Origin of the sequence: Streptomyces sp. NPDC012825, from assembly GCF_042900925.1 — a bacterium.
Taxonomy (GTDB): Bacteria; Actinomycetota; Actinomycetes; order Streptomycetales; family Streptomycetaceae; genus Streptomyces.
The window spans coordinates 1-56811 of record NZ_JBIBBZ010000024.1 but is presented as its reverse complement, the minus strand read 5'-3'; the positions used below and the strand labels follow the sequence as shown (position 1 = coordinate 56811).

Genomic DNA, 56811 nt, shown 5'->3' with positions numbered 1-56811 from the left:
GCTCGCGACCGGGCTCCAGGCGGCGATGCTGCCGCGCCGGATCCCGGAGATCACCGGCGGGGAGATCGCCGTCCGCTACCACGCGGCGTGGAGCGGGCGGCAGGTCGGCGGCGACTGGTACGACGTGATCCCGCTGCCGCGCAGCCGGGTCGGGATCGTCGTGGGGGACGTCCAGGGCCACGACACGCACGCGGCCGCCATCATGGGCCAGCTGCGGATCGCGCTGCGGGCGTACGCGGGCGAGGGGCACGCCCCTTCGACGGTGCTCGCCCGGGCCTCCCGTTTCCTCGCCGAACTGGACACGAACCGCTTCGCGACCTGTACGTACGCGCAGGTGGACCTGGCGAGCGGCACCCTGCGCGCGGTGCGGGCCGGGCACCTCGATCCGCTGATCCGGCACAACGACGGCCGGGTGGGGCAGCCCAAGCTGCGGGGCGGGCTCCCGCTGGGCCTGGCGACCGTGTTCGGGGACGAGGAGTTCCCGGAGACCCGGCTCGACCTGGTGCCCGGGGAGACGCTCGTGCTCTGCACGGACGGGCTCGTGGAGCAGCCGGACTCGGACATCTCGTCCGGTCTCGACGCGCTCGCCGGGGCGATCGCCAGTGGTCCGCCGCAGGCCGAGGCGCTCGCCGACCACCTCTCCGACCGGCTGTGGGAGCGGTGGGGTTCGGGCGACGACGTGGCCCTCCTGGTGCTGCGGCGCAGCCCGGACCCGGGCACGCCCAGGGCGCCGCGCATCCACCAGTACATCCACCAGGCCGATCCGCAGGGCCTGTCGGACGCGCGGGCGGCGGTGGGGCAGGCGCTGCGCGACTGGGGCATGGGGGAACTGGCGGACGACGCCGAGCTGTTGACGGGCGAGCTGCTCGTCAACGTACTGCTGCACACGGAGGGGGGCGCGGTGCTGACCCTGGAGGTGCTGCCCGAGCCGGTGCGGCGGGTGCGCCTGTCGGTGCAGGACCGGTCGAGCGCCTGGCCCCGGCGCCGCACCCCGGGCGAGGCGGCCACGTCGGGGCGCGGGCTGCTCCTGCTCGACGCGCTGGCCTCCCGGTGGGGGGTCGAGCCGCGCGGCGAGGGCAAGGCGGTGTGGTGCGAGATCGGTCCGGTGCGGACGCCGGCCGACGCCGCTCCCGGCGGCGGGTGATCCCTCCGCCGGGAGGGGGCCCGGGAGGGGGCTCGGACGGAGTCAGGCACGCTGCCAGACCGTGGTCGCGTTGCAGAACTCGCGGATGCCGTGGCCGGCGAGTTCGCGGCCGTACCCGGAGCGCTTGATCCCGCCGAAGGGGAGCGCGGGGTGGGAGGCGGTCATGCCGTTGACGAAGACGCCGCCGGCCTCCAGGTCGCGGACGAAGAAGGCGACGTCCTCCTGGGAGCGGGTCCAGACGTTGGAACTGAGGCCGAACGGCGAGTCGTTGGCGACGGCCACGGCCTCCTCGATGTCGCCGACCGGGTAGACGGTGGCGACGGGGCCGAAGGTCTCCTCGCGGTGGATCCGCATCTCGGGGGTGATGCCGGTGAGGACGGTGGGCCGGTAGTACCAGCCGTTCCGCAGCTCCTCGGCCTCGGGCCGGTGTCCGCCGCAGAGGGCGGTGGCGCCCCGCTCCACGGCGTCGTCGACGAGTTCCTCCAGGTCGGCGCGGCCCTGCTCGGTGGCGAGGGGGCCGACGTCGGTGGACTCGTCGAGGGGGTCGCCGACGGTGAGGGCGTTCATGGCGGCGGTGAAGCGCTCGGAGAAGTCGTCGTACACGTTCCGGTGGACGATGAACCGCTTGGCGGCGATGCAGGACTGGCCGTTGTTCTGGACGCGGGCGGTGACGGCGGTCTTCACGGCCGCGACGACGTCGGCGGAGGGCATCACGATGTACGGGTCGCTGCCGCCGAGTTCCAGGACGGTCTTCTTGATCTCGTCGCCCGCGACGGAGGCGACGGCCCGGCCGGCCGGTTCGCTGCCGGTGAGGGTGGCGGCCACCACGCGGGGGTCGCGCAGGACACCCTCGACCTCACGGGAGCCGATGAGGAGGGTCTGGAAGCAGCCCTCGGGGAATCCGGCGCGGCGGAAGAGGTCGCCCAGGTAGAGCGCGGTCTGCGGCACGTTGGAGGCGTGCTTGAGAAGGCCCGTGTTCCCCGCCATGAGGGCGGGTGCGGCGAAGCGGATCACCTGCCAGAGCGGGAAGTTCCACGGCATGACGGCGAGGACGGGGCCGAGGGGCCGGTAGTGGACGCGGGCGGTGTCCGCGCCGGAGTCCTGGACGTCGCTCTCCGCCGGGTGCTCGTCGGCGAGGAGTTCCTCGGCGTGGCGGGCGTACCAGCGCATGGCCTTGGCGCACTTGGCGGCCTCCGCGCGGGCGGCGGCGATCGGCTTGCCCATCTCGGTCGTCATGGTGCGCGCGATGTCTTCGGTGTCCTCGTCGAGGAGGCTCGCGGCGGCGCGCAGGAGGCGGGCGCGCTCGGCGAAGGAGGTGGTGCGGTACTGGCGGTACGTCTCGTGCGCGGCGGCGACGCGGCGCTCGACCTCCTCGGGCCCGTGGGCCTCGTAGGTGCGCAGCGTCTCGCCGGTGGCGGGGTTCACGGTGGCGATGCCCATGGCCTGTCTCCTCCTGCGTCGGCCCCCGTCCGACACCAACCTTCCGTGAAGAGCGGCGCGGCGCAACAGGGGCGGGACGGCGGGGTGACCCGGGCGGGGCGGGCGGTCGGGGGGGCAGGGCGCCGACGAGGCGGGCGCGGCGGCGCCGACGGGGACGGAGTCGTGGCGGTGTCCGACGGTGCGAGTGCGGACCAGGACGTCTGCGGTGGGCACGCGGCGTACTTCCGAGGCGGGAGAGGGGACGGAAAGCGCTTTCCAGCTGCACCCTGACCGCACTCACCGGGAACCGCGCGCCGCAAGGCACGGTCCGATCCGTTGTCGTATCGGATGCACGTCTGTATCTTTTGGCGCGCCGTTCCCGCCCGTGCCCCGTTCCTGCCCCCTGTCCCCCGTTCCGTGGAGGAGCCGCCATGAGCACCGTGCCGCCCGCGCTCGCCGCCGCCGTCGGGCCGCTGCCCGACGGGGTCGTCCTGCCGCTGCCGCCCACCTTCGAGAGCGTCGAGGAGGAGCGGCGGTACCGCAAGGAGCAACTGGCCGCCGGATTCCGGATCTTCGGACGGTTCGGCTTCTCCGAGGGGGTCGCCGGGCACATCACCGTCCGCGACCCCGGCGACCCGAACGCCTTCTGGGTCAACCCGTTCGGCATGAGCTTCACCCAGATCAAGGCCTCCGACCTGATCCTGGTCGACCACGAGGGGGTCGTCCTCGAAGGGCGCCGGCCCGTGAACCGGGCCGCCTTCGTCATCCACTCGCGGGTCCACGCCGCCCGGCCCGACGCGGTCGCCGCCGCGCACTCGCACTCCCTGTACGGCAAGGCCTTCTCCAGCCTGGGCGTCCCGCTCGACCCGATCACCCAGGACGCCTGCGCGTTCTTCGAGGACCACGGGATCTACGACGACTACCGGGGCGTGGTGAACGAGACCGAGGAGGGCGAGCGGGTCGCCAGGGCCCTCGGCGCCCACAAGGCGGTGATCCTCAAGAACCACGGGCTGCTCACGGTCGGGCACTCCGTCGCCGAGGCCGTCTGGTGGTTCGTCACCATGGAGCGCTCCTGCCAGGCGCAGCTCCTCGCGACGGCCGCCGGCACCCCGCAGCTCATCGACCGGGAGACCGCCCTGCTCACGCGCGGGCAGATCGGCGGGCACCTGGCCGGCTGGTTCCAGGCGCGCCCGCTGTGGGATCAGATCACCGCGTCCGACCCCGACCTCTTCGACTGACCCCCGGGTTCCGGGAGTTCGCACGTCGAGGCTTCCAGGAACGCGGGGAGGAACTGGCGTTCCAGACTGCCCGGCGGCAGCGCGTCCGGCTCCACGTAGCTCTGCGCCAGGCCGCCCTCGCGCAGGGCGATGAGCAGGCGGGCGAACCGGTCGGCGTCCACGGTCAGTTCGCGTCCGGCCCGGCGCAGGACGAGCGTGAGGCCGCGGGCGATCTCCGCCCGCAGCCGCTCGTCGTGGCGGGCGAGCACCCAGGCGGCCTGCGGGTCCCGGATGGCGTGCAGGGTGAACTCGGTGGTCACCAGGTACCAGTCCCGCTCGTCCGGCTCCACCCGGGAGGCCAGCTCCGCGAGCCGGGTCAGGGTGTACTCCTCGGCCGTCAGCGCGTCGATCGACTCGGCGAGCCGCCGCACCGTCCGGTCGCTGTGCTCGTCGAAGAGGGCGAGGAAGAGCTCCTCCTTGCTCGCGAAGTTCGAGTAGTACGCGCCCCGCGTGTAGCCGGCGCGCTCGCAGATCCGCTCGATCGTCGTCGCGTGGAAGCCGTGCTCGGCGAAGGTCTCCAGGGCGGCCTTCAGAAGCGCCGCGCGGGTGCGGGGCCGCCGCTTGGTGACGCCTTTCGGCACGGGTGGTCCCTCCAGTTCGTCCGGGCCGCTTCCCGCGGCGGACGCCCACCCTACCGGCGCCTCCCGGCCGGGCGGGGATCGGTTCCGGCGGATAAAATTCCAGACATGGGAGAGCGGCCGGCCGCGTCTGCGGCGCCCGATCTGGTCCTCGAGATCGACGGGGACGCGACGCTCATGGATCCGCGCCGCGTCTACCGCATCGGACGGGACCCCGCCAGCGACATCGTCCTCTCGGACGCCCGGGCGTCCTGGCACCACGCGGTGCTGAGCGCCGCCGCCGGCCGGTGGACCCTGACCGACGAGGACAGTACGAACGGCACCTTCACGGACGGCCGGAAGGTGGCCCGTTCGCGGGAGGTCGGCGCCGGGACCGTCGTACGGTTCGGGCACCCGGGGGACGGCCCGCGCGCCGTCCTCTCGACCGGCGCCCGCGCCCGCCCGGCCCAGCCGCCGCCCCCGCCCGTACCGGGTGTGCCGGAACCGGAGCCCGAGCACGTACGGGAGCGGGAGCCGGGCCCGGAGGCCGTGCGGGAACGAGGGGCCTCCCCGGGGCCGGAACCGGAGCGCGGGCCGGAGGACCGTCTCGTACCGGAGGACCACGCCGTACCGGAAGAGCGCGCCGCGCCGGAAGAGCGCGTGCGGGAGGAACCCGTACGGGAAACGGAGCCCGCACCCGGGCCCGTACGGGAGCCGAGGCCCGGCCCCGGGCCGGGGCCCGCATCCGTTCCCGTACGGGAGCGGGCGCCCTCCCCCGGGCCCGCGCCGGGCCGGGAGGCCGGTCCTCCCCGGCCGCCCTCCGTCTCGCACCCCGCCGCCACCGGCACCTTCCGGCAGCCGACGTCCGTCCGGCCGCTGCCCGTCCACAGCGTCCGCATCGGCCGTGCCCCCGACAACGACGTGGTCGTCCCCGACCTCGTCGTCTCCCGGCACCACGCCGAACTGCGCGCCCACCCCGACGGCACCTACTGGATCCACGACCTGGACAGTCACAACGGCACCTTCCTCAACGGCCGGCCCGTCGCCGACGCCCGGGTGACGCCGGAGGACATCGTCGGCATCGGCCGGTGCGCGTTCTGCCTGATCGGCGGGCAGCTCGTCGAGTTCACCGACACCGGCGAGGTCTCCCTCGACGTGCGGTCGCTCGCCGTCACCGTCGACCACGGGCACAAGACCCTCCTCGACGAGGTGTCGTTCCCGGTGGGCGAGAAGTGCCTGCTCGCGGTCGTCGGGCCGTCCGGCGCCGGGAAGTCCACGCTCCTGAACGCCCTCACCGGACAGCGCCCCGCCGACCGGGGCACGGTGCTCTACGACGGCCGCGACCTGTACCGGGACTACGCCGAACTGCGCCAGCGCATCGGGCTCGTCCCGCAGGACGACATCCTGCACCTCCAGCTGACCGTCCGCCGGGCCCTCGGATACGCCGCCGAGCTGCGGTTCCCCGAGGACACCGAGCGTGCGGAACGGCAGGCCCGGGTGGACGAGGTGATCCGGGAGCTCGGTCTCGTGGAGCGCGCGGACCAGCCGATCCACAGCCTCTCCGGCGGCCAGCGCAAGCGGGTGAGCGTCGCCCTGGAGCTGCTCACCAAGCCGTCCCTCCTCTTCCTCGACGAGCCCACCTCCGGCCTCGACCCCGGCATGGACCGGTCCGTGATGCACATGCTGCGCGGGCTCGCCGACGACGGGCGCACGGTCGTCGTGGTGACGCACAGCGTGCTCAGCCTGGACGTCTGCGACCGGCTGCTCGTCCTCGCGCCCGGCGGCCGGGTCGCCTACTACGGCCCGCCCTCCGAGGCCCTCGAATTCTTCGGCTTCACGGAGTGGCCGGAGGCGTTCGAGGCGTTCGAGCGGGAACGCGACCGCGACTGGGCCGGCGGCTACCGCTCGTCCCGCTTCCAGCGCCGGTACATCACCGACGCCACGGCGCGCCCGGACCTCCCTCCGGGCGGCAGCGCCCCGGCGGACGAGGTGCCGGCCCCGCCGCCGAAGGCGCAGAGCCGGGGCTCCCAGCTGCGGACCCTGGTGCGCCGCTACGCGGCGGCGCTCTCCGCCGACCGCACCTTCATCGTCATCATGGTGGCGCTGCCGTTCGTGATGGGGGCGATGGCCCGCGCCCTGTCGGAGGGCAGTCTCAACCCCGAGTCGTCGCTGAACGTCCTGCTCATCCTCTGTGTGGGCGGGGTCCTCACGGGCGCGGCGAACGCCGTGCGCGAACTCGTCAAGGAACGCACGATCTACCGGCGCGAGAGAGCCGTCGGCCTGTCCCGTTCGGCGTACCTCGCCTCCAAGGTGGTGGTCCTCGGTCTGATCACGGTCGTGCAGGCGGTCGTCCTGACCCTGGTGGCCCTGATCGGCGTGCCGCTGAACGTGCCCGGCGGCAAGGGGGTCCTGATGCCCCCGCTGGTGGAGATCACCCTCGCCGTCGCGCTGCTCTCCTTCACGGCGATGATGCTCGGCCTGTTCGTCTCCGCCCTGGTCCGCAAGGAGGAGGTGACGATGCCGCTGCTCGTCCTCCTCGCCATCGTGCAGGTGGTCTTCTGCGGGGCGCTCCTCACCGTGCGGGGCACGCCCGTCCTGGAACAGCTGGCCTGGCTGGTCCCCTCGCGGTGGGCGTTCGCGGCGATGGGCGCGACGATCGACATCGGGGAGGTGGCGCCGAGCGACAAGACCACCGATCCGCTGATGCGGCACACGGCGGAGGCCTGGTTGTTCGACATGGGCATGATGGTGGTGCTCTGTCTGGTCCTCGGCCTGGTCGTGGCCCGGCTGCTGCGCCGCCACGAGCCGGTCGTCATGCGGAGGTAGGCCCGTGAGCGTCCCCGTGTCCGCGTACGTGCCGGACTTCCGGCCCACTCACGTCGTGCCGCGCGACGGCCTGCCCGCCTGGGAGGCGCCCGACCCGGGGCTGCCCACGGCTCCCCTGGACGCCTTCCTGCCGGTGCGGTTGGAGGAGCGGAGCGGGGACTGGGGGCGGATCCGGTGCTCCAACGGCTGGACGGCGTGGGTCGACGCGCGGCTGCTCGTCAGCGTCCCCGACGACCCGCCGGCGGCGGGCCGGCCCCTCACCAGGACCGCCGACCCCCGCCCGCTGATCGCCCGCGCCGAGGACGCCCTCGGCCGCTACCGGCGGGCCGCCGAGGAGCTGGGCGCGGGCCGCCTCGACGGCGAGGCCTTCCGGCTGCGGACCCGGGGCCTGCGGGTGGGCATGGTCGTCGACGGCGAGTCGGTGTGGCTGTACGACGCGGAGCACGAGCGCTGGGTGTACTGCGACGGCGCGGGGCTCGGCACGTACGCGGCGGGGGCCGCACCCTCGGTCGCCGCTGCACCGCCCGCTGCACAGCCGGCTTTTCCGGCGTCCCCGGCGTCCCCGGCGTCCCCGATGGGAGACGACCCGGAGGACGACGGCCACGAACCCACCCGGGTGATGTCCCCGGCCGGCCCGGCGGCGCCCGAGACGACCGGACCGGACGAGCCGCCTCCGCCGACACGGACCGTGGAACAGCCGTCGGCGGGGACGGGGGAGCGCCCGCCGACCCGAGTGGTGGAACGGCCCCCGACCCAGGTGGTGGAACAGCCCCCCGAGGCGGTGGAGCCGCCTCCGCCGACCCGGGTCGTGGAGCGGCCGCCGACGGGTGAGGGCTGATGGGCGGCGGGGCGCACGTCGACCCGGACCTTCCGGCGGGCCGGCCCTCCGGGCTCGTCGGCAAGGAGATCGCCGGCTACCGCCTGGAGGGCGAGATCGGTCGCGGCGGCATGGCGGTGGTGTACCGGGCGCGGGACCTGCGGCTCGACCGCACGGTGGCGCTGAAGCTGCTGGCCCCCGAGCTGGCCCGCAACGACACCTTCCGCAAGCGCTTCGCGCACGAGTCGCGGGTCGCCGCCTCGATCGACCACCCGCACATCGTGCCGGTCTTCGAGGCGGGCGAGGAGGAGGGCGTGCTCTACATCGCCATGCGGTACGTCGCGGGACAGGACCTGGTGGCCCTGCTGCACCGCGAGGGGCCGCTGCCGCCGGCGAAGGCGGGCAGGATCGCCGTGCAGGTGGCCTCGGCCCTGGACGCGGCGCACGCGCACGACCTGGTGCACCGGGACGTGAAGCCCGGCAACATCCTGGTGGCCGAGGGCACCGACCGCGACCGTCCGGAGCACGTGTACCTGACCGACTTCGGCCTGACGAAGAAGTCGCTGTCCCTGACGGGCTTCACGACGGTGGGCGAGTTCGTGGGGACCCTCGACTACGTGGCGCCCGAGCAGATCTCGGGGAAGCCGGTCGACGGCCGGTGCGACGTGTACGGCCTGGCGTGCGTGGTGTTCGAGACCCTGGTGGGCGCGCCGCCGTTCCGCCGGGACACCGACTGGGCGGTGCTGTGGGCGCAGCAGTACGATCCGCCGCCGCCCGTCTCCGAGGCACGGCCGGAGCTCCCGGGGGCGGCGGACGAGGTCTTCGCGAAGGCGCTGGCGAAGACGCCGGAGGAGCGGTACGGGACGTGCCTGGAGTTCGTCACCCGGCTGCGCGCCGCCCTGGCGTCGGGCGCCTCCGAGGGAGCGGGGCCGGTGGTGTCCGGGACACCGCGGGCACTCGGCCCGCCGCCCGCCCCGCCCGCGTGGGCGCGGCCGGTGTTCCGGGAGCTGTAGACCGCCGGGGGTTACGGGGCGGTGGGCGGCCCCGGCGGGCCGGCGCCGTCCTCGCGGTGGGCCGGCGGCTCGACCTCGCCCTTCCGGCGGACCCGGGAGGCGAGGAGGCCGCCGAGGAGGCCGAGGACCAGGCCCCAGAGGAGCGCGAAGCCGGCGATCGCCCAGACGTGCGGGCGCAGCAGCACCTGCCCGCCGAGCGAGTCGAGTTCGCCGATGCCGAGGACCGAGAGGCCGAAGCGGGCCTCGACGAGGGTGACCGGGGCGGCGACCAGCATGGTGAGCGCGAAGGCGACGCCCAGGCGCAGGGAGTGCTGCCAGGGCCGGGTCCGGGCCGGGGAGCGCACGGCGGCGGCGAAGGCGGCGGCGAGGACCAGGACGGCGGCGACGGGGAGCAGCCACCAGGCCCGGCCGTCCTGCGCGGCGAGCGAGGACAGGTCGATGGTCGAGAGCTCCGGGGCGCCGCCGCTTCCGTCGCGCAGGACGGCGTCGAGGACCTGCGGCACGGGCAACCCGAAGGGGCCTTCCGCCCTGCCCTCCCAGGAGCCGCCGATGCCCACGCCGAGGGCGACCCAGGCGATGTTGGGCAGGCCGAGGAGGAGGACCGCGAAGGTGTCGGCGGGGTGGCCCCTGGTCGCCGCGACGACGAGGCCGACGACCAGGCCCACGAGCACGTACGCGAGGAGCAGGAGGAGCATCGCGCGGGCGACGGGCCGGACGGGCTCCTGGTAGCGGACCAGCCGGGAGGGCAGGGGGGTCCTGCGGGAGACGAGGAGGGCGACGAGGAGCACGCCGAGGATCCACAGGAGGCCGTGGAGGAGCGTGGGGCCGAGGGCGGTGCGGAAGCCGACGGTCGGGTTCACGGAGTCGAGGAGGTCCCCGAAGAGGTCCATCAGCGGGTCCTCGGTCTCCTGGCCGCCGAGGACGATCCGGAAGTCGTGGCGGGCGAGGGCGGAGATCCCCGCGAGGGCGATCAGCCAGAGGACGACGACGGCCCCGGCGCGGAGCAGGAGTTCGCGGGCGCCGGTCACCGCGTGGTGGCGCAGGGGGCGCAGGAAGAAGTAACCGGTGACCAGTGCGCCCACCAGGGTGACGGTGAGGGGCATGGCCGTCAGTTGGGCCCGGGTTCCGGCGAGGGCTCCGGCGTCGCCGGAGAGCTCGACCTCGCCGCCCGAGGCCATGACGACGACGGCGGCGAGGACGGCGGTGAAGCCGCCGGGCAGGTCGGCGGCGCCCGCGGCCCAGAGGCCCGGCGCGGCGACGACACCCATCGAGAGGTAACCGGCGACCACGGCCGTCAGTGCCTGGAGGACGATCCGGGCGAAGAGCCCGGCCGGGGTCGCGGCGGGCCGCGTGGAGGTGGGGGGCCTGCTGCTCACGGTGACCACGCTAGTGCCGGGTACGGCCACGCGCTTGCGGACGGAGCGCCCGCGGCTCCCGGCGGGACCGGGACCGCCGGGCCGGGACCACGGGGCCGGGACCGGTAGAGCGGGACCGGTAGGGCGGGTGCCTCCGCTTGCGGGCGGGCACCGGTCGGCGCACACAATGGGCCCGGAACGGAAGAAAGGGAAAAACGTGACTTCCCACCCGCCGTCCGGCCCTCCGTCCGGTCCGCCGTCGGTTCCCCCCACGGGTCCCCCCTCGGGCCCCCTCTCGGGCCCCGGCACGCACCCGAACGCCGCCGGCCCTCCACCGCCCCCCGGGCCGCCCTCCGGGGGCTCCGGTGGTCCGGGCGGCTCGGGCGGTCCGGGCGACGGCCCGGACGGAGGGGGCTCGTCCCGCTATCCCAGGGACGGCGGCGGCCCGTGGTGGCGTTCCGTCCCGAAGGTCGCCTCGCTCACCGCCGTGCTCGTGGCGGCCGTCGCCCTGATCGTCGTGCTCACCAGCCGCTCCGGCGACGACGACGGCGGCACGGCGAACGCCGGCGGCGGGGAGGTCTTCCTGCAGAGCGCCTCCTCGACCGGCCCGGACCCGTTCACCCGGTCGACGGCGCGGGCCACCGACTCCGCCCCGCCGCCCTCGCTGCCGCCCCGCACCGGTTCGGCGGAGGCCGCCACGCCCCGCGTGTCGGGCGCCTCGCCCGGCCTCTACGGCGGGACGAAGTCGGTGGCGAGCTGCGACGTGGAGCAGCAGGTGCGCTACCTCTCCGGCGAGCCCGCGAAGAACGCGGCCTTCGCCTCGGTCCTGCGCGTCTCGGCGAACGAGGTGCCCGGCTATCTCCGCTCCCTCACCCCGCTCCAGCTCCGGGCCGACACCCGGGTGACGAACCACGGCTTCAAGGAGGGCTCCGCCACCGCGTACCAGGCGGTCCTCCAGTCCGGCACGGCGGTCCTGGTCGACGACCGGGGGGTGCCCCGGGTGCGCTGCGCCTGCGGCAACCCGCTGACCGAACCGGTACCGCAGAAGAACCCCCGGACGACCGGCACCCCCTGGCAGGGGTACGACGCCGATCAGGTGGTCGTCGTCGCGCCCGCCCCGAAGGTCGTGAACACCTTCGTGGTGTACGACCCCGAGGACGGCGACTGGTTCGCGCGGAAGCACGGCGACACCGGCGGCCGGGACGAGCCGACCTCGCCGCCGACCCCGACGTCCCCGGCACCGTGCCCGCCGGGCTCGTCGCCCTGTCCCTCCGACGGCACCACCTCCCCCGGCCCGTCGACGCCCGCGCCGGATGCTCCGTCCGACTCGCCCGCGCCCCCGGACTCGCCCCCGCCGCCGGATTCGTCGCCCCCGCCCGACTCGCCCCGGCCCGACTCACCGCAGCCGGGCTCCTCGGCACCGCCCGAGCCGCCGGCCCCGCCCGACTCCTCGGCCCCGAACTCGGGCCCGGTGCCGGACGGCTCGGGCGACACCCCCGGTGACACCCCGGCGGACCCGAACACGAGCGGCTCGACCGGCGACCCGGCATCACCCCCGGCGCCGGCACCGGCGCCGACCGCCCCGGCCTGAGCCGGAGACCGGCACCGCCCCACAGGCCTGCCCGCCCCACGGGACGTCCCCGTGGGGCGCCGCCTTATTCGGATGCCCGTCCGGGACGACGCGTGTACGGTCCACCGAGTGGAACCACTGACCGACAAACAGATCCGCTCGTCCTTCGTGAACTGCACCAAGGGCGAGGCGGCCCGGCTCAAGCTGCCGCTCGACTTCGCCGAGCTCCCCTGGGACGACCTGGACTTCCTCGGCTGGGTCGACCCGGGCGCGCCGCTGCGCGCACACCTGGTCGTCCCGCACGAGGACGGGCCGCTCGGGGTGTCCCTGCGGGTCCCGGCCGCCGGCCGGACCAGCGCCATGAAGTCGAGCATGTGCCAGATCTGCCTGACCGGACACGCCTCCTCGGGCGTGACGCTCCTCGTGGCGCCGCTCGCCGGGACCCGCGGCCGCGAGGGGAACACCGTCGGGACCTACCTCTGCGCCGACCTCGCCTGCTCCCTCTACGTCCGGGGCAAGCGGCAGCCGAAGCTGCGCGGCCGGCGCCAGGAGGAGTCCCTCACCCTCGACGAGCAGATCGCCCGTACGAGGACCAACCTCGACGCCTTCGTCCGGCGGGTCACGGCGGGCTGACGGCCCGCCGCGTCCGGCGGGCGGGACGGCTCAGCGGAACGCCTGCTCGCCGGTGAGCGCCTTGCCGATGACCAGGGAGTGGACCTCGCTCGTGCCCTCGTAGGTGAGCACCGACTCCAGGTTGTTGGCGTGGCGCAGGACCGGGTACTCCAGGGTGATGCCGTTGGCGCCCAGGATCGTGCGGCACTCGCGGGCGATCGCGATCGCCTCCCGGACGTTGTTCAGCTTGCCCACGCTGACCTGTTCGGGGGTGAGCGCGCCCGCGTCCTTCAGACGGCCCAGGTGGAGGGCGAGGAGCATGCCCTTGCCGAGCTCGACGGACATGTCCGCGAGCTTCTGCTGCGTCAGCTGGTAGGAGGCGAGGGAGCGGGCGAAGACGGTGCGGTCCCGGGCGTAGGAGATCGCCGTCTCCAGGCAGTCGCGGGCGGCCCCGAGCGCGCCGAAGACGATGCCGAAGCGGGCCTCGTTGAGGCAGCCGAGCGGGCCGGAGAGGCCGCGGGCCTCCGGCAGCATCGCGTCGGCCGGCAGCCGCACGTCCTCCAGGACCAGTTCGCTGGTGACGCTCGCCCGCAGCGACAGCTTCATCCTGATCTCGGGCGCGCCGAAGCCGGGGGTGCCGGCCGGGACGAGGAAGCCGCGGACGCCGTCCTCGGTGCGGGCCCAGACGACGGCCACGTCGGCGACGGAGCCGTTGGTGATCCACATCTTGGTGCCGTTGAGCACCCAGTCGGAGCCGTCCCGCTTGGCGTTGGTCCGCATGGCGCCCGGGTCCGAGCCCGCGTCCGGCTCGGTGAGGCCGAAGCAGCCGATGTACTCGCCCGCCGCCATCTTCGGCAGCCATCGCTGCTTCTGCTCCTCGGAGCCGTACTTCCAGATCGCGTACATGGCGAGGGAGCCCTGCACGGAGACGAGGGAGCGCAGTCCGGAGTCCACGGCCTCCAGCTCCAGACAGGCCAGGCCGTACGCGACGGAGTTGGTGCCCGCGCAGCCGTACCCCTCCAGGTGCATGCCGAGCACGCCGGTGCCGCCGAGGGTGCGGGCGAGTTCGCGGGCGGGGATCTCGCCCTTCTCGAACCAGCCGGCGACGTGCGGCCGCAGCTCGCGGTCGGCGACGGCGCGCACGGTGCGCCGGATCTCCCGCTCCTCGTCGGTCAGAAGCCCGTCGACGGCGAGCAGGTCGAAGGGGTGGACGGGGGTGGACGACGACTTCACGGACGGCCTCCTGGCGGTGGGCGACTGGCGCTCGTGACGGAATGGTGACGGGCGCCTGCGACGACTCGGCGTGCCGAAGCGTAGCCGTACATCGGATATTGGATCCAGTATTGAAAATCCACCGTCCCGGCCCTACGGTCCGGTGGACTGGATCCAATATCCGAATCCGATCCACTGGATCCGATCCATTGGATCCGCTGTATCGGATCCGACGCGTCGGATCCCATGTCCGGTCGCCGATCCCGAGGAGAGCGCGATGCGCGCAGACCAGCCGGCCCCGCCCGACACCGCGCCCGACACCGCACCCGGCGCCCTGTCCGGGATCGTCGTCGCGGACTTCGGCCGGGTCCTCGCCGGGCCGTACATGACGATGCTCCTCGCCGACCTGGGCGCGGACGTGATCAAGATCGAGCGGCCGGGGTCCGGCGACGACACGCGCGTGTGGGGGCCGCCGTTCGCGGGCGGGGAGGCCACGTACTTCCTGGGGGTGAACCGGAACAAACGCTCCGTGTCGCTCGATCTGACGGATCCCGGGGATCTGGCGGCGGCGCGCGCGATCGTGGACCGGGCGGACGTCCTGGTGGAGAACTTCCGCCCCGGCACGATGGAGAGGCTGGGCCTCGGTCACGAGGACGTACGGGCGACGAACCCGGGGCTCGTCTACTGCTCGGTGACCGGTTTCGGCACCGCGGAGGGCGCCCGGCTCCCGGGGTACGACCTGCTCGTCCAGGCCATGGGCGGTCTGATGAGCGTGACGGGCGAGCCGGACGGCCCGGGGACGAAGACGGGGGTCGCCCTGGTCGACGTCGTCACCGGCCTGCACGCGGGGATGGGCGTGCTCGCCGCGCTCCGGCACCGGGAGCGCACCGGCGAGGGCCAGCGCGTGGAGGTCTCGCTGCTCGGCTCCCTGCTCTCCGCGCTCACCAACCAGGCAGCCGCGCACCTGGGGGCGGGGGTCGTGCCGCGCGCGATGGGCAACCGGCACCCGAGCATCACCCCGTACGAGGTGTTCGAGGCGGAGGACCGGCCGCTGGTCCTGGCGGTGGGCAACGACCGGCAGTTCCGGGCGCTGTGCGAGCGGCTCGGCCTGCCGGAGCTGGCCGGGGACGTCCGCTTCGCGACCAACGCGGCCCGGGTGGCCCACCGGGAGGAGCTGGCGGCGGCCCTGGCCGGTCCGCTCGGCGGCCGTACCGCCGACGACTGGTTCGAGGAGCTGACGGCGGCCGGCGTGCCCTGCGGGCCCATCAACGACCTGGCGGCCGCCTTCGACCTCGCCGACCGGCTGGGGCTCGCCCCGCGCGTCCCCGAGTCCGCGGCCGGTCCCGGCCAGGTCGCCCACCCGATCCGGTTCGGCGCCACCCCGGCCTCCTACCGGGCCGCTCCCCCGCGCCTCGGCGAGCACACGGACGCCGTGCTCGGCACGGAGGGACGGACCTCGGGCACGCCCTGAGCCGGGGGAAGGTCCGGAAGATCCGTAGGAAGATGGTCACCGCCGGAGGAGCCGTTCCCCGACGGGGTGATCCGTCGGAGCGGCGGCCCGTCGGATCAGCGGTCCGTCGGAGCGGCGGTCCACCGGCGGCGGCACGAGGAACGGAAGGTCACAGGGGATGAGCAGCGCGGTGCAGAAGCGGCGGCCGCAGACCGCCCAGCAGTTCGTCCTGGAGGAACTGCGGCGCGCCATCACCACCGGGGAGCTCCGGCCGGGCGACCAGATCCGCCAGGACGCCCTCGCGGCGCGGTTCGAGGTGAGCCGGGTGCCGCTGCGCGAGGCCCTCAAGGCCCTGGAGGCCGAGGGCCTGGTGGTCCATCGCATACACAGGGGCTACTTCGTCGCGGAGCTCTCGCTCGACGACCTGGAGGAGATCTACCGGATCCGGGAGCTCCTGGAGACGGAGGCGGTCCGCCTGGCCGTGGGGCGGATGCCGGAGGGCACGGTCGGCGTGCTCGAAGGGATCCAGCGCGAGGTGGAGCGGGCCGCCGACGACGGGGACGTGTCCGCGATGGCGGCGGCGAACCGGCGCTTCCACTTCATCCTGATCGAGGCGTCCGGGATGCCGCGCCTCGTGCGCCTCGTCGCGACCCTGTGGGACGCCACCGACGCGTACCGCTCGCTGTACTACGCGGACGCGCCGCACCGGAAGCTGGCCGTGCGGGAGCACCGGGCCGTGATCTCCGCGCTCCGGCACGGCGACGAGGAGGCCGCCGTCCGCTGGCTCGACGAGCACCGGGCGCACGCGGTGGCGGCCCTGCGCGAGGTCCTGGGGCGGGACGCGGACTGAGCCCGGGGAAAACCGGGTGTGGCCGGTGGCGGCGCGCCCTACGCTCGTCCGCATGGGACACGGGGGCCTGGTCAACATCGTCGACGTCGAGGCGACCTGCTGGGAGGGCGAGCGTCCGCCCGGCCAGGTGAGCGAGATCATCGAGATCGGGCTGACCGTGGTCGACCTGGACGCGCGGGAGCGGGTCTCCCGGCACCGGATCCTGGTGCGCCCGGTCCGCTCGCGGGTCGGCGCGTTCTGCACCGGGCTGACCGGCCTCACCCAGGCGGAGGTCGACACCGGCCTGGACTTCGCCGCCGCCTGCCGGCTGCTCGCCACCGCGTACGAGGCGGGGAGGCGGCCCTGGGCGAGCTGGGGCGAGTACGACCGCAAGCAGTTCACCCACCAGTGCCGGGCCACCGGCACGCGGTACCCCTTCGGGCGGCGCCACACCAACGCGAAGGCGGTCTTCACCGAGGCGTACGGGCTCGCCCGGCGTCCCGGCATGGCTCAGGCCCTGGAGGTCGCGGGACTGCCCCTGGAGGGGCGGCACCACCGGGGCGAGGACGACGCGTGGAACATCGCCGCCCTGGTGCTGCGGGTCGCCGGCCGGGGTGCTTGGCCGGAGGAACGGGATTCCGGCAGCTGAGACCCGGCGGTCCGCATGGCGGACGGTACTTGTCGGCGGAGCGTCCGCGCGGCGAGGATGCGCCCGTGAATCCCGCCCTCGTCTCCCGCCGCCACGTGGACCTTCTGCGTGTCGCGGGGATGCTGTGTCGGGTCGGCTTCCGTCGTCGCGCGGCCCGTCGCTGAGCCCCTTCCCGGCTCGCCTCCCTCCTTCGCGCGCCGACCGGCCTCCGCCGCCGACCGGCCTCCGCCGCCGACCGGCCTCCTCCGTCGGCCGGTTGCGCCGCGTTCGACGCTCCGGCTCCCGAACTCCCGGTTCTCCGCCCGCCTTTCCCGCGCCCGGCGGGTGTCCCGTACGCCCGTCCCCGCCCCGCACTTCCTCCGAGGTACGCCCGCATGCCCTCTTCCGCCGCCCCCGTCCTGCACTGGTTCCTGCCCACCGGTGGTGACGGCCGCGACCCCGGCGGGGTCACCGCCGTCCAGGGCCGCACCGCCGCCGCGACCCGCCGGGGCGCCGGCCTCGGCTATCTGGCGCAGGTGGCCCGCGCGGCCGAACAGGCCGGTTTCGCCAAGCTGTTGACGCCCGTGGGGCTCGGCTGCGTGGACCCGTGGGTGCTGACCCCGGCGGTCGCGGCGGTGACGGAGCGGATCGGCTTCCTGGTGGCGTTCCGGGCCGGTCTCGCCCGGCCGACGCTGATCGCCCAGCAGGCCGACACCTTCCGGAGCCTCTTCGGCGACCGGATCGCGCTGAACGTGGTCACCGGCGGCGACCCGGTCGAGCAGCGGGCGTACGGCGACCACCTGCCGAAGGACGAGCGGTACGTCAGGACCGGCGAACTCATGGAGGTGGTGCGGGCGTTGCTCGACGGCGGCGCCGTCGACCTGGCGGGCCGCCACGTCCGGGTGGAGAACGCCCGGTTGCACGCCCCTGCCGTGGAGTCGCCCGTGCCCCTCTACTTCGGCGGCGCGTCGCCGGAGGCCGAGGAGGTCGCCGCCCGCCACGCCGAGGTGCAGCTGCTGTGGGGCGAGCCCCCGGCCGCCGTCGCCGAGCGCGTCGCCCGGGTGCGGGAGAAGGCCGCGCGGGTTGGGCGCGCCCTGCGCTTCGGGATCCGCCTCCACGTCATCACCCGCGACACCGCCGCCGAGGCCTGGCGGGAGGCCGACCGCATCCTGGCCGGGTTCGACCCGGAGGCGGTCCGCGCCTCGCAGGAGCGGTTCGCCCGCATGGACTCGGCCGGACAGGCCCGGATGACCGCGCTGCACGGCGGCTCCGCCGAGAACCTGACCGTCTCCCCCAACCTGTGGGCGGGCATCGGGCTCGTCCGCGAGGGTGCGGGCACGGCCCTGGTCGGCTCGCACGACGAGGTGGCGCGGCGGCTCTTCGAGTACGGGCGGGCCGGCATCGACGAGTTCGTCCTGTCCGGCTATCCGCACCTGGAAGAGGCCTACCGGGTGGGCGAGGAGGTCGCGCCGCGGCTGCGGGCGCTGGTGGAGTCGGCCCGCGCCGGGGCGCCGGGGACACGGGGCCCGGCGGCGGCCTGAGGGGTCACGGAGGCGGCGGCCCGAGGCTGGACGCAAGGTACGGCCCGGCCAGGACGCGGCGCCGAGGGCTGCGGTTACCCTGGCGCCGGACGCGAGGAGGAACCATGGCGCGGATGTCTTCGGCCGAACGGCGCGGGCAGTTGGTCGAGGCGGCGATCAGGGCGATGACCAGGGACGGGGTCGCCCGGACCACCACCCGGTCGATCTGCGCCGAGGCGGGGGTGTCGCTGAGCGTCTTCCACTACTGCTTCGCGTCCAAGCAGGCGCTCCTCGAAGCCGCGATCGGGACGATCACCGGCACCTACGTGGCACGGGTGATGTCGGCGGTGGAGCCGGGGGCCACCCTGCGCGAGACCGTCCGGGGCGCGCTCCGCACCTACTGGGACCACGTCACCGCCCATCCCGGCGAGCACATGCTGACGTACGACCTGACCCAGTACGCGCTGCGCGAGCCGGGCTTCGAGCACCTGGCGCGGGCCCAGTACGAGCAGTACGTGGCGTCGGCGGCCGATCTGGTCGAGCGGGTGGCCGCGGTACGGGGGATCACGCCGAAGGCGCCGGTGGAGGTGGTCGCGCGGTATCTGGCGGCGGCGATCGACGGCCTCACCCTCCAGTTCCTCGTCCTCGGTGACCAGCACACGGCGGACGGCCAACTGGACCTGATGGCCGATCAACTCGTGAGCCTGATGGAGGGTTGAGGGACACGCGACCGTTCCGACCCGCGAGTAGGTCATCCGTCCCGGACTCTTGACTCGGTCCTCCGGCGCCGCGATCCTCGGCACGCCCGGTACTCCTCCACCGACCGGAGGCTCGCTGCCCATGACCCGAACCCTCTCGCGCGGGAGGGGCGGCGGATCCGCCCTCCTGGCGCTCGTCCTCGCCCTGACCGCCGTCCTCTTCGGCTCCGCCCCGGTCCCCGCCGCCGCGGGCGGTTCGTGGTGGGAGCCCGTGTCCCGTCCCGCCGCCGACTCGCAGATCAACGTCACGGGCGCGCCGTTCACCGGCACGGACGCCCGGGGAAAGGTGCGCGGGTTCGTCGACGCGCACAACCACCTGATGTCGGACGAGGGCTTCGGGGGGCGGCTCATCTGCGGCCGGGCGTTCTCCGAGGCCGGCGCCGCCGACGCGCTCAAGGACTGCCCCGAGCACTACCCCGACGGCTCCGGCGCCCTGTTCGAGAACATCACGGGCGGCGCCGACGGCCACCACGACCCGGTCGGCTGGCCCACCTTCGAGGACTGGCCGGCCCACAACTCCCTGACCCACCAGCAGAACTACTACGCCTGGGTCGAGCGCGCCTGGCGCGGCGGACAGCGCGTCCTCGTCAACGACCTGGTGACCAACGGCCTGATCTGCTCGATCCTGCCCCGCGACCGGAGCTGTGACGAGATGGACTCGATCCGGCTCCAGGCCCGCAGGACGTACGAACTCCAGGACTACGTCGACCGGATGTACGGCGGGCCCGGCAAGGGCTGGTTCCGGATCGTCACCGACGCCGCGCAGGCCCGCTCGGTGGTCGAGCAGGGCAGGCTCGCGGTCGTCCTGGGCGTGGAGACCTCGGAGCCGTTCGGCTGCAAGCAGATCCTCGACGTCGCCCAGTGCGACAGGGCGGACATCGACCGCGGCCTGGACGAGCTGTACGGCCTCGGGGTGCGCAGCATGTTCCTGTGCCACAAGTTCGACAACGCGCTGTGCGGGGTCCGCTTCGACGAGGGGGCCATCGGCACGGCGGTCAACATCGGCCAGTTCCTGTCGACCGGCACCTTCTGGACCACGGAGAAGTGCGCGGGCCCGCAGCACGACAACCCGATCGGCCTGGCGGCGGCCCCGGTGATGGCGTCGAAGCTGCCGCCGGGGGTGAGCGTCCCCTCGTACGCCTCGGACGCCAAGTGCAACACCCGCGGCCTGACCCGGCTCGGCGAGTACGCCCTGCGGGGCATGATCGACCGCGGGATGATGCTGGAGCTCGACCACATGAGCGTCAAGGCCGCGGGACGGGCGCTGGACATCCTGGAGTCCCAGGAGTACCCGGGCGTCCTGTCCAGCCACAGCTGGATGGACCTCGACTGGACCGAGCGGCTCTACCGTCTGGGCGGTTTCGTCGCCCAGTACATGCACGGCGCGGAGGGCTTCGTCGGCGAGGCGGGGCGGAAGGCCGCGCTCCGGGCGAAGTACGGGGTCGGTCTCGGCTACGGCACCGACATGAACGGCGTCGGCGGCTGGCCGGGCCCGGTCGGCGCCGGCGCGCCGAACGCCGTGACGTACCCCTTCCGCAGCTTCGACGGCGGTGCGGTGCTCGACCGCCAGGTCACCGGGCAGCGCGTCTGGGACCTCAACACCGACGGCGCCGCGCACAACGGCATGGTCCCCGACTGGATCGAGCAGATCCGGCTGACCGGAGGCGGCCGGAGCGTCGTGGACGAGCTGGCGGGCGGCGCCGAGTCGTACCTGACGACGTGGCGGGCGACCGAGACGCACGAGCCGGGGGTGAACCTGGCGGCGGGCGCGCCCGCGGCGGCCAGTTCCTCGGAGTGGAACCCGTTCACGAGCTACGCGCCGGGCCGGGCCGTCGACGGCGACACGGGCACCCGCTGGGCCAGCGACTGGTCGGACGGCCAGTGGCTGCGGGTGGACCTCGGGTCGGTCCGCCCGGTCGGGCGGGTCGTCCTCGACTGGGAGCGCGCCTACGCGAGCGGGTACCGGATCGAGCTGTCGGAGAACGGCGCGGACTGGCGGACGGTCTGGTCCACGACCACCGGGGACGGCGGGTACGACACGGCGGAGTTCCCGTCGCAGGCGGCCCGTTACGTACGGGTCCACGGCGAACGGCGGGCGACGAAGTGGGGGTACTCGCTCCACGAGGTGGCGGTCCACCGGTCCTGAGGAACCGCGCCGCGGAGGGCCGGACGGGCCGGAAGACGGTCCGTCCGGCCCTCCGCCCCTCCGCCCCCTCGTTCCGAGAGGCGCCCCGGTGCGGGATCATGGGATCCGGAACGCAGAAGGGACGGAACGGACGATGAGGCACCGCAGTGTCGCGGACCTGATGACGCCCACCGCGGTCGCGGTGCAGCGCGGGACGCCGTTCAAGGAGATCGCGCGGCTCCTCGACGAGTACGGCATCACCGCGGTCCCGGTGGTCGACGAGGAGAACCGGCCGGTGGGCGTCGTCTCCGAGGCGGACCTGCTGCGGCGGCACACGGCGAAGGACGGGCCGAGCACCGCGGAGGCCATGATGACGAGCCCGGTCGTCACGGCCCGGCCGTCGTGGACGGCGGTCGAGGCGGCCCGGCGGATGGAGCGGCACCGGGTGAAGCGGCTGCCGGTCGTGGACGCGGAGGGGCGGCTGATCGGGGTGCTGAGCCGGAGCGACCTGCTCCAGCTGTTCCTGCGCCGGGACCGTTCCATCCAGGAGGAGATCCGCGAGGACGTGGTCGTCCGGATCCTGCGCCTCTCCCCCTCCGCCGTGCACATCGACGTGGACGAGGGCCGGGTGACGCTGAGCGGCACGCTGGAGCGGCCGGGGACCGGCCCGATCCTGGTCCGCCTGTGCGAGACGGTGGACGGGGTGGTGGAGGTCGTGGACAGGCTGGTGTACGAGGAGGGCGGCGGGGCCTGAGGAGTCCCGGGCCGGGTCGGTGGGCGCCGCCCGCCGGGACACCGACCCGGGCCCTCATCCGGCCACCTCGCGCGGCGCCCGGGCCGGGTCGGCTCCGCCCCGGCCGGTATAACCGGGGCATGATCTATCACATCGTCCCCCTCGCCGAATGGTCCGCCCGGCCGGAGCAGCCGTACGCGCCCGCGTCGCTGGCCGAGGAGGGGTTCGTCCACTGCGCGCCCGACGAGGCGACCGCGCTCGCCGTCGTCGACGCCTACTACCGCGCCTCCCCCGGGCCCCTCCTGGCGCTCGTCCTCGACGAGGGCCGTCTTTCGGCCCGGACGGAGTGGGAGGCGGCCGTCCCCTCGCCGCCGCCGGGGGTCCCCGACGGGACCCTCTTCCCGCACGTGTTCGGACCGCTCGACCGCGAGGCCGTCGAACGGGTCCTGGAGATCACCCGGGACGAGGAGGGCCGGGCCACGGGAACGACGCCGCGGGAGTGACGGGGCGGTTCCGTCCCGTGGCGGGCGGTGCTCCGCGGTGACGCTTCCGGTGTGATGACGTGTAAAGCGCGAGCGCCCTGCGTGTTCCCCCGGCCGCGCGGTCGGTGTGCGCGAGCATACGGACGCCGACACAGGCTCCCCGCCCCGTGGGTCCGGTCGGGCGGTTCCGGCCGGCGGGCGCCACGGCGCGTGACGGGCGCGGGTCGCAGTGCTCGGCGCAAGAACACCGACACAGGAAGAAGGACGGACGTGTCCGGCAGCGAAAGCGAGAACCCGGCGATCCCCGCCCCCACCCCGGCGCCCACCCGGCCCCGGACGAACCGGGACTGGTGGCCCAACCAACTGGACCTCCAGGTCCTCCACCAGCACTCGCCCCTGTCCCATCCGATGGGCGGGGACTTCGACTACGCGGCGGAGTTCGCGACCCTGGACCCCGACGCGCTGAAGCGGGACGTCTTCGAGGTGATGACGGCCTCGCAGGACTGGTGGCCCGCCGACTACGGCCACTACGGGCCGCTCTTCATCCGGATGAGCTGGCACGCCGCCGGGACGTACCGCATCGCCGACGGCCGGGGCGGCGGAGGCTCCGGCGCCCAGCGCTTCGCGCCCCTCAACAGCTGGCCGGACAACGCGAGCCTCGACAAGGCGCGTCGGCTGCTCTGGCCGGTCAAGCAGAAGTACGGCCGGAAGATCTCCTGGGCCGACCTCCTCGTCTTCGCCGGCAACTGCGCCATGGAGTCCATGGGGTTCGAGACGTTCGGATTCGGTTTCGGGCGGGAGGACATCTGGGAGCCGGAGGAGATCTTCTGGGGTCCCGAGGACACCTGGCTCGGGGACGAGCGCTACAGCGGCGACCGGGAGCTCAGCGGCCCGGTCGGCGCCGTGCAGATGGGTCTGATCTACGTCAATCCCGAGGGGCCCAACGGGAACCCGGACCCGCTGGCCGCCGCCCGGGACATCCGGGAGACGTTCGGCCGCATGGCGATGAACGACGAGGAGACGGCGGCGCTGATCGTCGGCGGCCACACGTTCGGCAAGTGCCACGGGGCGGTCGACCCCTCGTACATCGGTCCGGAGCCCGAGGCCGCCCCCTTCGAGCAGCAGGCCCTCGGCTGGCGGAACACGTACGGCACCGGCGTGGGCGGCGACGCGCTCACCAGCGGCCTGGAGGGCGCCTGGACCTCCCGGCCGACGAAGTGGGACAACGGCTACCTGGACAACCTGTACGGGTACGAGTGGGAGCTGACGACGAGCCCCGCCGGCGCGAAGCAGTGGACGCCCACGGACCCGTCGGCGAGGGACACCGTGCCCGACGCCCACGACCCGTCGAAGAAGCACGCCCCGATGATGCTGACGACGGACCTCGCGCTGAAGGCGGACCCGGTCTACGGGCCGATCACGAAGCGCTTCCACGAGGACCCGGACCGGCTCGCGGAGGCGTTCGCCAAGGCCTGGTACAAGCTGCTGCACCGTGACATGGGTCCCCTCTCGCGCTACCTGGGGCCCTGGATCCCCGAGCCGCAGCTGTGGCAGGACCCCGTGCCCGCGGTCGACCACGAGCTGGTCTCGGACGAGGACGTCGCCTCGCTCAAGCGCCGGATCCTCGACTCGGGCCTGTCGCTCCCCCAGCTGGTCACCACCGCGTGGGCGTCGGCGGCGAGCTTCCGCGGCACCGACAAGCGCGGCGGGGCCAACGGGGCGCGGATCCGGCTCGCGCCGCAGAAGGACTGGGAGGTCAACGCCCTGCCCGAGGTGACCGGGACCGTGGAGGCCCTGGAGGCGATCCGGCGCGAGTTCGACGACGCGCAGGGCGGGGGGAAGCGGATCTCGCTCGCCGACCTGATCGTCCTGGGCGGCTGCGCGGCCGTCGAGCAGGCCGCGCGGAACGCCGGGCACGACGTCACGGTCCCGTTCGCGCCGGGGCGCACGGACGCCTCGCAGGAGCAGACGGACGTGGAGACGTTCGCCGTGCTCGAACCCGCGGCGGACGGGTTCCGCAACTACCTCCGGGGGGACGAGAAGCTGTCCCCGGAGACCCACCTCCTCGACCGCGCCAACCTGCTGACGCTGACCGCGCCCGAGATGACGGTGCTCGTCGGCGGCATGCGGGTCCTGGACACCGGTTTCGCGGGGTCCCCGCACGGCCGCCTCACCCACCGGCCCGAGGCGCTGACCACCGACTTCTTCGTCAACCTGCTCGACATGGGCACGGAGTGGAAGACGTCGGTCACGGAGGAGAACGTCTCCGAGGGCCGCGACCGCGCCACGGGCGAGCTCAAGTGGACCGCCACCCCCGTCGACCTCGTGTTCGGCGCGCACTCCCAGCTCCGCGCCCTCGCGGAGGTCTACGCCTCCCAGGACGCGGGCGAGAAGTTCGTGCGCGACTTCGTGGCGGCCTGGGACAAGGTGATGAACCTCGACCGGTTCGACCTCGCCTGATCCCGAGGTCCCGTCCCGGTCGGCCCTCCGGGGGCCGGCCGGGACGGCCGGCCCCCGGGCCGCGGGGGCCCTTCGTGTCTGCGGGGACGATTGCCGGGTATCCGGGTCCCGTACGGACGACGTGGACGGCCTCGAAGGAGTGAAGAGCGTGACGGTCAAGGCGATGGGGTGGGCGCACTCGTTCCCCGTGTCCGGGGGCGTGCAGGCCGGCCGGCAGTGGACCCGGCGGCACCTCGCCGCCCTTCCGTGGACCGAGCGGGAGCCCGAGACGGTGGACTCCGTCGTCCTGGCCGTCTCCGAGCTGCTCACCAACGCCCACGTCCACGCGCACAGCGACGCGCAGCTCGTGCTCACCTGGGACGGCGACTGCCTCCACATCAGCGTCCACGACGAGGACCCGACGCTGCCCCGCCCCCGCGAGGCGGGCGAGGGCGCGGTCTCGGGGCGGGGCGTGAGCATCGTGCGGGCGCTCGCCGACGAGTGGAGCATGCGCTGCCAGCGGCACGGCAAGACGGTCACGGCCTGCTTCCGTCCGGTCCTCCCCCAGACCGACGACGCCACGGCCGACGACGGCACCGGCCGGTAGGCGGCCGGGCGGGCCGCGCCCCACGAGCCGCCCGTCCGGCCGCCCTGCGGTCAGGGCTTGTTGGCGAGGGCCCCGAGGTACTGGTTCGTCTGCTCCAACCGCGCTTCCACGCTGCCCGTGCGCTCGGACACGGCCCTCAGTTCGTCACGGACCGCCAGCAGGGCCAGGGCCACCGCCCTCGCGGCGGGATCGGACACGTCCTCCAGGGCCGCCCTCGCCTCGTCTGCCGCCGGAACGGGTCGGGGTGCCTGCGTCATGGCTGCGCCTCCTGTCCGGCCGCCCATCGGCCGTTCTCGTACGTGTGCCCCGAAATCCCGCGTCTGCTCCCCTCCGGTCGGCGGCGAAGGACAGCCGGGCGGTGGTTCCGGTCCGGCGCGGGCGGACCGGGTTCACCGGGCGCCCGTCGCGGTCAGAAGGCGTACCGCACCCGCAGCCACGGGGCGCGCGCGTCGATCAGCCGGCGCAGCGACTCGACGGCGGACGCCTTGGTCCCCGTGCGGTAGCGCACGTTCCGGGCGCCGTTCTCGGAGCGTTTGGGCTGCTGGAGGTCCGGGCGCCACAGGACCTGCTCGGCGCGGGGGTGCCAGCCGAGGTTGACCTCGTGCAGGTCCTGGTTGTGCGTGAGCATGATGACCTCCGCCGCGGCCTGGTCCTTCACGCTCCGGGGTAGGACGTCGTCCATGGCGCGGAGCAGCTCGTCCCACCCCTGTTCCCAGCCCGGCCGGATCACCACCGGGGAGAGGTTGAAGTGCACCTCGTACCCGGCCTCCACGAAGTCGGCCGCCGCCGCGAGGCGGTCGGGGACCGGGCTCGTCCGGATGTCGAGGAGCCTGGAGTCGTCCGGCGGCATCACGGAGAAGCGGATCCGCGTACGGCCCCGCGGGTCGAGCCGCAGCAGGTCGGGGTTGACGAACTTGGTGGCGAAGGACGCCTTGGCGGTGGGCCACCGGCGGAAGGCCCGGACCAGGTCGGCGGTGTTGTCGCTGATCAGGTCGTCGACCGAGCAGTCGCCGTTCTCCCCGATGTCGTAGACCCAGGCGAGGTCGTCGCACTGGTTGGGTTCCCGCTTGGGGCCGGTGGCGGCGATGTGCCGGCCCAGGGCGGCGAGGACGCGGTCCACGTTGGTGAAGACGGTGACGGGGTTGGCGAAGCCCTTGCGACGCGGGACGTAGCAGTAGGCGCAGGCCATGGCGCAGCCGTTGGAGAGGCCGGGGGCGATCCAGTCGGCGGAGCGGCCGTTGGGCCGGACGCCGAAGGACTTGCGCTCCCCGAGGACCAGGGTGTCGCGCTTGGTCCTCACCCAGCGCTCCACGTTCCCGGCGTTGCCGTGCAGGTGCGGGACGCGCCAGTGGGAGTCGGTCTCGACGAGCCGGGCGTCCGGGAACCGCGCGACGATCTGCCGGCCGCGCCAGGAGGCCGCCGCGGCGGGCTCGGCGTGGATCTCCGCCACGTCGAGCAGCCTCCGTGCCTCCGCCCCGTCGCGGAACGAGCGGCCGTCCGCCCCTCCGGACGACGGGACCACGAGGTCGTCCACGTCGAACAGGCCCTCGGCTCCGCTCCCCGGTCCTTCGGAACGCCGTCGCATGTCCACTCCGCCGCGCTGGATGACGCGCACCGCCGGGGCGCGCGCCCGGTCGGCGGCCGGGCCGGTGCCGCGGCGCCCTCCAGCGTACGGAACGGGACGGACATGTCGGTCTTCAGGCCGGTTCGGGTCTTCCGGCCCGGTCCGACGACGGCCAGACGTAGGGGAGGTCGTCGGGGACTCCCGGGAAGAGGTCGCGGTAGACCTCCGGGGCCTTGCGCAGCAGCGCGGACCGGTGGCTGCGGTGGAACGCGGGATCCCCGAGCCAGGGCGGCAGCTCGCCGGCCGCCGCGAGTTCGTCCTGTCCCCTCACTCCTTCCCCGGGGCCCAGGGCGAGGTAGTCGCGCGTCAGCGTGGCGGCGCAGGTGTCGGAGCGGCCCCCGGCCGTCCAGACTCCGCAGACGTCCAGGCCGTAGCGCACCAGGGCCTCCTCGTAACCGGCCCACATCCGCACCGCGGGGTGCCGGCGCCAGCCGTATCCGGGCACGGTGAGCCCCCGGAGGACCTGGAGGGCCTCGACGCGCTGCTTGCCCAGCCGTCTCGGGTCGAGCACGGCGGCCGAGTCGACGAATCGGTCGTACGGGAGAAATGTCTGCACGGAACAGCTCTACCCGTTCTCCGGCCCGCCGCCCGCGCCGGAGGGGCCGCGGTCAGAGCGGGGCGCCCCCGAACCCGATCCGGTTCCCGTCCCGGTCCTCGTACGTCACCTTGCGCACGCCGTTCGCGTAGGTCTCGCGGACGGCGGGGGTCAGTCCGCGCTCGGTGATCCCGGCGACACGGGCGTCGAGGTCGTCGACGAAGAGCGTGTGCAGGGCGTTGCCCGCCCGTCCGGGCCGGTGCTCGATGTACACGTAGCGGTGCTCCCCGAACTCCCAGACGGCCTCCGTGTCGTTCGGGAGGAACACCGGCGGGGCGCCGAACAGGCGCTCGTACCAGCTCAGCGCCGCCGTGTAGTCCTCCACGGGGACGCCTGCGAAGAGATCGACGGCCATGACGCCAGGATAGGACCGGTGGCGCGCCCCGGCCGCCGGGCCGGTGCGCCCGGCGGCGCGGGACCGGTCCCTAGGGCGTCTCCTCGGGGGTCGCGGTGTGGTCCCGGTGACCGTGCGTGCGGCGCCGTTCCTTCATCTCGGCCTCGTAGAGGTGGGCGCGGCCCTCGGCGAGGTCGGAGACGGCGTCGCGTTCGAGCTTCTTGAACGGCTCGTAGTACGTCCGGTCGTAGGACTCGACCACCTGGAACGTCCAGTGGCCCGGGATGACGTTGCGGCCGAGGACCTCCCGCTCGACGAGGTCGGCCCACTTCTCGTGGCCCGCCCGCCGCAGCAGCGCCACCGCCCTGTCCAGCTCCAGGTCGGCGGTGCCGGTCAGCTGGTGGAAGGAGTACAGGTGGCCGCGGGCCCGCTCGGTGGTCTCCAGGGCCTTGGAGAGCGAGCCCAGCGCCTCCACCGTGAGGTCGTCGACGTGCTCGGGCCGCACGCGGCGCCCGTCCGGGTGATCGTCTTCGTGGTTCATGCCCGACTGCCTGCCCCCGGTCCGCGAGGAGTACACCCGGCCGGACCGTACGCGGCGCGGCCGGGGAACGCGCCGGGCGGTTTCGGGCGCGGATCAGCCGCGGTCGCCGCGCTCCGGGCCCTCCCGGGCGGCGAGACCGCCGGGTCCGAGCAGACCGGTGGGGCGCAGGGCGCCCTTCTCCTCCAGACGGGGCAGGGTCCTCGCCGAGGACCACGCCACGAGTGCGGGCAGCAGGGGGCGGACGGGCTGCACGAGGCGCAGCCACGGGGGCGCGTAGACGGTGGCGGAGCGGCGGCGGACCGCCTCGGCCAGCCACGACGCCACCTTCTCCACGGGGTACACCCTGCGCGCGGGGCGCGGCATGTGGGCGCGGAGCTCCCGCAGGACGTCGTGGGCGTCCACGTCCCGCACCATGTCGGTGTCCGTCCAGTGCAGGTACGCGATGCCGACCCCGACACCCCGGTGGGCGCACTCCGCGCGCAGCGACTGGGCGAACGACTCGGCCCCCGCCTTCGACGCGCAGTAGGCGCTCATCATGGGGGCCGATCCGAAGGCCGCGGTCGAGGCGACCTGGAGGAAGTACCCCCGCGTGGCCAGCAGGCCGGGCAGGAACACCCTGGCCGTGGTCGCGCTGCCCATGAGGTTGACCTCGACGACGCGGTTCCACGTCCTCGGGTCGGACGCGGCGAACGGGCCGCCCTCGGCGACGCCGGCGTTGGCGATCACCACGGAGGGCTCGCCCAGGTCGCGCGTCACCCGGTGGGCCGTCCGCTCCATCAGGTCGTCGTCCGTCACGTCGACCTCGTAGCACCGGCTCCCCGGCGGCAGCTCCCGCGCCACCCTCTCCAGGGTCGCGCTCTCCCGGCCGAGCAGGGCGATCCGCATGCCCCGGCCGGCCAGCTCCCTGGCGAGGCCGGCGCCCAGGCCGCGTGCCGCACCCGTCACGACCGCCGTCCGTCCCCGCAAGGGGTTGTCGTGGGACATGGTCCTCCCAGCGGTGCGCCGGGGTTTCCCGGCTCTCCTCCCCCGCCGGTCGCGGGGGCCCCTCCATGGCACCACCGGACCCGGCGGGCCGCCGTTCCGGCTGCGCCGATTGCCGCACCGTCCCGCGCGGGCCCGGACGTCCCGGTGATTCTCCGCACGTGTGGGAACGAGGATCGGGGGCAGATGTCGCTCGGGGTGCGGGTCCATCGGCCCCCGGGGCGGTGCGGGGGGCGGGAGGCGCGTGCTCGACGGCGAGGGCCGGTGACGTATCGTCGGGACGGATTCCGGAGCGGGACAAGGTGAGGGGAAGGCGCATGGACAACGAGGACTCGAAGCGGTTGCTGGAGCTGCTGACCACACGGAAGTCCGAACTGGTGGCGCAGTGGGAGCAGACCGTCGGAGCTTCGTTGCGGGGGCGCGTGAGCAGCGCGGAGCTCGGCCGGGAGCTGGGCGAGCTGTACGACGCGATCGCCGAGGCCGTGGCGCAGGGCGGCCTGGTCGGCCGCGGCGACCGGTTCGCCGTCGTGCGCAGCCTCCTCGTCGAGCTGTCGCGCACCCGGGCCCGGCAGGGGTTCACCCCGACCGAGACCGCCGTGAGCGTCTTCGCGCTCAAGGAGGTGCTCGAGCCCTTCCTCGGCGGATCCGTCGAGGACGTGCGCGCCTACCTGCAGTTCTCCCGCCTCCTCGACGATCTGGGCCTGTTCACGGTGGAGGAGTACGCCCGGACCCGCGAGGAGATCATCTCCACGCAGTCCCAGCAGCTGCTCGAGCTGTCCACCCCCGTGGTGAAGCTGTGGGACGGGGTGGTGGGCGTGCCGCTCGTCGGGACGCTCGACTCCGCGCGCACCCAGGTGGTCATGGAGAAGCTGCTCCAGGCCCTCGTGGACTCCAACTCCGCGCACGCGATCATCGACATCACCGGTGTGCCTGCCGTCGACACCCAGGTCGCCCAGCACCTCCTCAAGACCGTCGTCGCGGCGCGGATGATGGGCGCCGAGTGCACCATCTCCGGCATCCGGCCCCAGATCGCGCAGACCATCGTCGCCCTGGGCATCGAGTTCGGCGACATCCCCACGAAGGCGACCCTGGCCGACGCCCTGCGCCACGCGCTGACGGAGATCGACAGGGCCACCGCGGCCCGTCCGGCGGGTCTGCTGTGAGCGACCGCGTCCCCGTCCTGAAGATCGGCGACATTCTGCTGGTCTCGATCCAGGTGGACCTGGAGGACCAGATGGTGCTCGACCTCCAGGACGACCTCTCCCAGCAGATCGTCGCCACCGGCGCCCGTGGCGTGGTCATCGACATCTCGGCCCTGGAGATCGTCGACTCGTTCGTCGGCCGCATGCTGGCCACCACGGCCGCCATCTCCCGCGTCCTCGGCGCGGAGACCGTCGTCGTCGGCATGCGCCCGGCCGTCGCCATGACACTGGTGGAGCTCGGCCTCTCGCTGGGAGGCGTCCGCACGGCGCTCAACCTCGAACTGGGACTGGGTTACCTGCGCCGGGCGCAGGGCACCCCTCCGGCACGCCCGTGAAGGACTACCCGGCCGACGAGGCCTCCCGTGAGGAAGTGCCGATCCACTCCAGCGGTGACGTCGTCAAGGCGCGCCAGGCGGTGCGTGTCCTCGCCCAGCAGGCCGGCCTGTCCCTGGTCAACCAGACGAAGCTGGTCACGGCGGCCAGCGAGCTGGGCCGCAACACCCTCATCTACGGAGGGGGCGGCACGGCGGACGCGGTCATCGTCCGCGACATGGCGCGCGTCGGCGTCCGGGTGAGCTTCTCGGACACCGGTCCCGGCATCCCGGACATCGAGCAGGCCCTGACCGACGGCTGGACGTCGGGCAGCGGGATGGGCCTGGGCCTCAGCGGCGCGCGACGCCTGGTCGACGAGTTCGAGCTGGACTCGGCGCCCGGCGCCGGAACGACGGTGACGGTGCTGAAGTGGGCGCGGTGAACCCGGTGCCCGGTTACGAGATCGAGGCGGAGGACGTCGTCTGGCTGCGCCTCGACGTGGCCGTGGCCGCTGCCGCCCGGCGGGAGGCGGCGCGCCTCGCCCGGCGCGTCGGCATGGACCCGGTCCGCGTGGCGGAGATAGAGCTCGCCGTGACGGAGGCGGCCACCAACCTGCAGAAGTACGCCCGGGACGGCGCCCTGGCCCTGCGGGTGACGACCCTCCGGGACCGGGCCGCCCTCGAACTCTTCTCCGTGGACAGCGGTCCGGGGATGGCCGACGTGGGCAGCGCGCTCGTCGACGGCGTGTCCGGCAGCGGCACCCTGGGCGTGGGCATGGGGGCGATCGCGCGGTTCGCCGACGTCTTCGACGTCCACTCCCTGCCCGGCCGGGGTACGGCCCTGCTCGCGCGGTTCTGGTCGGGGGGCGCCCCCGGCCCGCTCCCCGGGTCCGACGAGCCCGAGGTGGCCGGTCTGACCCGCCCGATCAGCGGCGAGGAGGTCTGCGGGGACACCTGGGCCGCGCGCACCGAGCACGGCCCCGACGGGGCGCGGGCGGTCACGGTGATGATGTGCGACGGCCTGGGGCACGGCCCGCTGGCGGCGCTCGCCGGCGAACGGGCCCGGGCCGCCTTCCGGGCGGGCCCCCACGGGAGCCCCCAGGACGTCGTCCGGGCCCTCCACGCGGAGCTGCGGGGCAGCCGGGGCGCGGCGGTCACGGTCGCCCGGGCCGACTTCTCCCAGGGGTCCGTCGAGCACTGCGGGGTCGGCAACATCAGCGCCTTCGTCGTCAGCGGCGAGAAGCGGAACACCCTGCTGTCCCTCCCCGGGATCGTCGGCCACCAGATGCCCGCCCTCCGCTCCTTCCGGACCCCCCTGGGCCCCGACGCGGTCCTCGTCCTGCACTCCGACGGCCTGAGCGACCGGTGGTCGCCGGCCGCCCTGCCCGGCCTGTTCGCCCGGCAGCCGGCCGTCGTCGCGGCCCAGCTCCTCGGGCAGGCCGGGGTGCGCCGCGACGACGCCGGCATCGTCATCGCCCGGGCGGCCCGTCGATGAGTCGGACGCACACCGACAGCCTCTGCGACCTTCCGCTGGCCGTCGAACGGGACGGGTTTGAACTGCGCAGGCGTGGACAGTTGGTGTGCCGGGCCCTGGGCATGGAGGGGCACGAGCTGGTGCGCGTGGTGACGGTACTGAGTGAGGTGGGACGTGATCTCCTGGGAGCTCCGGGGCTTCGCGTGGACCTGCAGGTGGAGAGCCGCCTCCGGGAACCCGATCTCTTCCGCGCCCGCTTCACCTGGAGCGGGCCCCGCGTCCCCGGCCGTGACGCGCTGGACGCCGCCGGGCGGCTCCTGGACCACTGCCGGTACGCCGCGTCGTCCGGAGAACACACGTTGACGGTCGGCCAACGCCTGCCCGCCTCCCAGGGACGTCCCGGGGAGGGGGCGGAACGCGCCCGCGCGGCGCTCCGCGAGTCGGGCGACCTCAGCATGGGCGAGGAGCTGCGGGTCCAGAACCGCCAGCTCCTCCAGGCGCTCGAGGAGTCGAGGGCCCAGCAGGAGGAGCTCCAGCGGCTGAACGCCGAGCTGGAGGAGACCAATCAGGGAGTGGTCGCCCTCTACAGCGAGCTGTCCGCGGAGCTGGAGGAGACCAACACGGGCGTGGTGGCCCTCTACGCCGAGCTGGAGGACAAGTCCCGTCAGCTGCGTCTGGCGAGCGAGGCCAAGACCCGCTTCTGGGCCAACGTGAGCCACGAACTGCGGGCCCCGGTCAACTCGGTCATCGCGCTCGCCCGCCTCCTCCTCGCGCCCGACGCCGATCCGCTGACCGAGGAGCAGCGCCAGCAGATGTCCCTCATCGCCGGCTCCGGCAGCACGCTCCTCGCCCTGGTCGAGGAGCTCCTGGACGTGGCCAAGGCCGAATCGGGGCGCCTGGAGCCCCATCTGGTCCCCACCGACCTGCGGACCCTGCTGCACCAGTTGCGCGGGACGCTGCGGAGCATGGCCCGCGACGGGGTGCGCCTCGACATCCCCGACGTCGAGGACGTGCCGGAACTCGTCACCGACGAGGTCATGCTCACGCGCGTCCTGCGCAACGTGCTGTCCAACGGCCTGAAGTTCACCACGGCCGGCGAGGTCCGCCTCGCGGTCGCGGTCGAGGACCGGGCCGGACGTCCCTGGTTCGTCTTCACCACCACCGACACGGGCATCGGGATCGCCCCGGACCAGCAGGACCGCGTCTTCGAGGAGTTCTACCAGGTCCTGGGCACCCACCAGCGGGGGCAGCCGGGCACCGGCCTGGGCCTGCCCTACGCCCGCAGGCTGACCAGTCTGCTGGGCGGCGTCCTCACGCTGACCAGCGAACCGGGCGCCGGAACCTCGGTGCGGGTCGAGGTCCCGGCCCGCCACGACCTCGCCTCCCCGGACTCGCCCCGTCCCGGGACCGCCGACGGAGCGCGGACGGGGTCGCTGGTCGTCGTGGACGACGACTCGACCTTCGTCGAGCTGCTCCGGCCGGTGCTGAACCGGGTCGCGCGGAAGGTGACGGAGGTCTCGGTCAGCTCGCGGGCCGTCGACGTCATCCGCGCGGAGCGTCCCGACGCCGTCCTGATCGACCTGGCGATGCCGGCTCCCGACGGGTACGTTCTCCTCCAGGTCCTGGCCCGTGACCCGGAGACGTCGCACATTCCGGTCGTGGTCCTGACCTCGACCGACCCCGGTGACGTGGACCGCTCCCGGCTCACCCACGCGCGGGCCGTCCTGGGCAAGACGCACCTCACGCCCGAACGCATCGCCCTGGCCCTGGCCATCGACCCGGCCGGGCCCGACCAGACCCCTCCGGCAGAGGCCGGTGAGCAGGACACGCCCGGAGAAGTCACGCCGTGATCGCAGGCCCGTTCCCTTCCGACCATTCGCCCGCGCGCATCCTGGTCGTGGACGACAACCCGACCAATCGCTACGTCCTGAGGACCACGCTGTCCCGCGCGGGTCACACCGTCGTGGAGGCGGAGGACGGCACCGGGGCGCTCGCGCTGCTCAAGGGCGCCGAGCCCCTGCTGGAGGTGGCCGTCATCGACGTGCGGCTGCCCGACATGACCGGTTTCGAGGTCTGCGAGCGCATCAAGGCCGACCCCGCGACGGCGGCCCTCCCCGTCCTGCACGTCTCGGCGTCCGCCATCACCGTGGACGACCGCACCCAGGGGCTCAACCGCGGGGCGGACGCCTACCTGACGGAGCCCATCGCCCCGGACGAGCTCCTCGCCACCGTCACGGCCACCCTGCGCTACGCGCGGGCCCGCCGCCGGGCCGAGCGCCTCGCGGACCGTCTGCTGCACCTGAACGAGGCGACCCTGCTCCTCTACAGCGCGGACAGCGCCGCCGGGGTCGCCCGGGCGGCCGCCCGGGGCGCGGCCATCGTCCTGGGCGCGCCCGCCGTGGCGGCGATCATCTCCCCGCACGGGGAGCCGGCCTCGGCGGCCGACACCGGCACGGGCGGGCAGGGCTCCCCCGACGGCGTCGTCGACGTGCGGCTCGACGCCCGCGACCTTCCTCCGTACCACGAGTTCGGGGACCGCACCGGGACGCGGCTGGTCACGGTGCACGCCCGCGAGTGGCCCGGTTTCCCGCAGGGCTTCGCGCCCCGCGGCGGGCTCGCCGTGGCCGTGGCGCGCGCCAAGCCCGGCCGGCAGCCGGTGTGCCTCGCTGTTCCGGCGGAGGCGGTCTCGACGCCCGACGACGAGCAGCTCCTTGCCCAGCTGGCCCAGGCGTGCGCCCTCGCCCTGGAGGCGCTGCGGAGCTACACCGAGGAACACGACCTGGCGCTGACCCTCCAGCGGAGCTTCCTGCCCGAGACGCTCCCCGACTCGCACCTCGCCGACCTCGCGGTGCGCTATCTGCCCGCCAGCGACCACGCGGAGATCGGCGGCGACTTCTACGAGGCCCTCTCCACCCGGGAAGGCCTCCTGCTCGCCGTCGGCGACGTCGCGGGGCACTCCCTCGACGCCGCCATGCTCATGGGGCAGATCCGGCACGCCCTGCGCGCCTACGCCATCGAGGGGCATCCGCCCCACGACATCCTCGGGCGTCTCGACCACCTGCTGACGGCCGTCCGGGCGCGGCTGACCCTGACCCTGTGCATCGTCTTCGTCGACGAGGCCACCGGGCTCCTGCACATCGCCAACGCCGGCCACCTGCCCCCGCTGCTGCGCACTCCGGACGGGAACGTGCGTTCCCTGGACGAGCACGGGCCGCTCCTGGGCATAGGCCTCCCCCACCCGGTGAGCACCGTGGTGGAGGCCCCGCCCGGCTCGATCCTCGTCATGACCACCGACGGTCTGATCGAACGCCGCCACGAGCACCTGGGGCTCTCCCTCGAACGCCTGGAGTCCGCCCTCGGCGGTCTTCCTGCGGACGTGGAGGAGATCTGCGACGGTCTCCTGGAGGCGTTCCCTCCCAACGGGGAGGACGACATCGCGCTGATGGCGGTGCGCGTGACGGGCGAGGGGCGTTCCCTCACTTTGTGAGGCTTGTATGTGCATATGCGGCACGGCTTGCGGTGGCGGGGGTGGGTACGAGACGGTTGCCCCAGGACAACTGTCGTCCCTGTAGGAAGGTGGTGAGGCGCGCCTCCGCGTGCCTCCTTCTGTGTCTTTTCCCCGCGGTTCCTCCGCCCGTCCGTCCGATACCGGCCTCCAGGTCGGTACCGCGTGGATCGAGGCCCCCTATCCCGTACTGGTCGTGGACCGGCACGGCGGTCTCGTGCGGATCAACGAGGCCGCCCGGCTCCTCCTGCCCGACGCCGCGAGCGGCGACTGGCTGCACGAACGTGTGCCGTCCTGGCTCTCGGACGCCCACCGGCGCATCTGCGACGGCCTGTCGGGCACGGGTGCCGGGCCGGCGACCGGGGGCGTCCGCGGCCGCCTCCTGGAGGCGCATCCCACGAAGGGCGACGACGGGGACGTGGTGTGGTGGCTGGTCGACCAGACCGACCGCCGCTTCGCCGAGACGGCCCTGCTCGACGTACGGGCGCGGTCCGAGATCCTCGCCGAGGTCTCCGGCTCGCTCCTGTCCACACTGAACGTGGGTCGCTGCATGGAGATGACCGCCTCGATGGCCGCGGACCACCTCGCCGAGGCCGCCGTCCTCGTGGCGCCGCCCCAGGGCCGGCGGCATCCCCTGACCTTCGCCCGCCGGGGCGGTCCCGTCACGCAGGCCGTCCGGCAGGTCGACGTCTCCGCCGTGCCCGGACTGGCCGAGGCCCTGCAGGGCTTCCCGCCCGTGCCCGCCCGCTGGATCGATCCTTCCACCATCCCCGACTGGGTGATCCCCGACGGCTTCACCTCGCCGGTCGGTTCCGTCATCGTCACGCCCCTCCCCGGCCACGGGGTGCCCGCCGGGGCCCTCATCCTGCTGCGCTCCAGCACCGAGCGGGCCTTCAGCGAGAACGAGGAGGTCTTCGCGCGCCTGTTCGCCGCGCGCGCCGGGGCCGCCCTGTCCGCGGCCCGCCTCTACACCGAGCAGGCCGCCATCACCGCCACGCTGATGCACGAGCTGCTGCCGCCGGTGCTGCACCACGTGCACGGGGTCGAGTACGCCGGCGGCTACCGCGCCTCGAAGGACCACGAACGGGTCGGCGGGGACTTCTACGACGTCCACCCCGGCGCCGACTCCTCCGGGGAGACCCTCGTCGTCCTGGGCGACGTCGCGGGCAAGGGCCTGGAGGCGGCGGTCCTGACCGGCAAGATCCGCAACACCCTGCACGCCCTGCTCCCCCTGGCCGAGGACCACCAGCGGGTCCTGAACCTGCTCAACGGCGCCCTGCTCTCCTCGCACCACACCCGCTTCGCCACCCTCGTCCTCGTCTCCGTGCACCACGGGGACGGCCGGACGCTGCTGCGGCTGACCAGCGCCGGACACCTGCCGCCGCTCGTCGCCCGCGCCGACGGCACGGTGGAGGAGATCACGACCCGCGGCACCCTGGTCGGCGCGCTGCCGACCGTCGAGGCCCGTACGGTGGAGACCGTGCTCGCCCCCGGGGAGACGTGCCTGCTCTACACCGACGGCATCGTCGAGGCGCGGGGTGGTCCCCTCGGGGACGAGTTCCTGGGCACGGAACGCCTGAAGAGGGCCTTGGCGGAGTGCGCGGGCATGCAGGCGGAGGCGGTCGTGGAGCGGATACAGATGCTGGCCGCCCAATGGCTCCACGAGGGACGTCACGACGACATGGCCGTCGTGGCGATCACCGCCCCCAGGGCCTCGTCGCTCACCACGGGCGACGGGTACGGCCGGTACGGCGGGAGGAACACGTGAGACAGGCCACCGCGACGGACACGGTGGTGGAACGGCTGTGGAGGGCAGCGGTGGAGGGCGACGAGCCCGCCGCCGCCTCGGTCGTCCACGAGGCACTCGACACGGGCGTGCCGGAGGAGACCCTGCTCCTCGAAGTGCTCGCGCCGGTCCAGTCGAGGGTCGGCGTCGAATGGGCCGCCGACCGCATCACCGTGGCCCAGGAGCACGCCGTCACCGCCATCAACGAGCGCATCGTCGCCTCCCTGGCGCACCGCCGCGCGGGCGGCCGCCCCGCGGTACCCTCCCGGGGCCGCGTCACGGTCAGCTGCGTCGACGGCGAGTGGCACGCCTTCCCCGCCCGTCTGGTCGCGGAGGTCCTCTCCCTGCACGGCTGGCGGGTCGACTACCTCGGGGCGCAGACCCCGACCCCGCACCTGGTCGCCCATCTGCACCAGAGCAACCCCGAGGCCGTCCTGCTGTCCGGGTCGATCCCGACCCACCTGCCGACCGCCCACGCAGCCATCACCGCCTGCCAGGCCGTGGGCGTCCCGGTGCTGACGGGCGGTCGCGCCTTCGGTCCCGACGGCCGGTACGCGCGCACGCTGCGCGCCGACCGGTGGGCGCCCGACGCGCGCGGCGCGCTCGCGGTCCTGGACGAGGGCCTCCCCCGGCCGAGCACGTCGGCCGGCCGACAGGCGGTGGACGACCTGCCGCACCTGGCCGACCAGGAGTACACGATGGTCGCCCGCTCCCGGCACCGGCTGGTCAGGCAGACCCTGGCCGACCTGGAGGAGCGGTTCCCACCGATGCGCGCCTACAGCGACCTCCAGCGCGAGCGCACGGCGGAGGACATCGCGCACATCGTCGGGTTCCTGGCCACCGCCCTCTACGTGGACGACCCCGAGCTGTTCACCACGTTCCTCACCTGGACCGCCGACGTCCTCGGGGCCCGCCGCGTCCCCACCCGTTCCCTCGTGGCCGGTCTGGACGCCCTGGCCGGGCAGCTGCACGACTTCCCCCGCGCGACGCACGTGATCGAGCGGGGCGGGGCGGCCCTGGCCGAGCACGCCGCCCGTTCCTTCCCCGGCCCCCGCTCATGAACGACTTCACCTCCACCGAGTTCGCCCTCGGTCTCGTCCGCGAGCCCGACTCGCTGTACGTACGGGTGAGCGGGGACTTCGACTACGACACCTGCGACGAGCTGGTCGACGTGGTCACGGAGAACCTGACGGGGGACGGAACGCCGCCGCGGGGCGTACGCCTCGACTTCGGCGGCCTGACGTACATCGACTCCTCGGGTCTGTCCGCCCTGCTCCTCGTCCACCGCCGGGCCAGCGCCCTCGGCGCCACCCTCTACCTGGACAACCGTCCGGACTTCCTGGAGCGCATGCTCCACATCACCAACGTCCTGGACCACCTCACCGGCCCGCCGTCCGCCCCCCGGTCCGGCCGGCCGGCGGACTGACGGGGACGGCGCCGGACCTCGGGGCGCCGTCTTCCCCTCCGCCGGCCGCGGGGTTCAGCTGGCCGGGGAGGGGCCGGTGCTGACGATCCGGAAGTGGTCGAGGGTCCCGCTGACGTCCAGGAGCCGCAGCACGGCGGAGTGCAGGGGCCCGATCAGGACCAGTTCGCGCCCGTCCGCCAGGTGGCGGCGCCGGGCGTCGAGCAGCGCGTTGAGGAGCATGCTGTCGGCGAAGGTGACCCGGGAGAGGTCCACCGCCGTCATCGGGGAGGCCGCCTCGTCGGCCGCCGCCCAGGCGGCCTCGACGTCTTCCGCGTCGTCATGATCCATCTCGCCGCGCATCGTGATCAGGAAGACCTGCTCGTGCCGGGTGAGGTGCACTTTTCCCTCGGGGGCCGCATACATGGCGTCATCCTCACATCGGCGGACGCCACTACGCCAGCCGCCCCCGGGCCGGCGGCACGGCCCGCGCCCCCCGGAGCGGCTCTGCTCCGGGGGGCGCGGGGTGGTGCGGAGGGCGCGAGGTCAGAACTGGAGCGACCAGGCGTTGACGTAACCGGTGTCGTTGACCCAGTTGTCGGTGACGCGGAGCTTCCAGGTGCCGTTGGCGGCCTTGGCGGAGGCGTCGACCGTGAACGTGCCCTGGACGTTGTCGGCGCTGTCGGAGGAGTTGTAGTTCTTCAGGACGAAGACGCCGCCGTCGGGGGCGACCAGCTCGACCTTCAGGTCACCGCGGAAGGTGTGGCGGATGTCGACGGTGACGGCCAGGTTCGCGGGGGCGTTGCCGGTGACGCCGGAGACGGTGACCGGCGACTCCACGGTGGCGTTGTCGCGGATCTGGACGTCGTCGGTGTTCTCGAACTTGCTGCCGGTGGGCGGCGGGGTGGTGCTGCCGGTACCGGTGTGGAGCAGCTTGTTCGGGGAGCCGGTGCGGGGGTCGGTGACCTTGCCGGAGGTGGCGTCGGCGACCAGCTTGTCGCGGACCTGGGCCGGGGTCCAGGACGGGTTGGCGGCGAGGAGCAGGGCGGCCGCGCCGGCGACGTGCGGGGAGGCCATGGAGGTGCCGCTCATCGACTGGGAGGCGGTGTCGCCGGAGTTGGACGTGGAGACGATGCTGTCGCCGGGGGCGAAGATGTCCAGGCAGGAGCCGTAGTTGGAGCCCTGGCCGTTGGACCAGCCGGTGGCGCGGGCGTCCTGGCTGTTGGTGGCGCCGACCGTGATGGCGGACGGGGTGGAGGACGGGGAGTAGGAACACGAGTCGGCGTTGTTGTTGCCGGCCGCCACGACCCAGGTGACGCCGGAGGCGATGGAGGACGCCACCGCGTCGTTCACCGACTGGGTCTTGCCGCCGCCGATGCTCATGTTGGCCACGGCCGGCTTCGCCGCGTTCTTGGTGACCCAGTCGATGCCCGCGAGGACCGGGGCCCAGGTGTCGCCGGAGGTGCCCTGGCAGTTCAGCACCCGGACGCCGATGAGCTTGACGCCCTTGGCGACGCCGTACGCGCCGCCGCCGACGGTGCCGGCGACGTGGGTGCCGTGGCCCTGGCAGTCGGAGGCGTTGGAGTCGTTGTCGATGAAGTCGTAGCCGCTGACCGCGCGGCCGCCGAAGTCGCGGTGGCTCATGCGGATGCCGGTGTCCACGATGTACGCGTTCACGTTGGAGGCGGTGGTGCCGTAGGTGTAGTTCTTGTCGACCGGCAGATCGCGCTGGTCGACGCGGTCCAGGCCCCAGGAGGGCGGGTTGGGCTGGGTGTCGACGGCGTACGCCACCGCGTCGGCCTCGACCCGGGCCACCGACGGGTCGGCGGCCAGCTCCTTCGCCTCGCTCTCGGTCATCTTCACCGCGAAGCCGCGCAGGGCGGCCGTGTAGGTGTAGCGCAGGCTGCCCGCGTGGCGCTTGGCCAGCGCCTTCGCGGAGGCGGGTATGTCGGCACGGGCGACCGAGTCCTTGAAGGTGACGATGTAGGAGCCTTCGACCGCGCCGGGGCGGTCCGCGCCGACGATGCGGCCCTCGCCGCCGCTCGGCGGTACGGGGGCGGCCGTGGCCCCGGCGGTCGAGGCGGCCCCGGCGAGCAGGGCGGCACTGGCGCCGACGGCGAGCAGGCGCCGGAGGACGCGAGCGTCGAACTCCATGGTTTCTCCCTTAGAGGTGTCCGGGCCCGGCTCGGGCCCGGAGGGCGGCACCCGTCGCCCCATGGGCTCCGGACACGCTCCGTCGGTGGTGGGAGGTGCGTGTCCGGAGGTCGGCCGCCGGACCGCCGGGACATGATCCTGTTGGGATCATGACAATCGCCCGGATGCGGCGGCCGTGCGGGCGCCTTCGGGTGCCGGCGCCCACGGCGGTGGGGGTGGGGTGGTGTGTCGTACGGAGTCGGCTCCGTGCGACACGGGTCCGGCCACGCCGGACGACCGCGTGGGGTGCGGCCGTCCCCGCATCCCGCCGGCTGGGGACCGAGGGATACGGAACGGCGTCGCCGGACCGCCCAGAGCTTCGGTCGGGCGGGGGGAATCCAGCAATCCGTAGCGCTACCCAAAGAGTGGGAGCGGGCGGTCGGACCGGACCGCCCGCATTCCGTAGGTGGTGGACCCCTATTGCGACATCGGCCGTCCGGAGGGTAGACCACCTGCCCAACGGGCGGCCCCGGTCGTACGGGGGCCTTCCGGGCGAGTGGTCGGCGAGAGGCGGAGCCGTGGAGAGACGTTCCTTCGGCACGGGGTCCTGCGGTACGGGGCCCTTCGGTACGGAATCTCCCGGTGCGGGGGCTCCCGGTGCGGGATCTTCCGGTGCGGGACACGGCGGGGAGACGGTCGGCGGGGGCGGCTTCGTCGGACGGGCCGAGGAGGCGCGGCGACTGCGCCGGGCGCTGCGGGAGGGGCCGGGCCTCACCGTCGTACGGGGAGAGGCGGGCGCGGGGACGTCCCGGCTGGTGGACGAGGTGCTCGGCCGGGCGGAGTTCGCGCGGTGGACGCAGCTGCGCGGGACGTGCCCCGACGCGGTGGACGCGGTGCCGCTCGGGCCCGTCGCCGACGCGCTGGCCGGGCTGCCGTACCGGCCCGGCCTCCCCGGCCGGGCGCTGCCCGCGGTGACCGGGGCCGTCGGCCTCCTCGTACCGGAACTGGCCGACCGGCTGCCGCCTCCGCCCGCGGCGGCGGGCGACCCGGAGGTGCGGCGGGGGCTGCTGCCGCGTGCGATCGGGGCGCTCCTCGCGGCGGTCGGGGACGCCGTGCTGGTCGTGGAGGACGTCCACCGCGCGGACCCCGCGACCCTCGCCCTGCTCCACCATCTGGCGGGCGCGATGCCGGCCGGGCTGCGGCTCGTCGTCACCGAGGACACCGCGGCCGGGCTGCCGGTCCTCGGCGTCCGCGTCCCGGACGGGGTGCGGACGGAGGAGATCGACGTGCGGCCCTGGACGCCCGGGGAGACGGGCGAGTACGTACGACGGTGGCTCGACGCGCACCGTCCGGGACGGGCGGACGAACGGGAGGAACTCACCGCGCTCGTCCACGAACTGACCGCCGGACTGCCCGGAGTCGCCGGAGAACTGCTGCGGAGCGCCGGGGAGCTGCTGCGGGGGTACGGGGAGGACGCCCCCTGCGGGAGGCTCGACGCGGACGGGGCTGCGGGGGCGTGGGCGGGTCGGGGTGGTCGGGGGGCGGGGCCCGGGATGGGTCCGGGTGACCGGGAGGCGGGTGGTGGGGCGGGCGGGGTCGACCGGGAAGCAAGGCCCGGGGCTGGTGGGCCGACGGGCCCTTGGCCGGGTCGAGGCGACCGGGCGCCGGCCCCCGGGGCAGGCGGCGCAGGCGGGCCGGCGAGGCCGTGGACCGGTCCGGCCGACCGGGCGGCGGAGCCCGGGGCGGGCGAGGCCGACGGACCGGCGGGCCCTTGGCCGGGCCGGGTCGACCGGGCGACGGGCTCTGGAGCAGGCGGGACCGGCGGGCCGGTGAGGCCGTGGACGGGCTCGGCCGATCGGGCGGCGGAGTTCCGGGCGGGCGAGGCGGGATGGTCGACGGGGCCGTGGACGGGGCCGGGCGGCCGGGAAGCGGGTCCCGGAGTGGGCGAGGTCGGCCGGTCGGCGGGGACGGGCGGCCGGATGGCGGGGCCGGTGTCCGCCGCCGTGTGCGAGGCGGGGGTGCCCGTCCGGGTGCGGCGGGAGTTGGCCCGGCGGTGCGCGCCGCTCGGTGAGGACGCGCGGCGGATCGTCGAGGCGGCGGCCGTGCTCGGCCTCGCGGTGCCCGTCGGCGTGCTCGCCGAGGTGGCGGACCTCGCGCCCGAGCGGGCCGAGGCGGCCGTGGACGCGTGCGTACGCCGGTCCGTGCTGCGGGCCGACGGGCCGTGCCCCGCCTTCCGGCACCCCCTGGACCGCCGGGCCGCGCTGGCGCGCCTCTCCGGGCCGCGGCTCGCCCGGTTGAGCCTGCGCGCCGCCCGGGCCCTGCGCCGGAACGGCGGAGGGCCGCCGCCGCTGGCCGACCTCGCCCGGCTGTACGCGGCGGCCGGGCGGGTGCGCGAGGGCCTGCGCTGTCTCGTCACGGCCGCCGACCGGGCGGCGGCCGCCGGCGACTACGCCACCGCCACCAGCCTCTACACCCGGGCGGTCGCCGAGGACCCGCGCGCCGGGGGCCGGATCCGCACCGCGGCGAAACTGGCCCGCACCGCGCAACTGGCCCGCGCCGGTGGGCCGGTGGTGGCCGCGGTGCGGCGGGTCCTCGACGAGGACGACCCGCCGCCCCGGCTGCGCGGCGAGATCCGGCTGCACCTGAGCGTCGTCCTGCGCAACCAGAGCGGAGGGGCGCTCGACAGCCTCAACGAGGTCGCCCGCGCCGTCCCCGACCTGGAGGCGTCCGACCCGCAGACCGCCGCCCGCGCCATGGCCGTCGCCGCCATCCCCTCCATCAAGGGCTGGCACGTCGACCGCCACCGGGAGTGGCTGGAGCGCGGCGAGGCGCTCGCCGACCGGGTCGTCGACCCGGTCGCCCGGGCCGCCGTCGCCGCCAACCGCGCCACCGCCCTGATGTTGCTCGGCGATCCGCGCGCCTGGACCGCGGCCGAGGCGCTGCGCGGTCCGGCCGGATCCGCGATGGAGGCCGCGCACCACGCCCGGGGCTGGACCAATCTGGCGCACGCCTCCATCGCCCTCGGATACGGCGCGCGGGCCCGGGAGTTCCTCGACCGGGCCGCCGACGGGCTCGCCGACACCAGCAGCCCCTACCTGGAAGGGCTGGCCCAGACCGCCCGTCTGGTGCTCGCCTGGCACGGGGGCCGCTGGCAGGACCTGCACGCGGCCGCCGACCGCACCACCCGGCTCTACCAGGAGATACCCGATCTGACCTCCGAGGCCATGCTGGTCCGCGGGCTGACCGCGCTGCACGTGCTCGGCGACGTCCCCCGGGCCCGCCACGACCTGGCGGAGGCCGCCCGTACCACCCGTTACGACACCGGTCTCATCCTCACCGCCTCCGCCGCCGCCACGGCCCGCTTCCATCTGGAGGCCGGACGGCCCGGACGGGCGTGCGAGGCCGTGGAGGAGGTGCTGCACCGGCTCGAACGGACCGGCGGCTGGGTGTGGGCCGGGGAGGTGCTGCCCGTCGCCGTGGAGGCCCTGCACGGCAGCGGGCAGACCGCGCGGGCCCACCGGATCGTGACCGACTTCACCGCCGGGATCGCGGACCGCGACGCGCCCGCCGCCCGGGCCGCCCTGACCGTGTGCCGGGCCCTGCTCGCCGAGGCCGGGGGCCGGCCGGACGAGGCCGTCGAGCTGCTGGCCGACGCGGAGGCGCGGTGGCGGCTGCTCGGCCGCCCCTTCGACGCGGCCAGGGCGGCGGAGACCCGCGGGCGCTGCCTCCTCGACCTGCGCGGGGAGGCGGCGGCCGACGAGGTCCTGGAGGTGGTCGAGGTCTACCGGCGGCTCGACGCCCGCTGGGACGTGGCCCGCTGCCGACGGCTGCTGCGCCGCCACGACATCGTCACCACCCACCGCCGCGGCCGTCTCGGCTACGGCGACCAGCTCTCCCCGCGCGAGCAGGAGGTGGCCCGACTGGTCGTCCAGGGCCGCGCCAACCGGGACATCGCCGAGAGCCTGGTCCTCTCCACCCGGACCGTGGAGCACCACGTGGCACGCATCATGCGAAAGCTGAACGCCGCGTCCAGGACGGACATCGCCCTGGCGGGGTGGGGGGACGGCGGAGCGGAGACGCGCCGGAGCTAGCAGCGCCGGGTCCGTCGAGGACCGCTGGGCCCGGCGGCCGGTCGCGGACGATCCGGACGCAGAACAGCGGTCCGCCCCTCGGCGGGCCGACGGGACCGCCGTCGTCCTGCCCCGGCCCCGATCTGCGGCTCCACCAGTGCTGTCGGGTCCGCCGGTGCGAAGGCACGGCCGTCAGCGGACGCGCCGAACTACGCCCCGGTCACAGCAGACCGTCCCCCGCTTCCGCGGTGCGGCGTTGTCGGAGCACCGCCGCGAGCATGGTGATCAGGACGCCGACGACCGCCCAGGCCGACAGGACCAGCAGCGCGGAGGTCATGGTGTTGCCGTGGAAGTACGAGATGGAACGGGCCGCCCACGTGCCCGCGCCCGGTGGCAGAGCGGGTCCGATCGCCTGCCAGAACGGCGGCAGCATCGGCGCGGGGAAGGCGCCGCCCGCGCTCGGGTTGCCCGCGATGACGACCAGGAGGATCGCCAGCCCGATCCCGATCACTCCGAAGAGCCCCTGGAGGGCGAGGGTGGCGGCGCCGACGGCGAAGATCAGCAGCGCGCCCAGCCCCCACAGCGCCCACACGCTGCCCGGCAGGGCGTCCAGGATCGGCCCCACGATGACCGCGCCGCCCAGGCCGCCGACGAGGGCGACCAGGGTCATCGTGCCCAGACGGGTGGCCGCGCGGGTCGGGTTGGCCGGCCGGGCGCCCGCGCTGATCGCCAGGATCGACGCGCACAGGTAGGCCCCCACGCACCAGCCGATCACCAGATAGAACGAGGACAGGCCGTTGAAGTCGTGCGGCGAGGCCGGGGCCACGTCGACCGTGCGGACGGCCCGTCCCCGGGTCTTGTCCACGGCGGTGATCAGCGTCCCCAGGGCCAAGGACAGGGCTTTGCCGCCGCCGGAGGCGACCAGCAGCGTGTCGGTGGTCCCGGCCGGGTTCACCACCAGTGCCCCGTAGAGGTCCCGGTTCATGATCTGCTCCCGCGCCGACCGCTCGTCGGGCAGGGCTCGCGGATCCAGCGGAGAGCCCGGCAGCCCGTCCAGGCGGGCCACCGTCTGCCCCGCCACCGCCCGGGGCGCCACGACTCCGAAGGAGACGTCCTTCAGCCTGGGCTCGTGCAACGCGCCCACGTACGAGGCGATGAACAGCAGTTGCAGGACGATCACCCCGATCACCAGCAGCGTGGCTCGCGGAGTGACGGCGTCCTTCACCTCGGACAAGGCGCTCTGTCTCATGCCCCCACACTCCCGGGAGCCGGGCCCCCACGCAGCCGGGAGACACCCGAACGGCTGTCGGTCCGTCCGGGGGACCGGGCTGCTGATCACCGGCAACGTCATGGTCCACGCCGAGGCGCTGACCGGCCCGGCCGGTGTCGTGCTCGACGAGAACGCGCCCCTGGAGCCGTTCGCCGCGTGGGCGAGGGCCGGCAAGTCCGGCGGCGGTGCGCTGTGGATGCAGATCAACCACCCCGGCCGCCAGGTGGCCTCCGGCATGCCCGGCGTCGTGTGGGGCCCGTCCGACATCGGCGTCAGCCTGGGCAGGCACAGCAGCCGCTTCGGCCGCCCGACCGCCATGACCCCGCGGCAGATCGAGGAGACCGTCGCGCGGTACGCGGCGACCGCACGCCGCGCCGAGCAGGCCGGCTTCGACGGCGTCGAGGTCCACGCCGCGCACGGCTACCTCCTGTCCCAGTTCCTCTCCCCGCTGGTCAACAAGCGCACCGACCAGTGGGGCGGGTCCCTGGAGAACCGGGCCCGGACGCCGCTCGACGTCGTCCGCGCCGTCCGGGCCGCCGTCCCGCCGTCCTTCGCGGTCGCGGTCAAGCTCAACTCCGGCGGCAGCTACGAGAGCCCCGCCATGACCGGCCGCTCCACCGACACCCGCACCCGGGCCCGCGAGGCGTACTTCCTCGACCTGGCCGAGGACCTCGTCACCACCAGCCCGCTCCCCCTGATGCTCACCGGCGGCATCACCCGGCGCGCCACCGCGCGGATGATCTCCGAACAGCGCAGGCAGCCCAAGGCCCTGCGCGACTACCGCACCTGGCTGGCCAAGCCCCGGAGCGCGGCCTGAGGGGCACGACCCGAACGTCGTCGCCCCGCCTCGAAGTGTCGACGCCGCGAGCACGGCGCCCCGCCGTCGCCGAGTCACTTCGCTCCCAAGCGGCGCAGAAGCCCGACACCCGGACCGTCACCCACCGGCACCTCCAGGGCTTCGCCCCGCCGGTCGCCCCGGTTCTCTCCTTCTTGCAAGCCGCCTAGAACGTACGCGGCGTTCACATAAGAGAGGGCACGTGAGCACCGCGAGCATGAAGGGTGTGCGACCCACGGGCCGGACCAGTACGTACCACCACGGCGACCTGCGCGCCGCTTGTCTGCGCGCCGCGCGCGAGCTCCTGGAGGAGAACGGCAGCGCGGGCCTCTCGCTGCGTGCGGTCACCCGGCGCGCCGGGGTGTCGGCCACCGCCCCCTACCGCCACTACGCCGACCGCGACGCGCTCGTCTCCGCCGTGGCCGCCGAGGGGTACCGCGAGCTCGCCGAACACCTGGCCGAGGCGCGCCCCGCGCCCTCGACGCCCGACGAGCTCGCCGCGGCGGCCGTCGCCCACGTACGGTTCGCGCTGGACCACCCCGCCCTGTTCCGGGCGATGTCCGCCGAGCCCTGCGACCCGACCGGCGAGGAGCGGGTCGCCGCGACCGCCGCCATCTCCGCGTACGTCCGCGGCATCGTCCGCGCCACCTTCCCCGGCGTGGACGCGGACGCCCTGTCGACCACGGTGTGGGCCCTCGTCCACGGTCTGGCGTTCCTGCACCTCGACGGCAAGCTCGACACCTCCACCCCCGAGGCGGTCGCTGCCCAGGTCGCCTCCGCCGTCCATGCCCTGTTCGGCGCCGCCCCGGCGCTGTCCGGGACGGCGGCGGCCGCGCGGGCGACGGCTTGAACCGTCGTCACCCCGCGCGGCCCCGGGCCCGGTCCGTCAGGAGGCCGAGCGGTCGGCGGGAGTGGGCGGGGCCGCCGGACGGAGCTTCAGCCAGACGAGGAAGAAGAGGCCGAGGGCGAGCATGCCGAGCCCCGTCCAGAGGTTGATGTTGACGCCGACGGCCTTCCTCAGGTCGGCGTCGTCGGCGGTGACGCCCGCGAGGGTCACCATCACGCCGTAGAGGGTGAACAGGCCGCCGATGATGCGCCGGATGTCGAAGAGCCGGGCGGCGGTGGCGGACTTCTCCTCCGACTCGGAGGCTTCGCGCTGCGGTTCGGTCATGATGAGTTGCCTCCGGTCGTTCAGAAGGAGTACGGCAGGTAGCAGAGCGCGGCCAGGACGACGGCTCCCCAGCCGAGGAGGGCGGGGCGCCGGTACCAGGCGTCGTCACCGTCGGACGGCGCCTCGTCCATGCCGGGCGACCTCGTCCCGTACACGAGACCGGCCAGTTCGGCCTCGGGCTTGGGGGCCGTGAAGAGGGTGACGACGACCATCACCACCGCGCCGGCGACGAAGCCGACGACGGCCGAGACGAAGTTGGCGCCCTGGTCGGTGGGGATGCCGATGACGCCCTGCTTGTAGACGACGAAGTAGTTGACCATCGCGGCCACCGTGCCCGCGACCAGGCCCCAGAAGCCGGACTTGACCGAGGCGCGCTTCCAGAACATGCCGATGACGAAGACGACGAACATCGGCACGTTGAAGAAGGAGAACAGGGTCTGGAGGTACCCCATGATGTTGGAGAAGCCGGCGGCGAGGAACGCGGTGCCGATGGAGGCGAGGACGCCGAGGGCGGTGACCAGGCGCCCGAAGCGCAGGTAGTAGCCGTCCTCGCGGCCCTTCACGACGTACTCGGCCCAGATGTCGGCGGTGAACACGGTGTTGAACGACGACACGTTGGCGGCCATGCCCGCCATGAAGGCGGCGAGCAGACCGGTGACGGCGATGCCGAGCACGCCGTTGGGCAGCAGCTCCTGCATGAGCAGCGGGACGGCGTCGTTGTAGGTGAGGCCGGAGCCCTCCGTGCCGATCTTCGGCACCAGCGTGGCGGCGACCAGGCCGGGGATCATCACCACGAAGACGATGAAGATCTTGGGGAACGCGGCGATGAGCGGGGTCCGCCTGGCCGCCGACAGGTTCTTGGCGGACAGGGCCCGCTGCACCTCGGCGAAGTTGGTGGTCCAGTAGCCGAAGGAGAGGACGAAGCCGAGGCCGAGGACGATGGTCAGCCAGTTGGCGCCGAGCGGGTTGGGGTCGCCGATGCCGGTGCCGCCCCAGGCGGACAGGAAGTCGGCGCCGTGGCTCTTCTCCAGGGAGGAGGTCAGGCCGTCCCAGCCGCCGACCCGCTTGAGGCCGAGGATCGTGAGCGGTATGAGCGCGGCGAGGATCACGAAGAACTGCAGGACCTCGTTGTAGATCGCCGAGGACAGGCCGCCGACCGTGATGTACGCCAGGACGAAGAACCCGGCGACGACGATGGAGACCCACTGGGGCCAGCCGAGGAGCGCCTCCACGACGATCGACAGGGCGTAGAGGTTGACGCCCGCGATGAGGATGGCGGCGAGGGCGAAGAGGACCGAACTCAGCAGGTGGGCGGACCGGTCGAAGCGCTGGAGCAGGAACTCGGGGACCGAGCGGACCTTGGAGCCGTAGTAGAAGGGCATCATCACCAGGCCGAGGAAGACCATGGCGGGGATGGCGCCGATCCAGTACCAGTGGACGACGGCGACGCCGTACTGGGCCCCGGTCGCCGCCATGCCGAGGATCTCCGTGGCTCCCAGGTTCGCGGCGACGAACGCGAGGCCGGTGACCCAGGCCGGGAGCGAGCGGCCCGAGAGGAAGAAGTCGAGGCTGGTTCTCACACTCGTCCGGGCGGCGAAGCCGATGCCCAGGACCACGACGAAGTAGATCGCCAGGATCGAGTAGTCGAGCCAGTTGGTGGGGAGCCGCAGCTCCGCGGCCAGGTGCATGGGGTACTCACTTCGTCGCCCGAAAGGAACAGGCGCGAACCTACGCACGGAACCACGAGAAGTGAACAGCACCTCTGATTATTTTTGATTGATCGTGATCGAACCTGGTGGAAATTTCTGACAAAGAGTCACCAACAGGGCGTCGGAACTCGCGCGCGACATCCTCCAATCCATCCGCCCCCCGGCTGCGAAGTACGGGTGAATCGTGCCGCGGTCGCGGCGTGTCGGGTGGCGGGAGACGCGGGTGGAGCAACGCAAGGTGGCAGTGGTCGGCGCCGGAGTGGCGGGACTGACCGCCGCCCACGTCCTCTCCCCCGTACGCGAGGTGACCCTGTACGAGGCGGACGAACGTCTCGGCGGCCACGCCCACACCCGGGAACTGGCCGGGCCCGGGGGCCGGTCGGTGTCCGTGGACTCCGGCTTCATCGTCCACAACGAGCGCACCTACCCGACCCTGCTGCGGCTCTTCGACGAACTGGGCGTCAGCAGGCAGGAGACCGAGATGAGCATGTCGGTACGGTGCGACGGCTGCGCCCTCGAGTACGCGGGCGCCCGCGGGCCCGCCGGCCTCTTCGCCTCGCGCGGCGCCCTGCGCGGCCGCTACCTGCGACTGCTGACCGAGGTCCCCGCCTTCCACCGCGCGGCCCGGCGCCTGCTGGCCCGGGGCGGAGATCCGGGCGTCACGTTCGGGGACTTCCTGCGCGACCACGGCTTCTCCCCCTATTTCGTCGCCCACTTCGCGCTCCCCCTGGTGTCGGCGGTGTGGTCCTGCCCGGCCCGCACCGCCCTCGTCTACCCGGCCGCCTACCTCTTCGCGTTCCTCGACCACCACGGCCTGCTGTCCGTCACCGGGTCCCCGCGGTGGCGGACGGTCACCGGCGGCTCGGGCGCCTACGTGGCCGCCGCCGCCAAGAACATCCGGCGCGTCCTCACCGCCAGCCCCGTCGAGACCGTCCGGCGGACCGGCCGCGGCGCGCTCGTCACCACCCGGGACGGCACCGTCGAGACGTACGACGCCGTCGTCATCGCGACCCACCCCGACCAGGCGCTGCGGATGCTCGCCGACCCGACCCCCGACGAACGGCGGGTGCTCGGCGCCTTCACGTACTCCCGCAACCCCACCGTGCTGCACACCGACACCTCCGTGCTGCCCCGCTCGCCGCGCGCCCGGGCGTCCTGGAACTACCACCTGACCGGGTGCGACCCCTCCACCGACCCGGTGCGGGTCAGCTACGACATGCGGCGCCTGCAGCGACTGCCGGCCGGGGCCGAGTACGTCGTCACCCTCGGCGGCGGCGACCTCGTCGCCCCGGACCGGGTGGTGGAGCGCATGGTGTACGAACACCCCGTCTACACACCGGCCTCGGTCGCGGCGCAGAGGGAGCTCCCGGGCCTCAACACCGCGGTGACCGCGTACGCGGGCGCGTGGCACGGCTGGGGGTTCCACGAGGACGGCTGCCGTTCCGGCGTGCTCGCCGCCCGGTCCCTGGGCGTGCGGTGGTGACCGGCGCCGGCCCGGCGACGCCAGCGCTGTACGAGTGCGTGGTCGCCCACGCGCGCACCGCGCCGCTGCGCCACTCCTTCCGGCACCGCACGTACCTGTGGTGCGTGGACCTCGACGCGCTGCCGGTGCTGCCCGCCCCGGTCCGGCCGCTGGCCCGGTTCGACGCCCGCGACCACTTCACGGGCCGTGCCGGATCCGTCCGGGCGGGCCTCGACGCGTACCTGGCCGAGCAGGGCGTCGACCTGGGCGGAGGGCGCGTCGTGATGCTCGCGCACGCGCGGGTGCTCGGCTTCGTCTTCAACCCGCTCAGCGTGTACTGGTGCCACGACGCCTCCGGCGCCCCGGTGTGCGTGGTGGCCGAGGTCCACAACACGTACGGACAGAGGCACTGCTACCTGCTCCGCCCCGACGGCGAGGGAAGCGCCGAAGCGGACAAGGCCTTCTACGTCTCCCCGTTCTTCGGCGTCGAGGGGCGCTACCGGATGCGTCTGCCGCCGCCCGGCGAGGAGCTGCGCCTGGCGGTGGAGCTGCGGACCGGGGACGGCCGTCCGTTCACCGCGACCGTACGGGGGCGCCGGCGCCCCGCCACCGTCGCCGCCCTGCTGGGGTGCGCGGTGCGCAGGCCGTGGTCGACCGCCGCCGTCTGGGCCGGGATCCGCCGCCACGGCGTCCGCCTGTGGCTGCGCGGCCTGCCCGTACAGCCCCGTCCCGAGGACGGCCCGCTCTCCCCGCCGTGCGGTCGGCCGACCGCCCGTACGCGCTGACCCCACCGCACACCACGCAGAAGGACACACCGTTTTGAACCCTCCCTCCCCGATCTCCCCCGGTCGCGCCCCGGTGGCCCGGCGCGCCGTGTTCGTGCCGGCCCAGCCCGGTCCGGCCGCGGCCGTCCACGCCGACGACGCCGTGGGCGTCGTGGACGCCGACCGCTGGCCGGACGTGGCCCGGCCGCCGAAGGCGACGCCCGGCCGGACGGCCCTCGCCCGGTACCTGGTGCGCAAGGCCCTGAAAGACCTGTCGCTCCTCGCGCCCGGCGGCGCCGCGGACCCGGCCGTACCGTCCCCGCCCCGGCTCGTGCTCCACGACCCGGACGCCTTCTACCGCAGGATCGGCAGCGCCGGACTGATCGGCTTCGGCGAGTCCTACATGGCCGGGGAGTGGGACAGCGACGACCTGCCCGGGGTCCTGACCCGCCTCGCCGCGCACGTCGACGACCTCGTGCCCGCCCCGCTGCGCCGGCTGCGGTCCCTGTGGGTGGCGTCCCGGCCGGCCGCCGACCTCAACACCCCCGACGGAGCGCGGCGGAACGTCCACCGCCACTACGACCTGTCGAACGAGCTGTTCGCCACGTTCCTCGACCCGTCCCTCACCTACTCCTCCGCGCTGTTCCCCGCCTTCCCCGCCCGCTTCGCGTCCCTGACGGACGCCCAGCACCGCAAGATCGACCGGCTTCTGGACCTCGCCCGGGTCGGCGCGGACACGAGGCTCCTGGAGATCGGCACCGGCTGGGGCGAACTCGCCCTGCGCGCCGCGGCCCGGGGCGCGCGGGTCACCACCCTCACCCTCTCCCACGAGCAGGCGAACCTCGCACGCGCGCGCGTACGGGCGGCCGGCCTGGCCGACCGGGTCGACGTCCGGCTGTGCGACTACCGGGACGCCGAGGGCCGCTACGACGCCGTCGTCAGCGTCGAGATGATCGAGGCGGTCGGGGCCGAGTACTGGCCCTCCTACTTCCGGACCCTGCGCGGCGCGCTCGCGCCCGGCGGCAGGGTCGCCCTCCAGGCCATCACCATGGGCCACCGGCAGATGCTGCACACCGCCGCCACCCACACCTGGATCAGCAAGTACGTCTTCCCCGGCGGCCTCATCCCCTCCCGCGAGGCCCTCGACGAGCACTCCGCCGCCGCCGGGCTGCGCACCGTCGCCGACAACGGCTACGGCCCTCACTACGCGGAGACCCTGCGCCTGTGGCGGGAGCGGTTCACCGCCCGGCGGGACGACGTCGCCGCCCTCGGCTTCGACACCGTCTTCCGGCGCATGTGGGAGCTGTACCTCGCCTATTCCGAAGCCGGTTTCCGCTCCGGCTACCTCGATGTCCGCCAGATCCTCCTGACCGAAGGGACCCCCCGATGAGGCCCGCCGCCGACCGTCTCGCCGAACTGCTCGGCCACTTCGTCACCGGTCCGCCGCCGGTACGGCTGCGCGCCTGGGACGGCAGCACGGCCGGCCCCGCCGACGCGCCCCTCGTCTCGCTCCGCTCCCCCGCCGCCCTGCGCCGCCTGCTGTGGCAGCCGGGCGAACTGGGCCTGGCGGAGGCGTACGTCACCGGGGACCTCGACGTCGAGGGGGACCTCGCCCCGGCCCTGTCCCGGGCCGGCCGCGCCGTCCGCGACCAGGGGGCCGCCCGGCCGGGCCCGGCCGGTCTGGCGGCGGCCGGCGCCCTGGCCGTGGGCCTGGGCGCGGCCGGGCCGCCGCCGCGCCGCCCCGGCGGCCGGGCCCGACTCGGCGGACGGCTGCACACCACGGGCCGCGACCGGGCCGCGATCAGCCACCACTACGACCTCTCCAACGACTTCTACGCCCTGCTGCTCGACGAGTCGATGGCGTACTCGTGCGGGTACTGGGCCCGCCCCGACGACCCCTCCTACGGTCTGGCCGACGCCCAGCGGGACAAACTGGAGCTGATCTGCCGCAAGCTCGGCCTGCGCGCCGGGGACCGGCTCCTCGACGTCGGCTGCGGCTGGGGCTCGCTCGCCGTGCACGCGGCCCGCGAGCACAAGGTCCGCGTCACCGCCGTCACCCTCTCCCGGGCCCAGCGGGACTTCGTCGCCGACCGGTGCGTGCGCGAGGGCGTGGCCGATCTCGTGGACGTCGAGCTCGGGCACTGGCGCCACATCGACGCGGCGGGCTTCGACGCGGCGTCCACCGTCGAGATGGGCGAGCACGTCGGCGACGCCGAGTACCCGGACTTCGCGGCGAAGCTGTACGGCGCGCTGCGCCCCGGCGGCCGGCTGTTCGTCCAGCAGATGTCCCGGGGTGCGAACGCGCCGGGCGGAGGGGCGTTCATCGAGACCTACATCGCCCCCGACATGCACATGCGTCCCGTCGGCAGGACCGTGGACGTGCTGGAGTCCGCCGGTTTCGAGGCCCGGCACGTCGAGTCCGTCCGCGAGCACTACGCGCGGACCATCGACGCCTGGCGCGACCGGCTCGAATCCCACTGGCCCCAATTCGAGGAACTCGTCGGCACGACGACCTGTCGCGTCTGGCGCCTCTACCTGGCCGGTGCGTCCCTCGCGTTCTCGGAGCGGCGCATGGGCGTCGACCAGATCCTCGCCGTCCGCCCCACCCGTGAGGGCGGTTCGGGCGTGTCGTCCACCCCCGCCGCCTGGTACGACACGGACGGACGGCCGTGAGCCCGCCCGACTGGGGCGCGCTCGTCCCCTGTCTCCTCGCCACGGCCGCCACGGCGGTGGGGGTCCTGCTCGTCACGTTCACCCTCGCCGTCCGCCGGGGTCTGCACCGCGTCGTGGACATCGCCTGGGGACTCGCCTTCTGCTCCGTCGCCGCCGTCTCCTTCGTCCTGTCCGACGGGCACGGCGACGACGGGCGGCGGCTGCTGGTCACCGCGGCCACCGTCGTCTGGGGGCTGCGGCTCTCGCTGCACATCGCCCACCGCTTCCGGGGCCACGGCGAGGACCCGCGCTACGCCGAACTCCTCGACAAGGCACCGGGAAACCGCACCTGGTACGCGCTGCGCACCGTGTACCTGGCGCAGGCGGGTCTCGTCTGGCTGATCTCGCTGCCCGTCCAGCTGGCCGCCCACAGCCCTTCGCCGCTGGGCCCGCTCGACGCCGTCGCCGTGACCGCGTGGGCGGCCGGACTGGTCTTCGAGGCCGTCGGCGACCGTCAACTGGCCCGGTTCAAGGCCGATCCCGCGAACCGCGGCCGTGTCATGGACCGGGGGCTGTGGGCCTGGACCCGCCACCCGAACTACTTCGGCGACGCGCTCGTCTGGTGGGGGCTGTACCTCCTGGCCTGCACCACCTGGCAGACGGCGCTCGCCGCTCTCGTCTCCCCCGTCGTGATGACCCTGCTGCTGACCGTCGGCAGCGGCAAACGCCTGCTGGAGAAGCGCATGGCCGACCGTCCCGGTTTCGCCGCGTACGCCGCCCGGACCAGCGGTTTCCTTCCCAGGCCGCCGCGCCGCACCCCTTCGCGGCACAGGAGGTGACGCCCACCGGCCGCTGGTACGGGAGGGTGAGGCCGGGAGCCGTGCTCCCGACCCCACCCCGGGGCTCCGCGTCAGCGGTGACGGCAGTCCCAGTGCCCCTTCACCCAGACGTGGTCCCAGTGGCTGGGAACGTAGACCCACTTGTAGACGTGGTCATGGCTCCAGTGGCCGTTGTGCCACTTGCCGTGCTTGTCGTGCTGACCCGGGTGCCAGGTCTTGTGCGGGAAGGCCTTCTTCTCCCAGTGGCCCTTGACCCACTTCTTCTCCCAGTGGCCCTTCTTCCACTCGCACCGGTCGTGGTGATCGGTCGTCACCACACTGGTGGCGACGGACGAGGGCGCCGGGGCGGCTGCCGCCGTGCCCGACAGACCGAGCGCGGCACCGCCGGCCAGCAGGCCGGACGCCGCGGCGCCCGCCACCAGACGGCGGAGCCGGATGGATGCGGTCATCGGATCCACCTCCTTCGAACGAATCGCATCGGTGCGCACGTACGAGAGCCGGCGGGCGTGTCCGAGGGGGGCCGTCCTATGACGGCCTCCGCTCCGTCGCCGTTCTCGCTGTGCAGGACATGAGGGATTCGGAGCCGAAGGTGCCGTGGACGAACGGATGCCGAAGAAATTCTCGGGACGCCGGAGAAATTCTCGACCGCGGCGAGAAGACCGCTCCCGGAACACCGGACGCGACATCCGGCGGCGGCGCGGCTCCGAATCCCCTGTACACATCCGTGCCCACCGGTTCGATCCCCTCCAGGGGGCAGTCATGATCACCACGATGCCGT

General features: G+C 74.1%; 50 protein-coding genes (1 of these 50 only partly in view). 34 read left to right on the top strand and 16 right to left on the bottom strand.

The annotated features are described in order from the left end of the window. Nucleotides 1-1144: the 3' portion of a SpoIIE family protein phosphatase gene (locus ACFY7E_RS30300; protein WP_389490429.1), read on the top strand. It extends 941 nt beyond the left edge of the window; only the last 1144 of its 2085 coding nucleotides appear in the window; the start codon falls outside the window, past its left edge; it ends in the stop codon at nucleotides 1142-1144. 42 nt (nucleotides 1145-1186) lie between these two features. On the opposite strand, the gene ACFY7E_RS30295 is transcribed toward ACFY7E_RS30300, so the two are convergent. Beyond that, nucleotides 1187-2584, bottom strand: coding sequence for an NADP-dependent succinic semialdehyde dehydrogenase (locus ACFY7E_RS30295; protein ID WP_389490428.1), 1398 nt, complete (start codon nucleotides 2582-2584; stop codon nucleotides 1187-1189). A 410-nt stretch (nucleotides 2585-2994) separates the two neighbouring features. Between ACFY7E_RS30295 and ACFY7E_RS30290 the strand changes: the two genes are divergently transcribed. Next, the gene (locus ACFY7E_RS30290; protein ID WP_389490426.1) at nucleotides 2995-3801 is read left to right on the top strand and encodes a class II aldolase/adducin family protein; all 807 of its coding nucleotides are present in this window, start codon (nucleotides 2995-2997) and stop codon (nucleotides 3799-3801) included. Here the strand turns inward: ACFY7E_RS30290 and ACFY7E_RS30285 are convergent. Beyond that, nucleotides 3765-4421, bottom strand: coding sequence for a TetR/AcrR family transcriptional regulator (locus ACFY7E_RS30285; protein WP_389490424.1), 657 nt, complete (start codon nucleotides 4419-4421; stop codon nucleotides 3765-3767). The genes ACFY7E_RS30290 and ACFY7E_RS30285 overlap by 37 nt on opposite strands. Before the next feature lie 105 nt (nucleotides 4422-4526). Between ACFY7E_RS30285 and ACFY7E_RS30280 the strand changes: the two genes are divergently transcribed. Genes ACFY7E_RS30280 through ACFY7E_RS30270 form a run of 3 tightly spaced genes read left to right on the top strand, consistent with a single transcriptional unit; the run spans nucleotide 4527 to nucleotide 9053 of the window. Then, nucleotides 4527-7223 carry an FHA domain-containing protein gene (locus tag ACFY7E_RS30280; protein WP_389490422.1) on the top strand — a complete coding sequence of 899 codons (2697 nt, stop codon included), beginning with the start codon at nucleotides 4527-4529 and terminating at the stop codon, nucleotides 7221-7223. Between the two features lie 4 nt (nucleotides 7224-7227). Continuing rightward, nucleotides 7228-8061 carry a hypothetical protein gene (locus ACFY7E_RS30275; RefSeq protein WP_389490421.1) on the top strand — a complete coding sequence of 278 codons (834 nt, stop codon included), beginning with the start codon at nucleotides 7228-7230 and terminating at the stop codon, nucleotides 8059-8061. Then, complete coding sequence (locus ACFY7E_RS30270; RefSeq protein WP_389490419.1) at nucleotides 8061-9053, top strand: serine/threonine-protein kinase; 993 nt, start codon at nucleotides 8061-8063, stop codon at nucleotides 9051-9053. Before ACFY7E_RS30275 ends, ACFY7E_RS30270 begins: the two co-directional genes overlap by 1 nt. Nucleotides 9054-9064: 11 nt before the next feature. On the opposite strand, the gene ACFY7E_RS30265 is transcribed toward ACFY7E_RS30270, so the two are convergent. Further along, the gene (locus ACFY7E_RS30265; protein WP_389490417.1) at nucleotides 9065-10438 is read right to left on the bottom strand and encodes a streptophobe family protein; all 1374 of its coding nucleotides are present in this window, start codon (nucleotides 10436-10438) and stop codon (nucleotides 9065-9067) included. Nucleotides 10439-10595: 157 nt separating this feature from the next. Between ACFY7E_RS30265 and ACFY7E_RS30260 the strand changes: the two genes are divergently transcribed. Both ACFY7E_RS30260 and ACFY7E_RS30255 read left to right on the top strand, forming a co-directional pair. Continuing rightward, nucleotides 10596-11999: a DUF6777 domain-containing protein gene (locus ACFY7E_RS30260; protein ID WP_389490415.1), complete on the top strand. Its 1404-nt coding sequence runs from the start codon at nucleotides 10596-10598 to the stop codon at nucleotides 11997-11999. Between the two features lie 108 nt (nucleotides 12000-12107). Next, nucleotides 12108-12611, top strand: a complete 504-nt coding sequence (locus tag ACFY7E_RS30255; RefSeq protein WP_383442406.1) for an FBP domain-containing protein — start codon at nucleotides 12108-12110, stop codon at nucleotides 12609-12611. A gap of 30 nt (nucleotides 12612-12641) precedes the next feature. On the opposite strand, the gene ACFY7E_RS30250 is transcribed toward ACFY7E_RS30255, so the two are convergent. Next, nucleotides 12642-13823 (bottom strand): acyl-CoA dehydrogenase family protein, encoded by a 1182-nt coding sequence (locus tag ACFY7E_RS30250; RefSeq protein WP_389490412.1) that lies wholly within the window; start codon nucleotides 13821-13823, stop codon nucleotides 12642-12644. Nucleotides 13824-14079: 256 nt separating this feature from the next. On the opposite strand from ACFY7E_RS30250, the gene ACFY7E_RS30245 reads away from it, so the two are divergent. The 10 genes from ACFY7E_RS30245 (at nucleotide 14080) to ACFY7E_RS30200 (ending at nucleotide 25373) form a co-directional block, all read left to right on the top strand. Then, complete coding sequence (locus ACFY7E_RS30245; protein ID WP_389490410.1) at nucleotides 14080-15273, top strand: CaiB/BaiF CoA transferase family protein; 1194 nt, start codon at nucleotides 14080-14082, stop codon at nucleotides 15271-15273. A gap of 157 nt (nucleotides 15274-15430) precedes the next feature. Beyond that, nucleotides 15431-16102: a GntR family transcriptional regulator gene (locus tag ACFY7E_RS30240; protein WP_389490408.1), complete on the top strand. Its 672-nt coding sequence runs from the start codon at nucleotides 15431-15433 to the stop codon at nucleotides 16100-16102. 52 nt (nucleotides 16103-16154) lie between these two features. Next, on the top strand, nucleotides 16155-16730 hold the full coding sequence (locus tag ACFY7E_RS30235; protein ID WP_389490406.1) for an exonuclease domain-containing protein: 576 nt from the start codon (nucleotides 16155-16157) through the stop codon (nucleotides 16728-16730). 374 nt (nucleotides 16731-17104) lie between these two features. Continuing rightward, the gene (locus tag ACFY7E_RS30230) at nucleotides 17105-18250 is read left to right on the top strand and encodes an LLM class flavin-dependent oxidoreductase (protein WP_389490404.1); all 1146 of its coding nucleotides are present in this window, start codon (nucleotides 17105-17107) and stop codon (nucleotides 18248-18250) included. A gap of 104 nt (nucleotides 18251-18354) precedes the next feature. Beyond that, a complete protein-coding gene (locus ACFY7E_RS30225; RefSeq protein ID WP_389490402.1) occupies nucleotides 18355-18948 on the top strand; it encodes a TetR/AcrR family transcriptional regulator in 594 nt (197 codons plus the stop codon). A gap of 121 nt (nucleotides 18949-19069) precedes the next feature. After that, nucleotides 19070-21133, top strand: coding sequence for a discoidin domain-containing protein (locus ACFY7E_RS30220; protein ID WP_389490400.1), 2064 nt, complete (start codon nucleotides 19070-19072; stop codon nucleotides 21131-21133). A gap of 133 nt (nucleotides 21134-21266) precedes the next feature. Then, nucleotides 21267-21866, top strand: coding sequence for a CBS domain-containing protein (locus tag ACFY7E_RS30215; RefSeq protein WP_389490398.1), 600 nt, complete (start codon nucleotides 21267-21269; stop codon nucleotides 21864-21866). Nucleotides 21867-21985: 119 nt separating this feature from the next. Continuing rightward, on the top strand, nucleotides 21986-22348 hold the full coding sequence (locus tag ACFY7E_RS30210) for a DUF952 domain-containing protein (RefSeq protein WP_389490395.1): 363 nt from the start codon (nucleotides 21986-21988) through the stop codon (nucleotides 22346-22348). 249 nt (nucleotides 22349-22597) lie between these two features. Continuing rightward, nucleotides 22598-24787 (top strand): catalase/peroxidase HPI, encoded by a 2190-nt coding sequence (gene katG / locus ACFY7E_RS30205; protein WP_389490393.1) that lies wholly within the window; start codon nucleotides 22598-22600, stop codon nucleotides 24785-24787. Nucleotides 24788-24935: 148 nt separating this feature from the next. Next, complete coding sequence (locus ACFY7E_RS30200; RefSeq protein WP_389490390.1) at nucleotides 24936-25373, top strand: ATP-binding protein; 438 nt, start codon at nucleotides 24936-24938, stop codon at nucleotides 25371-25373. Between the two features lie 50 nt (nucleotides 25374-25423). Here the strand turns inward: ACFY7E_RS30200 and ACFY7E_RS30195 are convergent, their stop codons facing one another. The 6 genes from ACFY7E_RS30195 to ACFY7E_RS30170 all read right to left on the bottom strand — a co-directional run bounded on the left by ACFY7E_RS30195 (nucleotide 25424) and on the right by ACFY7E_RS30170 (nucleotide 29451). Continuing rightward, complete coding sequence (locus tag ACFY7E_RS30195) at nucleotides 25424-25630, bottom strand: hypothetical protein (protein ID WP_383444026.1); 207 nt, start codon at nucleotides 25628-25630, stop codon at nucleotides 25424-25426. A gap of 152 nt (nucleotides 25631-25782) precedes the next feature. Beyond that, on the bottom strand, nucleotides 25783-26958 hold the full coding sequence (locus ACFY7E_RS30190; protein WP_389490388.1) for a spore photoproduct lyase family protein: 1176 nt from the start codon (nucleotides 26956-26958) through the stop codon (nucleotides 25783-25785). Between the two features lie 112 nt (nucleotides 26959-27070). Continuing rightward, nucleotides 27071-27553, bottom strand: a complete 483-nt coding sequence (locus ACFY7E_RS30185; protein ID WP_389490384.1) for an MSMEG_6728 family protein — start codon at nucleotides 27551-27553, stop codon at nucleotides 27071-27073. Between the two features lie 52 nt (nucleotides 27554-27605). Then, nucleotides 27606-27947 carry a VOC family protein gene (locus ACFY7E_RS30180; protein ID WP_389490382.1) on the bottom strand — a complete coding sequence of 114 codons (342 nt, stop codon included), beginning with the start codon at nucleotides 27945-27947 and terminating at the stop codon, nucleotides 27606-27608. A gap of 70 nt (nucleotides 27948-28017) precedes the next feature. Beyond that, on the bottom strand, nucleotides 28018-28467 hold the full coding sequence (locus ACFY7E_RS30175) for a hypothetical protein (protein WP_383444037.1): 450 nt from the start codon (nucleotides 28465-28467) through the stop codon (nucleotides 28018-28020). Nucleotides 28468-28560: 93 nt separating this feature from the next. After that, nucleotides 28561-29451 (bottom strand): SDR family oxidoreductase, encoded by an 891-nt coding sequence (locus tag ACFY7E_RS30170; RefSeq protein WP_389490379.1) that lies wholly within the window; start codon nucleotides 29449-29451, stop codon nucleotides 28561-28563. Between the two features lie 314 nt (nucleotides 29452-29765). On the opposite strand from ACFY7E_RS30170, the gene ACFY7E_RS30165 reads away from it, so the two are divergent. From ACFY7E_RS30165 to ACFY7E_RS30125, 9 genes are all read left to right on the top strand, one after another. After that, the gene (locus ACFY7E_RS30165; RefSeq protein ID WP_389490377.1) at nucleotides 29766-30611 is read left to right on the top strand and encodes an STAS domain-containing protein; all 846 of its coding nucleotides are present in this window, start codon (nucleotides 29766-29768) and stop codon (nucleotides 30609-30611) included. Then, the gene (locus tag ACFY7E_RS30160) at nucleotides 30608-30985 is read left to right on the top strand and encodes an STAS domain-containing protein (protein WP_389490374.1); all 378 of its coding nucleotides are present in this window, start codon (nucleotides 30608-30610) and stop codon (nucleotides 30983-30985) included. Before ACFY7E_RS30165 ends, ACFY7E_RS30160 begins: the two co-directional genes overlap by 4 nt. Next, nucleotides 30982-31404: an anti-sigma regulatory factor gene (locus ACFY7E_RS30155; protein WP_389490372.1), complete on the top strand. Its 423-nt coding sequence runs from the start codon at nucleotides 30982-30984 to the stop codon at nucleotides 31402-31404. The genes ACFY7E_RS30160 and ACFY7E_RS30155 overlap by 4 nt, the downstream gene beginning before the upstream one ends. Continuing rightward, complete coding sequence (locus tag ACFY7E_RS30150; RefSeq protein ID WP_389490370.1) at nucleotides 31392-32456, top strand: ATP-binding SpoIIE family protein phosphatase; 1065 nt, start codon at nucleotides 31392-31394, stop codon at nucleotides 32454-32456. The genes ACFY7E_RS30155 and ACFY7E_RS30150 overlap by 13 nt, the downstream gene beginning before the upstream one ends. Continuing rightward, nucleotides 32453-34285, top strand: a complete 1833-nt coding sequence (locus ACFY7E_RS30145) for an ATP-binding protein (protein WP_389490368.1) — start codon at nucleotides 32453-32455, stop codon at nucleotides 34283-34285. Before ACFY7E_RS30150 ends, ACFY7E_RS30145 begins: the two co-directional genes overlap by 4 nt. Further along, a complete protein-coding gene (locus ACFY7E_RS30140) occupies nucleotides 34285-35922 on the top strand; it encodes a SpoIIE family protein phosphatase (RefSeq protein WP_389490438.1) in 1638 nt (545 codons plus the stop codon). The genes ACFY7E_RS30145 and ACFY7E_RS30140 overlap by 1 nt, the downstream gene beginning before the upstream one ends. Before the next feature lie 121 nt (nucleotides 35923-36043). Further along, entirely contained in the window at nucleotides 36044-37708 is a 1665-nt protein-coding gene (locus ACFY7E_RS30135) for a PP2C family protein-serine/threonine phosphatase (RefSeq protein WP_389490365.1), read from the top strand. Next, on the top strand, nucleotides 37705-38787 hold the full coding sequence (locus ACFY7E_RS30130; protein ID WP_389490363.1) for a B12-binding domain-containing protein: 1083 nt from the start codon (nucleotides 37705-37707) through the stop codon (nucleotides 38785-38787). Before ACFY7E_RS30135 ends, ACFY7E_RS30130 begins: the two co-directional genes overlap by 4 nt. Continuing rightward, nucleotides 38784-39152, top strand: a complete 369-nt coding sequence (locus tag ACFY7E_RS30125) for an STAS domain-containing protein (protein ID WP_389490361.1) — start codon at nucleotides 38784-38786, stop codon at nucleotides 39150-39152. Before ACFY7E_RS30130 ends, ACFY7E_RS30125 begins: the two co-directional genes overlap by 4 nt. A gap of 54 nt (nucleotides 39153-39206) precedes the next feature. Here the strand turns inward: ACFY7E_RS30125 and ACFY7E_RS30120 are convergent, their stop codons facing one another. Next, nucleotides 39207-39554, bottom strand: coding sequence for an STAS domain-containing protein (locus ACFY7E_RS30120; RefSeq protein ID WP_389490359.1), 348 nt, complete (start codon nucleotides 39552-39554; stop codon nucleotides 39207-39209). Between the two features lie 120 nt (nucleotides 39555-39674). Next, on the bottom strand, nucleotides 39675-41282 hold the full coding sequence (locus ACFY7E_RS30115; protein WP_389490357.1) for a S8 family peptidase: 1608 nt from the start codon (nucleotides 41280-41282) through the stop codon (nucleotides 39675-39677). Between the two features lie 557 nt (nucleotides 41283-41839). Here ACFY7E_RS30115 and ACFY7E_RS30110 point away from each other — a divergent pair. Next, entirely contained in the window at nucleotides 41840-45352 is a 3513-nt protein-coding gene (locus ACFY7E_RS30110; protein WP_389490355.1) for a LuxR C-terminal-related transcriptional regulator, read from the top strand. A gap of 199 nt (nucleotides 45353-45551) precedes the next feature. Here ACFY7E_RS30110 and ACFY7E_RS30105 read toward each other — a convergent pair whose 3' ends face one another. Next, on the bottom strand, nucleotides 45552-46580 hold the full coding sequence (locus ACFY7E_RS30105; protein ID WP_389490353.1) for a DUF3533 domain-containing protein: 1029 nt from the start codon (nucleotides 46578-46580) through the stop codon (nucleotides 45552-45554). Between ACFY7E_RS30105 and ACFY7E_RS30100 the strand changes: the two genes are divergently transcribed. Then, on the top strand, nucleotides 46579-47418 hold the full coding sequence (locus ACFY7E_RS30100; RefSeq protein ID WP_389490350.1) for a hypothetical protein: 840 nt from the start codon (nucleotides 46579-46581) through the stop codon (nucleotides 47416-47418). The genes ACFY7E_RS30105 and ACFY7E_RS30100 overlap by 2 nt on opposite strands. A gap of 235 nt (nucleotides 47419-47653) precedes the next feature. Then, nucleotides 47654-48286 (top strand): TetR/AcrR family transcriptional regulator, encoded by a 633-nt coding sequence (locus ACFY7E_RS30095; protein WP_389490436.1) that lies wholly within the window; start codon nucleotides 47654-47656, stop codon nucleotides 48284-48286. Between the two features lie 36 nt (nucleotides 48287-48322). Here ACFY7E_RS30095 and ACFY7E_RS30090 read toward each other — a convergent pair whose 3' ends face one another. Next, complete coding sequence (locus tag ACFY7E_RS30090; RefSeq protein ID WP_389490348.1) at nucleotides 48323-48607, bottom strand: hypothetical protein; 285 nt, start codon at nucleotides 48605-48607, stop codon at nucleotides 48323-48325. Nucleotides 48608-48627: 20 nt separating this feature from the next. Beyond that, the gene (locus ACFY7E_RS30085; RefSeq protein WP_389490346.1) at nucleotides 48628-50295 is read right to left on the bottom strand and encodes a sodium:solute symporter family protein; all 1668 of its coding nucleotides are present in this window, start codon (nucleotides 50293-50295) and stop codon (nucleotides 48628-48630) included. 244 nt (nucleotides 50296-50539) lie between these two features. Here ACFY7E_RS30085 and ACFY7E_RS30080 point away from each other — a divergent pair, with 244 nt between their 5' ends. The 5 genes from ACFY7E_RS30080 (at nucleotide 50540) to ACFY7E_RS30060 (ending at nucleotide 56033) form a co-directional block, all read left to right on the top strand. Then, nucleotides 50540-51799 (top strand): NAD(P)/FAD-dependent oxidoreductase, encoded by a 1260-nt coding sequence (locus tag ACFY7E_RS30080; protein WP_389490344.1) that lies wholly within the window; start codon nucleotides 50540-50542, stop codon nucleotides 51797-51799. After that, nucleotides 51796-52563 carry a DUF1365 domain-containing protein gene (locus ACFY7E_RS30075; protein ID WP_389490342.1) on the top strand — a complete coding sequence of 256 codons (768 nt, stop codon included), beginning with the start codon at nucleotides 51796-51798 and terminating at the stop codon, nucleotides 52561-52563. The genes ACFY7E_RS30080 and ACFY7E_RS30075 overlap by 4 nt, the downstream gene beginning before the upstream one ends. A gap of 94 nt (nucleotides 52564-52657) precedes the next feature. Beyond that, the gene (locus tag ACFY7E_RS30070; RefSeq protein WP_389490434.1) at nucleotides 52658-53932 is read left to right on the top strand and encodes a class I SAM-dependent methyltransferase; all 1275 of its coding nucleotides are present in this window, start codon (nucleotides 52658-52660) and stop codon (nucleotides 53930-53932) included. After that, nucleotides 53929-55215: a class I SAM-dependent methyltransferase gene (locus ACFY7E_RS30065; RefSeq protein ID WP_389490339.1), complete on the top strand. Its 1287-nt coding sequence runs from the start codon at nucleotides 53929-53931 to the stop codon at nucleotides 55213-55215. The genes ACFY7E_RS30070 and ACFY7E_RS30065 overlap by 4 nt, the downstream gene beginning before the upstream one ends. Then, entirely contained in the window at nucleotides 55212-56033 is an 822-nt protein-coding gene (locus ACFY7E_RS30060) for a DUF1295 domain-containing protein (RefSeq protein ID WP_389490337.1), read from the top strand. The genes ACFY7E_RS30065 and ACFY7E_RS30060 overlap by 4 nt, the downstream gene beginning before the upstream one ends. Nucleotides 56034-56104: 71 nt before the next feature. Here the strand turns inward: ACFY7E_RS30060 and ACFY7E_RS30055 are convergent, their stop codons facing one another. Further along, complete coding sequence (locus tag ACFY7E_RS30055; protein WP_389490336.1) at nucleotides 56105-56482, bottom strand: hypothetical protein; 378 nt, start codon at nucleotides 56480-56482, stop codon at nucleotides 56105-56107. Nucleotides 56483-56811 lie beyond the last annotated feature (329 nt).

Bases quoted from the DNA above. Each gene is read 5' to 3' on its own strand.
- ACFY7E_RS30295 (WP_389490428.1), bottom strand. From the start codon at position 2,584: ATGGGCATCGCCACCGTGAACCCCGCCACCGGCGAGACGCTGCGCACC.
- ACFY7E_RS30290 (WP_389490426.1), top strand. From the start codon at position 2,995: ATGAGCACCGTGCCGCCCGCGCTCGCCGCCGCCGTCGGGCCGCTGCCC.
- ACFY7E_RS30280 (WP_389490422.1), top strand. From the start codon at position 4,527: ATGGGAGAGCGGCCGGCCGCGTCTGCGGCGCCCGATCTGGTCCTCGAG.
- ACFY7E_RS30270 (WP_389490419.1), top strand. From the start codon at position 8,061: ATGGGCGGCGGGGCGCACGTCGACCCGGACCTTCCGGCGGGCCGGCCC.
- ACFY7E_RS30260 (WP_389490415.1), top strand. From the start codon at position 10,596: ATGGGCCCGGAACGGAAGAAAGGGAAAAACGTGACTTCCCACCCGCCG.
- ACFY7E_RS30245 (WP_389490410.1), top strand. From the start codon at position 14,080: ATGCGCGCAGACCAGCCGGCCCCGCCCGACACCGCGCCCGACACCGCA.
- ACFY7E_RS30240 (WP_389490408.1), top strand. From the start codon at position 15,431: ATGAGCAGCGCGGTGCAGAAGCGGCGGCCGCAGACCGCCCAGCAGTTC.
- ACFY7E_RS30235 (WP_389490406.1), top strand. From the start codon at position 16,155: ATGGGACACGGGGGCCTGGTCAACATCGTCGACGTCGAGGCGACCTGC.
- ACFY7E_RS30230 (WP_389490404.1), top strand. From the start codon at position 17,105: ATGCCCTCTTCCGCCGCCCCCGTCCTGCACTGGTTCCTGCCCACCGGT.
- ACFY7E_RS30225 (WP_389490402.1), top strand. From the start codon at position 18,355: ATGGCGCGGATGTCTTCGGCCGAACGGCGCGGGCAGTTGGTCGAGGCG.
- ACFY7E_RS30220 (WP_389490400.1), top strand. From the start codon at position 19,070: ATGACCCGAACCCTCTCGCGCGGGAGGGGCGGCGGATCCGCCCTCCTG.
- ACFY7E_RS30215 (WP_389490398.1), top strand. From the start codon at position 21,267: ATGAGGCACCGCAGTGTCGCGGACCTGATGACGCCCACCGCGGTCGCG.
- ACFY7E_RS30210 (WP_389490395.1), top strand. From the start codon at position 21,986: ATGATCTATCACATCGTCCCCCTCGCCGAATGGTCCGCCCGGCCGGAG.
- ACFY7E_RS30195 (WP_383444026.1), bottom strand. From the start codon at position 25,630: ATGACGCAGGCACCCCGACCCGTTCCGGCGGCAGACGAGGCGAGGGCG.
- ACFY7E_RS30190 (WP_389490388.1), bottom strand. From the start codon at position 26,958: ATGCGACGGCGTTCCGAAGGACCGGGGAGCGGAGCCGAGGGCCTGTTC.
- ACFY7E_RS30180 (WP_389490382.1), bottom strand. From the start codon at position 27,947: ATGGCCGTCGATCTCTTCGCAGGCGTCCCCGTGGAGGACTACACGGCG.
- ACFY7E_RS30175 (WP_383444037.1), bottom strand. From the start codon at position 28,467: ATGAACCACGAAGACGATCACCCGGACGGGCGCCGCGTGCGGCCCGAG.
- ACFY7E_RS30170 (WP_389490379.1), bottom strand. From the start codon at position 29,451: ATGTCCCACGACAACCCCTTGCGGGGACGGACGGCGGTCGTGACGGGT.
- ACFY7E_RS30165 (WP_389490377.1), top strand. From the start codon at position 29,766: ATGGACAACGAGGACTCGAAGCGGTTGCTGGAGCTGCTGACCACACGG.
- ACFY7E_RS30145 (WP_389490368.1), top strand. From the start codon at position 32,453: ATGAGTCGGACGCACACCGACAGCCTCTGCGACCTTCCGCTGGCCGTC.
- ACFY7E_RS30125 (WP_389490361.1), top strand. From the start codon at position 38,784: ATGAACGACTTCACCTCCACCGAGTTCGCCCTCGGTCTCGTCCGCGAG.
- ACFY7E_RS30120 (WP_389490359.1), bottom strand. From the start codon at position 39,554: ATGTATGCGGCCCCCGAGGGAAAAGTGCACCTCACCCGGCACGAGCAG.
- ACFY7E_RS30115 (WP_389490357.1), bottom strand. From the start codon at position 41,282: ATGGAGTTCGACGCTCGCGTCCTCCGGCGCCTGCTCGCCGTCGGCGCC.
- ACFY7E_RS30100 (WP_389490350.1), top strand. From the start codon at position 46,579: ATGCCCCCACACTCCCGGGAGCCGGGCCCCCACGCAGCCGGGAGACAC.
- ACFY7E_RS30105 (WP_389490353.1), bottom strand. From the start codon at position 46,580: ATGAGACAGAGCGCCTTGTCCGAGGTGAAGGACGCCGTCACTCCGCGA.
- ACFY7E_RS30095 (WP_389490436.1), top strand. From the start codon at position 47,654: ATGAAGGGTGTGCGACCCACGGGCCGGACCAGTACGTACCACCACGGC.
- ACFY7E_RS30090 (WP_389490348.1), bottom strand. From the start codon at position 48,607: ATGACCGAACCGCAGCGCGAAGCCTCCGAGTCGGAGGAGAAGTCCGCC.
- ACFY7E_RS30085 (WP_389490346.1), bottom strand. From the start codon at position 50,295: ATGCACCTGGCCGCGGAGCTGCGGCTCCCCACCAACTGGCTCGACTAC.
- ACFY7E_RS30065 (WP_389490339.1), top strand. From the start codon at position 53,929: ATGAGGCCCGCCGCCGACCGTCTCGCCGAACTGCTCGGCCACTTCGTC.
- ACFY7E_RS30055 (WP_389490336.1), bottom strand. From the start codon at position 56,482: ATGACCGCATCCATCCGGCTCCGCCGTCTGGTGGCGGGCGCCGCGGCG.